The 56,884-nt window shown below is 63.2% G+C and carries 50 protein-coding genes and 1 pseudogene; 27 read left to right on the top strand and 24 right to left on the bottom strand.

The features are described from left to right. Positions 1–339 precede the first annotated feature (339 nt). A complete protein-coding gene (locus ACX80Z_RS08400) occupies positions 340–999 on the bottom strand; it encodes an NUDIX hydrolase (protein WP_459315554.1) in 660 nt (219 codons plus the stop codon). A 60-nt stretch (positions 1,000–1,059) separates the two neighbouring features. On the opposite strand from ACX80Z_RS08400, the gene ACX80Z_RS08395 reads away from it, so the two are divergent. Next, positions 1,060–1,926 (top strand): MBL fold metallo-hydrolase, encoded by an 867-nt coding sequence (locus ACX80Z_RS08395; protein WP_459315552.1) that lies wholly within the window; start codon positions 1,060–1,062, stop codon positions 1,924–1,926. A gap of 69 nt (positions 1,927–1,995) precedes the next feature. Here ACX80Z_RS08395 and ACX80Z_RS08390 read toward each other — a convergent pair whose 3' ends face one another. Genes ACX80Z_RS08390 through ACX80Z_RS08380 form a run of 3 tightly spaced genes read right to left on the bottom strand, consistent with a single transcriptional unit; the run spans position 1,996 to position 5,632 of the window. Beyond that, a complete protein-coding gene (locus ACX80Z_RS08390) occupies positions 1,996–2,565 on the bottom strand; it encodes a potassium channel family protein (protein ID WP_019482160.1) in 570 nt (189 codons plus the stop codon). Next, positions 2,562–2,990 carry a PLDc N-terminal domain-containing protein gene (locus ACX80Z_RS08385; protein WP_459315551.1) on the bottom strand — a complete coding sequence of 143 codons (429 nt, stop codon included), beginning with the start codon at positions 2,988–2,990 and terminating at the stop codon, positions 2,562–2,564. The genes ACX80Z_RS08390 and ACX80Z_RS08385 overlap by 4 nt, the downstream gene beginning before the upstream one ends. 29 nt (positions 2,991–3,019) lie before the next feature. Beyond that, positions 3,020–5,632: a LuxR C-terminal-related transcriptional regulator gene (locus tag ACX80Z_RS08380; RefSeq protein ID WP_459315550.1), complete on the bottom strand. Its 2,613-nt coding sequence runs from the start codon at positions 5,630–5,632 to the stop codon at positions 3,020–3,022. Between the two features lie 468 nt (positions 5,633–6,100). Between ACX80Z_RS08380 and ACX80Z_RS08375 the strand changes: the two genes are divergently transcribed. From ACX80Z_RS08375 to ACX80Z_RS08365, 3 genes are read left to right on the top strand one after another with little or no spacing between them, the layout of a single operon-like run. Then, on the top strand, positions 6,101–6,529 hold the full coding sequence (locus tag ACX80Z_RS08375; RefSeq protein ID WP_019482164.1) for a DUF6325 family protein: 429 nt from the start codon (positions 6,101–6,103) through the stop codon (positions 6,527–6,529). A gap of 35 nt (positions 6,530–6,564) precedes the next feature. Next, the gene (locus ACX80Z_RS08370; RefSeq protein ID WP_116777978.1) at positions 6,565–6,834 is read left to right on the top strand and encodes an SHOCT domain-containing protein; all 270 of its coding nucleotides are present in this window, start codon (positions 6,565–6,567) and stop codon (positions 6,832–6,834) included. Between the two features lie 13 nt (positions 6,835–6,847). Next, complete coding sequence (locus ACX80Z_RS08365) at positions 6,848–8,035, top strand: hypothetical protein (protein ID WP_459315548.1); 1,188 nt, start codon at positions 6,848–6,850, stop codon at positions 8,033–8,035. Here the strand turns inward: ACX80Z_RS08365 and ACX80Z_RS08360 are convergent. Next, positions 8,029–8,520, bottom strand: a complete 492-nt coding sequence (locus ACX80Z_RS08360) for a nucleoside deaminase (protein ID WP_459315547.1) — start codon at positions 8,518–8,520, stop codon at positions 8,029–8,031. The genes ACX80Z_RS08365 and ACX80Z_RS08360 overlap by 7 nt on opposite strands. A 340-nt stretch (positions 8,521–8,860) precedes the next feature. On the opposite strand from ACX80Z_RS08360, the gene ACX80Z_RS08355 reads away from it, so the two are divergent. Then, a complete protein-coding gene (locus tag ACX80Z_RS08355) occupies positions 8,861–9,688 on the top strand; it encodes a DUF1206 domain-containing protein (RefSeq protein ID WP_024476015.1) in 828 nt (275 codons plus the stop codon). 15 nt (positions 9,689–9,703) lie between these two features. Here the strand turns inward: ACX80Z_RS08355 and ACX80Z_RS08350 are convergent, their stop codons facing one another. The 5 genes from ACX80Z_RS08350 to rhaI form a co-directional block, all read right to left on the bottom strand. Next, positions 9,704–10,465: an SDR family NAD(P)-dependent oxidoreductase gene (locus tag ACX80Z_RS08350; protein ID WP_459315545.1), complete on the bottom strand. Its 762-nt coding sequence runs from the start codon at positions 10,463–10,465 to the stop codon at positions 9,704–9,706. Between the two features lie 8 nt (positions 10,466–10,473). Beyond that, positions 10,474–11,472 (bottom strand): acetamidase/formamidase family protein, encoded by a 999-nt coding sequence (locus ACX80Z_RS08345; RefSeq protein ID WP_019482170.1) that lies wholly within the window; start codon positions 11,470–11,472, stop codon positions 10,474–10,476. Between the two features lie 119 nt (positions 11,473–11,591). Further along, positions 11,592–13,061: a rhamnulokinase gene (locus ACX80Z_RS08340; protein ID WP_459315543.1), complete on the bottom strand. Its 1,470-nt coding sequence runs from the start codon at positions 13,059–13,061 to the stop codon at positions 11,592–11,594. Next, the gene (locus ACX80Z_RS08335) at positions 13,058–15,094 is read right to left on the bottom strand and encodes a bifunctional aldolase/short-chain dehydrogenase (protein WP_459315542.1); all 2,037 of its coding nucleotides are present in this window, start codon (positions 15,092–15,094) and stop codon (positions 13,058–13,060) included. Before ACX80Z_RS08335 ends, ACX80Z_RS08340 begins: the two co-directional genes overlap by 4 nt. Further along, on the bottom strand, positions 15,094–16,260 hold the full coding sequence (rhaI, locus tag ACX80Z_RS08330) for an L-rhamnose isomerase (protein ID WP_459315540.1): 1,167 nt from the start codon (positions 16,258–16,260) through the stop codon (positions 15,094–15,096). Before rhaI ends, ACX80Z_RS08335 begins: the two co-directional genes overlap by 1 nt. A 182-nt stretch (positions 16,261–16,442) precedes the next feature. Between rhaI and ACX80Z_RS08325 the strand changes: the two genes are divergently transcribed. The 7 genes from ACX80Z_RS08325 (at position 16,443) to ACX80Z_RS08295 (ending at position 24,413) form a co-directional block, all read left to right on the top strand. Next, positions 16,443–17,474, top strand: coding sequence for a LacI family DNA-binding transcriptional regulator (locus ACX80Z_RS08325; RefSeq protein ID WP_459315539.1), 1,032 nt, complete (start codon positions 16,443–16,445; stop codon positions 17,472–17,474). A 158-nt stretch (positions 17,475–17,632) separates the two neighbouring features. Continuing rightward, positions 17,633–19,192 carry a sugar ABC transporter ATP-binding protein gene (locus tag ACX80Z_RS08320; RefSeq protein ID WP_459315538.1) on the top strand — a complete coding sequence of 520 codons (1,560 nt, stop codon included), beginning with the start codon at positions 17,633–17,635 and terminating at the stop codon, positions 19,190–19,192. Further along, complete coding sequence (locus tag ACX80Z_RS08315; RefSeq protein WP_459303566.1) at positions 19,189–20,238, top strand: ABC transporter permease; 1,050 nt, start codon at positions 19,189–19,191, stop codon at positions 20,236–20,238. The genes ACX80Z_RS08320 and ACX80Z_RS08315 overlap by 4 nt, the downstream gene beginning before the upstream one ends. After that, positions 20,231–21,292: an ABC transporter permease gene (locus ACX80Z_RS08310; protein WP_459303567.1), complete on the top strand. Its 1,062-nt coding sequence runs from the start codon at positions 20,231–20,233 to the stop codon at positions 21,290–21,292. The genes ACX80Z_RS08315 and ACX80Z_RS08310 overlap by 8 nt, the downstream gene beginning before the upstream one ends. A gap of 63 nt (positions 21,293–21,355) precedes the next feature. Continuing rightward, positions 21,356–22,420 (top strand): rhamnose ABC transporter substrate-binding protein, encoded by a 1,065-nt coding sequence (gene rhaS / locus ACX80Z_RS08305; RefSeq protein ID WP_459315537.1) that lies wholly within the window; start codon positions 21,356–21,358, stop codon positions 22,418–22,420. Positions 22,421–22,522: 102 nt separating this feature from the next. Continuing rightward, the gene (locus ACX80Z_RS08300; RefSeq protein WP_459315536.1) at positions 22,523–24,007 is read left to right on the top strand and encodes an arabinose isomerase; all 1,485 of its coding nucleotides are present in this window, start codon (positions 22,523–22,525) and stop codon (positions 24,005–24,007) included. A gap of 82 nt (positions 24,008–24,089) precedes the next feature. Continuing rightward, positions 24,090–24,413, top strand: a complete 324-nt coding sequence (locus tag ACX80Z_RS08295) for an L-rhamnose mutarotase (RefSeq protein ID WP_459315534.1) — start codon at positions 24,090–24,092, stop codon at positions 24,411–24,413. Positions 24,414–24,531: 118 nt separating this feature from the next. Here ACX80Z_RS08295 and ACX80Z_RS08290 read toward each other — a convergent pair whose 3' ends face one another. Further along, entirely contained in the window at positions 24,532–25,587 is a 1,056-nt protein-coding gene (locus ACX80Z_RS08290; RefSeq protein ID WP_459303571.1) for a LacI family DNA-binding transcriptional regulator, read from the bottom strand. A gap of 263 nt (positions 25,588–25,850) precedes the next feature. On the opposite strand from ACX80Z_RS08290, the gene ACX80Z_RS08285 reads away from it, so the two are divergent. Continuing rightward, entirely contained in the window at positions 25,851–26,468 is a 618-nt protein-coding gene (locus ACX80Z_RS08285) for a hypothetical protein (RefSeq protein WP_459315533.1), read from the top strand. On the opposite strand, the gene ACX80Z_RS08280 is transcribed toward ACX80Z_RS08285, so the two are convergent. The 4 genes from ACX80Z_RS08280 to ACX80Z_RS08265 all read right to left on the bottom strand — a co-directional run bounded on the left by ACX80Z_RS08280 (position 26,465) and on the right by ACX80Z_RS08265 (position 30,225). Continuing rightward, positions 26,465–27,589: an alpha/beta hydrolase gene (locus ACX80Z_RS08280; protein WP_459315532.1), complete on the bottom strand. Its 1,125-nt coding sequence runs from the start codon at positions 27,587–27,589 to the stop codon at positions 26,465–26,467. The genes ACX80Z_RS08285 and ACX80Z_RS08280 overlap by 4 nt on opposite strands. Positions 27,590–27,593: 4 nt before the next feature. After that, entirely contained in the window at positions 27,594–28,289 is a 696-nt protein-coding gene (locus ACX80Z_RS08275) for a FadR/GntR family transcriptional regulator (protein ID WP_459315530.1), read from the bottom strand. Further along, the gene (locus ACX80Z_RS08270; RefSeq protein ID WP_459315529.1) at positions 28,286–29,467 is read right to left on the bottom strand and encodes an L-talarate/galactarate dehydratase; all 1,182 of its coding nucleotides are present in this window, start codon (positions 29,465–29,467) and stop codon (positions 28,286–28,288) included. Before ACX80Z_RS08270 ends, ACX80Z_RS08275 begins: the two co-directional genes overlap by 4 nt. Positions 29,468–29,556: 89 nt before the next feature. After that, entirely contained in the window at positions 29,557–30,225 is a 669-nt protein-coding gene (locus ACX80Z_RS08265) for a GntR family transcriptional regulator (protein ID WP_459315528.1), read from the bottom strand. Positions 30,226–30,322: 97 nt separating this feature from the next. Here ACX80Z_RS08265 and ACX80Z_RS08260 point away from each other — a divergent pair, with 97 nt between their 5' ends. The 7 genes from ACX80Z_RS08260 (at position 30,323) to ACX80Z_RS08230 (ending at position 39,537) form a co-directional block, all read left to right on the top strand. After that, on the top strand, positions 30,323–31,489 hold the full coding sequence (locus ACX80Z_RS08260) for a mandelate racemase/muconate lactonizing enzyme family protein (RefSeq protein ID WP_459315527.1): 1,167 nt from the start codon (positions 30,323–30,325) through the stop codon (positions 31,487–31,489). Between the two features lie 219 nt (positions 31,490–31,708). After that, positions 31,709–32,653 carry a carbohydrate ABC transporter permease gene (locus tag ACX80Z_RS08255; RefSeq protein ID WP_459303578.1) on the top strand — a complete coding sequence of 315 codons (945 nt, stop codon included), beginning with the start codon at positions 31,709–31,711 and terminating at the stop codon, positions 32,651–32,653. Further along, positions 32,643–33,575 (top strand): carbohydrate ABC transporter permease, encoded by a 933-nt coding sequence (locus tag ACX80Z_RS08250; RefSeq protein ID WP_459303579.1) that lies wholly within the window; start codon positions 32,643–32,645, stop codon positions 33,573–33,575. Before ACX80Z_RS08255 ends, ACX80Z_RS08250 begins: the two co-directional genes overlap by 11 nt. 54 nt (positions 33,576–33,629) lie before the next feature. Continuing rightward, positions 33,630–34,928: an ABC transporter substrate-binding protein gene (locus ACX80Z_RS08245; protein ID WP_459303580.1), complete on the top strand. Its 1,299-nt coding sequence runs from the start codon at positions 33,630–33,632 to the stop codon at positions 34,926–34,928. Between the two features lie 65 nt (positions 34,929–34,993). Next, positions 34,994–36,307: an ABC transporter substrate-binding protein gene (locus ACX80Z_RS08240; RefSeq protein ID WP_459303581.1), complete on the top strand. Its 1,314-nt coding sequence runs from the start codon at positions 34,994–34,996 to the stop codon at positions 36,305–36,307. An 81-nt stretch (positions 36,308–36,388) separates the two neighbouring features. Next, a complete protein-coding gene (locus tag ACX80Z_RS08235; RefSeq protein ID WP_459315526.1) occupies positions 36,389–38,407 on the top strand; it encodes a DUF6807 family protein in 2,019 nt (672 codons plus the stop codon). An 8-nt stretch (positions 38,408–38,415) separates the two neighbouring features. Then, positions 38,416–39,537, top strand: coding sequence for a M24 family metallopeptidase (locus tag ACX80Z_RS08230; RefSeq protein ID WP_459315611.1), 1,122 nt, complete (start codon positions 38,416–38,418; stop codon positions 39,535–39,537). Between the two features lie 23 nt (positions 39,538–39,560). On the opposite strand, the gene ACX80Z_RS08225 is transcribed toward ACX80Z_RS08230, so the two are convergent. From ACX80Z_RS08225 to ACX80Z_RS08205, 5 genes are read right to left on the bottom strand one after another with little or no spacing between them, the layout of a single operon-like run. Then, positions 39,561–41,015, bottom strand: coding sequence for an aldehyde dehydrogenase (NADP(+)) (locus tag ACX80Z_RS08225; RefSeq protein WP_459315609.1), 1,455 nt, complete (start codon positions 41,013–41,015; stop codon positions 39,561–39,563). Positions 41,016–41,071: 56 nt separating this feature from the next. Next, positions 41,072–42,139, bottom strand: a complete 1,068-nt coding sequence (locus tag ACX80Z_RS08220) for a mandelate racemase/muconate lactonizing enzyme family protein (RefSeq protein ID WP_459315525.1) — start codon at positions 42,137–42,139, stop codon at positions 41,072–41,074. After that, positions 42,136–43,047: a 5-dehydro-4-deoxyglucarate dehydratase gene (locus tag ACX80Z_RS08215; RefSeq protein WP_459315524.1), complete on the bottom strand. Its 912-nt coding sequence runs from the start codon at positions 43,045–43,047 to the stop codon at positions 42,136–42,138. The genes ACX80Z_RS08220 and ACX80Z_RS08215 overlap by 4 nt, the downstream gene beginning before the upstream one ends. Further along, positions 43,044–44,075 carry an NAD-dependent epimerase/dehydratase family protein gene (locus ACX80Z_RS08210; RefSeq protein WP_459315523.1) on the bottom strand — a complete coding sequence of 344 codons (1,032 nt, stop codon included), beginning with the start codon at positions 44,073–44,075 and terminating at the stop codon, positions 43,044–43,046. The genes ACX80Z_RS08215 and ACX80Z_RS08210 overlap by 4 nt, the downstream gene beginning before the upstream one ends. Then, positions 44,072–45,487 carry a Gfo/Idh/MocA family protein gene (locus ACX80Z_RS08205; protein WP_459315522.1) on the bottom strand — a complete coding sequence of 472 codons (1,416 nt, stop codon included), beginning with the start codon at positions 45,485–45,487 and terminating at the stop codon, positions 44,072–44,074. Before ACX80Z_RS08205 ends, ACX80Z_RS08210 begins: the two co-directional genes overlap by 4 nt. A gap of 163 nt (positions 45,488–45,650) precedes the next feature. On the opposite strand from ACX80Z_RS08205, the gene ACX80Z_RS08200 reads away from it, so the two are divergent. Further along, entirely contained in the window at positions 45,651–46,667 is a 1,017-nt protein-coding gene (locus ACX80Z_RS08200) for a LacI family DNA-binding transcriptional regulator (RefSeq protein WP_459303586.1), read from the top strand. A 62-nt stretch (positions 46,668–46,729) separates the two neighbouring features. On the opposite strand, the gene ACX80Z_RS08195 is transcribed toward ACX80Z_RS08200, so the two are convergent. Further along, the gene (locus ACX80Z_RS08195) at positions 46,730–48,079 is read right to left on the bottom strand and encodes a glycoside-pentoside-hexuronide (GPH):cation symporter (RefSeq protein ID WP_459315521.1); all 1,350 of its coding nucleotides are present in this window, start codon (positions 48,077–48,079) and stop codon (positions 46,730–46,732) included. A 247-nt stretch (positions 48,080–48,326) separates the two neighbouring features. On the opposite strand from ACX80Z_RS08195, the gene ACX80Z_RS08190 reads away from it, so the two are divergent. The 3 genes from ACX80Z_RS08190 to ACX80Z_RS08180 are packed head-to-tail and all read left to right on the top strand — an operon-like array spanning position 48,327 to position 51,591. Further along, positions 48,327–49,493 (top strand): Gfo/Idh/MocA family protein, encoded by a 1,167-nt coding sequence (locus ACX80Z_RS08190; protein ID WP_459303588.1) that lies wholly within the window; start codon positions 48,327–48,329, stop codon positions 49,491–49,493. Further along, a complete protein-coding gene (locus ACX80Z_RS08185) occupies positions 49,490–50,704 on the top strand; it encodes a dihydrodipicolinate synthase family protein (protein ID WP_459315520.1) in 1,215 nt (404 codons plus the stop codon). The genes ACX80Z_RS08190 and ACX80Z_RS08185 overlap by 4 nt, the downstream gene beginning before the upstream one ends. Next, the gene (locus ACX80Z_RS08180) at positions 50,701–51,591 is read left to right on the top strand and encodes a sugar phosphate isomerase/epimerase family protein (protein ID WP_459315519.1); all 891 of its coding nucleotides are present in this window, start codon (positions 50,701–50,703) and stop codon (positions 51,589–51,591) included. Before ACX80Z_RS08185 ends, ACX80Z_RS08180 begins: the two co-directional genes overlap by 4 nt. 202 nt (positions 51,592–51,793) lie before the next feature. Here ACX80Z_RS08180 and ACX80Z_RS08175 read toward each other — a convergent pair whose 3' ends face one another. Next, complete coding sequence (locus tag ACX80Z_RS08175) at positions 51,794–52,432, bottom strand: alpha/beta hydrolase (protein ID WP_459315518.1); 639 nt, start codon at positions 52,430–52,432, stop codon at positions 51,794–51,796. An 8-nt stretch (positions 52,433–52,440) separates the two neighbouring features. Further along, positions 52,441–53,418: a ring-cleaving dioxygenase gene (locus ACX80Z_RS08170; RefSeq protein ID WP_019482172.1), complete on the bottom strand. Its 978-nt coding sequence runs from the start codon at positions 53,416–53,418 to the stop codon at positions 52,441–52,443. Positions 53,419–53,598: 180 nt separating this feature from the next. Here ACX80Z_RS08170 and ACX80Z_RS08165 point away from each other — a divergent pair, with 180 nt between their 5' ends. The 3 genes from ACX80Z_RS08165 (at position 53,599) to ACX80Z_RS08155 (ending at position 56,734) form a co-directional block, all read left to right on the top strand. Next, positions 53,599–54,408: a hydroxypyruvate isomerase family protein gene (locus ACX80Z_RS08165; protein WP_459315517.1), complete on the top strand. Its 810-nt coding sequence runs from the start codon at positions 53,599–53,601 to the stop codon at positions 54,406–54,408. Between the two features lie 164 nt (positions 54,409–54,572). Next, the gene (locus tag ACX80Z_RS08160) at positions 54,573–55,727 is read left to right on the top strand and encodes a glycerate kinase (RefSeq protein ID WP_024476016.1); all 1,155 of its coding nucleotides are present in this window, start codon (positions 54,573–54,575) and stop codon (positions 55,725–55,727) included. A gap of 161 nt (positions 55,728–55,888) precedes the next feature. Beyond that, the gene (locus ACX80Z_RS08155; protein WP_116777976.1) at positions 55,889–56,734 is read left to right on the top strand and encodes an HpcH/HpaI aldolase/citrate lyase family protein; all 846 of its coding nucleotides are present in this window, start codon (positions 55,889–55,891) and stop codon (positions 56,732–56,734) included. Positions 56,735–56,754: 20 nt separating this feature from the next. Here the strand turns inward: ACX80Z_RS08155 and ACX80Z_RS08150 are convergent. Continuing rightward, positions 56,755–56,884 (bottom strand): annotated as a pseudogene (locus ACX80Z_RS08150) (acyl-CoA desaturase); the annotation flags it as partial.

Below are 56,884 nucleotides of genomic sequence, written 5' to 3'. Positions count from 1 at the left end.
GATTTAATTTCCATAATTCTGTAATGGTCATCTGTTCCCGACGGATCCGTTCGGTCTCCTTCCCAGAAAAAACAAAATAGGTCGCCTTCGTGTGAATTGATGTTCTTCCCTCCGATGCCAGGTCCCAGTCCTCCCGTGAATACCCTGTGTGTGCGGATCCAGTTCAATGTTTCCCCCATCGACGCGCCGCGGCAGCGGCGACCTGCTCCAGAGACTACGCCGTGATGGGTGCGCCAGGGAATCGTGGTGGGGAACGGCGGGATTACCTCCGGCGGATCGCGGAAGGTTGAGGACCCCGGACGATCCGGTCGCGGGGTGCTGGGTGGGGTTTGAGGTGGGCTACGGTCGGCCCACCGGCGAAATGCGGCGGGGCGCCTGCAGGATCGGCTGCAGCGCTGCCGCCAGGCGTCCCGGGAGGCCGGCCAGTTCCTTTAGGAGCGCCTCCGTGGGGCGCATCAGGTTCAACTGCCCATCGGCGGCGCCCGCGAGAATCCACCGGGCTGTTGCCCAGTGCGACGAATCGGCCTCGGTGGTCTGGTGTCGCGGATCCACGGTCGGAGCAAGCACGGTCAGGTAGAAGAAGGTGTCGAAGCGCTTGCCGTAACTGGCAGGCGTAATCCAGTTGGCCCACGGGGTCAGATCCTCGGGCGCCAACACAGCCCCCGTTTCCTCCTGCACTTCGCGCACCGCTGCGGCGAGTAACACGCCGGATGCCTCAGCCGGGGACACCTCAATCGAGCCGGGCCCCCGGCCGGAGGCAATGCTGGTCGCCGCCCAGCTTCGCGCATGATTGGCCAGGAGGTGCGCCGGGGCGGGGTGGGCGACGGCGGTAACATGGTCGACGGCGTCCACGCGGCCCCCTGGGAAGACGACAACCCCTGCAGCAAAGTCCATCGTGAGCGAGCGGTTCTGGATGAAAATCTCATCCCCACGGATCATCAGGACGCTGACGGCGAGGCGGGGAACCACCGCCGGTGCGTCGTTGTGGGATGTTCTCATGCTGCGCACTTTATCCGATACGGGGGTCGGCGCAGGGACCGGGATCGCTAGGGTAGATGCATGGTTCAATTGCACACGCCAGGTCTGGTTTCCAGCAGCGACCTCACCCGGTATCGGCTTGCCCCAAATCCGGGGCCGATGAGTCTGGAGGGCACCAACTCGTATCTCATTGCAGCCCCGGAGGGCGAAGTGCCCGGTGAAGTGCCCGGTGAAGCAGCCGGTGTCGCAGCGGTGGAGACGGGGCAACGCCCGGTTGTCGTCGTGGATCCCGGCCCGTTGGATGAGGAACACCTGGCGGCGCTGGCCGGCGCGGGGAAAGTTGAACTGGTCCTGATTACCCATCGGCACCGCGACCACACCGAAGCCAGCGAACGCTTCCATCAGCTGACCGGAGCGCCGGTACGGGCAATGGATCCTGGCCACTGCCACGGGGGAGCTCAGCTGGTCGACGGTGAAGAAATTTTCGCGGCGGGGGTGACCATCCGGGTTTTAGCCACCCCCGGGCACACCTCTGACTCGGTCTGTTTTCTCCTGCCCGACGACGGCGCTACCGGTTCAATCCTGACGGGCGACACAATCCTGGGCCGCGGCACCACCATCATCGACTACCCCGATGGCCGGCTGGGTCCTTACCTGGACTCGCTGGCGAAGCTCAGCGCGCTCGGACCGGCCAGGGTCCTTCCCGCCCACGGCCCGATCCTCCCGGATCTGACAGCCATCTCACGCCACTATTTACGGCACCGGGGCGAACGGTTGGATCAAATCCGCGCTGCGCTCGCGGATATTGGTGCTGGCGCAACGGTACAGAACGTTACCGACGTGGTCTACGCCGACGTCGACGGGTCAGTCCGGCGGGCAGCCGAGGCGTCGGTGGCAGCTCAGCTGGATTACCTGGGCGTCCCCGGCCAGACCACCGAGCCGGGATGAAACCGACTTCGAACGGCAAGAGCAGCGCGATCCGTCCACCACCCCGGTCAGGAGTGGCAGCGGGCAGCGCTAACTTCGCCGAAGTAGCCCCTGACGCGCCGCGAAGAACACCACTTTTACGATCAGGATCAACAACCCCAAACCGGTGATCATCTGGATGGTCACCGCGACCCGCGCGAGAGTGTCGATGGGCACGACGTCGCCGAAACCGACGGTCGCAAATGTAGCTGTGGTGAGGTATAGCGCGTCCACCCGGCTCAGGGGCTCGCTGAATGACTGCGGATCCGTCACAGAAATGGACACGTAGAGCAGGGCGAACAGGCAGAGGAAGAGGGCAACACTCTGGACAACCGCCTCGGCGGCACGCACCTGGGGGACCCCGGAGGTGAGGACCAGCTGGATCTGAAGGGCCATGGCGATCAGGAAAATGAGCAACAGCGCGATGAGCCGTATCCAGGCGGCTGCCGCAGTGCCTGATGCGAATCCGGAAACGGGGAACTGGAAGTAGACGGCAAGTATCACTGCGAGAGTCACGATCGAACGGATCACGGCAACGACAACGACCCGGCGTCGTCGTCGTTGATCGAGTTCAAGAAAGGACGCCGGCCGATTTTTGCTGTTCCGCCTGTCTGGTGTCATCGAAGTTGGGTGCCCGCTCCAGGTGAGCGGCCTGTGCTGAAGGGCAGATCGACCAGGATGCTCTCCTTGAGCCGTTGGAACTCGGCTTCAGAAATTGCGTTGTCATCCAACAGGGCCTTCGCGGTCTTGATCTGGTTCACGGCCGTCGCCTCTTCGTTGCCCGCGGTGGCTGCTGCTGCGGAGCGAGAAGACTCAATCATTCCGTAGCTGCGCAGGGCCATCGCCTGTCCGTGGGCTACGAGGTAGGCCAATGCTGTGAAGAAGGGAAGGAAGATGAGGAGAAGAACCCAGACGAACTTGACCCATCTACCCATTTCCGGGCTGCGGAAGATGTCGGCCAGTACAAAGAAGAGGAGCGACAAATAGGACACGAGCAGGAAAAAGACCAGCGTTGCCCAAAAGAAGTCCCAGAAGTTGATGCTCACAGAGCACCTCCTAGGGTCGGGTGCTACGACTAGTTGTCGTAGCGCGGGGTAAGGGATTTACGCGCGCCGTTGAGCACAACGGCGGAACTGGCTGGTGTGCTGGCGGTTGCCGGCAACAGCCCAAGGTCCTGGGCAATGGCGATCGCTTCCCGGCGGGAAGTCGCCCCCAGCTTCCGGTAAATGCCCCGGACATGTGTCTTTACGGTGTTTGTTGAGATCAACAGCCGCTCCGCGATCTCGTCGACGGTCGCGAAGGTGGGCAGCAGGGTGAGGAGATCCAATTCACGATGGGTGAGGGGCGGGTAGAACGAGCTTTGCCCGTTACCCCGGAAACGGGTGATGCGTGCGATGATGTGGCCGAACGCGGGAAAGTAGAGTTGTTCATGAACCACAGCAGCTCGGACTTCGGCCCCGGCAAACGCGAACGCGCGTAGCGTGCCGCTTTTGGCCCCCAATTGAAGAGCCTCCCCCAACGCGGTTCGAGCCTCGTAGGTCCGGTCCTCTTCGAGCGCTATTCGGCAGGTCAGAGCCCACGCGGTCAGAATGGAGCACCGGCTTTGGCTTTCAACGTAGCCAGCGGTGACTGCTGACAGGAGCTTCCGGGCGGCATTCAGATGCCCGGCGGCGAGGAGCTCCCACGCGGAGATGGTGTGCAGTTCTCCGCTCACCCCTTGATGCTGCCTGAGTTCCGACTTGAGCGTCTCCAAGGCGTCGCCGTGTCTCAGCTGGAGCAGCATCGACGCCGTTTGGAGGGAGCAAATAGCGAGGTCTGGTGGGAACGCACCGTGGATAAGGTCGTGCCGCACCCGGTTCAACAGCCCGGCAGCAGCCTCATGCCGGTTGCTCCCGCTTTGAAATTGCAGGATCAGGGATAGCTTTGAGTTCGAACGGGCGATTACTGGGACGGCCGAATCGGCGCGTCTGACGTAGGCGTTGTGGAGCCGGGCCGACGAATCGTCCAAGGCGTGATAGGCGCACCACGCGGCGATCAGGTGCGCCGGCCTCAGGCTGGGGCCGTAGCGTAGTTCGGTTTCACCGGCGCGCCGGATAGCCCAGGAGGCTTCTGCCCGGGCCAGCCTGAATTCTTCACGGGAGACATGGACAGCGGCAGCAACCGATCGGGCATCAACCAGAGCGGTCTGGTTCCCGCGGTTACGGGCAAGCCGGGATGCCTGCAGCGATAGGGCCAGTGCGTCTTCAAACCGCCCCACCCCAACCATCGCTGCGGCCAGGACATTCGTCAGGTACAGGTCGAGGTCGTCGAGGGGAGGTTGTTCAACGACCTTTTCAAGCAAGTCCACAGCGTCAGTGAATGAGCCTCGCGACATATCCAACTGAGCCTGGAGAGCGGTTGCCAGCAGCACAAATGCCGCCGGTAGGTGCTGCCCAGCGCCGCTGCGTTTGAGGCGATCGAGGCCTTCGGAGGCTACAGTCGGGTCGCCCGCCCGCAACGCGATCACCCCTTCCAGGAGCGTCAGCTCCTGGAAGGGGTGACGCTTTTGGCTGGCGGATATTTCGAGAATAAGGTTGGCTTCGCCGCCCCACAGGAGTTCAAGACCAGAGGTGGCCACGGTGGTTCGCAATACATCGGGGTTTCCTGACTGCACCGCATGAACCAGAGCCTCCGCGTGTCGTCCCTGCTCCGGTAACCAGGCGGCCATCCGGGCGTGGGCGGCAGCCAGGGAATCTGTAGGATTCGCCGCAGCGTGAGCGTCGAGGAAGCGCCGCAGCAACCGGTGGCATCGAAAATGTCTGATCGCCAATGGCTCGCTGCTGACGTCCATGATCAGACCCGTTTCGGCGCGGAGGCGGTCGAGGACCTGCGCGCCATTGGTTCGGCCCAGAACATGGTTGAGATCCTCGACAGTCCAGGTGGCAAGCGTCGACACGGAGAGCAGTAGTTGTTGCAGTTCGGGCCTGTAGGAGTCGAAGAGAGGCCGCATAAGCTGGCGATGCAAAGGGTCTGAGGTCGCATCTGGTGGGTTCTGGGAACTGACCGACTCCGCGTGGCGGGACGCCAGTCTGGTCGCCGCAGGCCACCCCTCGGTCAGGTCAAGTAAGCGGTCAACGTCCAGGGGGGAACCCTTCACCAGCCGAACCAACTCACGCCTGGTGAAGGCGAGCGATCCGCCGTCGACCTCGATGAGAGCGTCGTCAAGATTGACTTGGTACAACGCACTGAGCCTCGGTAGGGATCGACCGATCAGAATGAAGCGCACGTTCGATGCGGAGCGCAGAACAAAATAGTCGAGGTCCTGAAGGACCCGACGATCCCTCAGCGCGTGGCAGTCATCCAGGACGAAAATAACCTGTCCCTTCACCTCAGCGATGATCGTGATGATGCTGTCGATGAATGCGTTGTCCCCGGATGTCTCCGGCGCTGGGTGTCTGCGCAGGCGGCCATCCCCCAGCGTGGGAATTGCCAGCTCGATGGCACTCACCACCAGGGACCAGAACCGTGCGGGTTGGTCGTCGGCCGGGTCGATGGTGAGCCAGACGACGGGGCGGCCCTGAGCTTTCCGCCTGGAAACCCACTGAACAGCGAGCGTCGTTTTGCCATAGCCCATCCCACCGGTGATCGAGGCAAGTCGGGAGCCGGGCTGAAGCACGGCGTCCACCGCCTGCAAGAGACGTGGACGCAACAAAGCAGACTGGTCCGGCCGTGGCGGCCTGACCTTTGTCGCGGCAACTGCTCCATATGTGACCATGGATCAACACGTCCTCACGATGGACTATCGGGCGGTCTCATGCATCCTTTGCAGCAGAACCCGTCAGCTGATACCAATCGTGGGAGTTCCTGGCTTTGAGCACAAGAGCGTTTCCCGAGAGGCGTGGTCGGTCGCCGAAAAGGTGTTGCGGAGCGCATCCGCTGCTTCCCAGCCCAGGTTAGGTCCGAGGAGCACCATCCTGGTCCCGGCGAAGGCTTCACTGACCCCGGTCGACGATTGCCCCACTCGTCAGCAGGAAGAGTGCCGAGGTGCCAGTGGTGACCATCTAACTGTGTCGTTCGGGACGTGGTTGGCAGATCACCCGGACCGGGTGATTTCAGTTCGTGTGGTTTGTGGAAAATTGAGCTTTGAACCTGAGCGTAGGTGTTGAAGAGGAGCCACATGCGAGTCGGCCCAGTCGAAGTGATCATCTGCACGTTTCCCAGCCCGGAGATTGACCAGAGTGTTGCTTTCTCATTGAGCGAGGCAGTTGAGTCGGGGGCAGTCGCCCTCCTCGACGTAGTAGTCGTTGCCAGGGATGGGCTGGGCACGCTCAACGTCAGGGATCTGGGGGACGATCTGCCGGCCGCCTGGTCGCGATTGATTGTCGATCCGCGGCCACTGACGTTGCTCAGCGAAACCGACATTGAGGTGGTGGCGGAGTCAGTCGGGGACAACGAGTCCTCGGTGATCGTCACGCTGGAGCATCGGTGGGCTCGGCGCCTGTCTGAAGACGTGCGGGCCGCGGGCGGGACAACCGCGCTGCACGTCCACATTCCGCACGACACAGTGGTCGACGCTTTCCAGGCCGATGGTGTCGCTGCAAGCTAATCGACTCACCCCAAAAACCGTTCGAAGGACACGAAATGCCATTCGGCAGACAGGGCAGACCGGGCCTCCTTGGATCCGTGGCCCGAACAGCAGTCATCTCAGGCACAGCACAGATGACCGCCGCGGCTATCAACCATCGGATGCATGACCGACAGGTTCGCCCCCATCCGGCGTCGAGCCCGCCACCGCCGATGACAGGCGGAGATCAGTTGGTTGACCAACTGGCCCGGCTCGCCAACCTTCACTCGGCCGGGGTGCTGACCGCCGCGGAATTCGCGGCCGCGAAATCCAGATTGCTGGCCTAGCCGGAGCGCGGCCATGCCCAGGAAACGTTGGGTCACGTCAGTGATCCTGGTAGTCCTCACCGCCGGACTGGTCTTCGCCACGGTTCCGGCTCTATACCTGCGCACCCAGATTCTTGCCACCGATCGATATGTGGCAACAGTCGCTCCGCTGGCGGCCGACCCAGCGATTCAGGCCGAGGTGGCCGAACACGTGACCGAGCGAATTGTTGCGTCAATTGATGTTGAGGGACGCGCCCGGGATGCATTGACCGAGCTGACCCGGTCGGCACCGTTGGCAGAACCCCTGATCGAGGACCTGGTGCCGGTGATCATTGAACAAACCCACGCCAGAATTGAGGCTGTCGCTTCCCGGGTGGTCACCGCCCCGGAGTTTCAGGTCCTGTGGATCGCGGCGAACCGCGAGGCGCACCAGCGGCTCATTGGTCTGATCACGGGCGAACCCACCGGTGCGGCCAGCCTCGACGAGAGCGGTGCTGTAACTATTTCCACTGGGGAGATGATCGCGCAGGTCAAGGAGCGGCTGATCCGAGAAGATGTGACGATCGCGGCAAGAATTCCAGAGATCGACGCCGAGGTCACCCTTTTCCAGTCGCCCGAGCTGGTCCGGGCTGGGCGAGCGATCAATGTCCTTGACCGTGGTGCAGTGACCCTGACATGGCTCGCCGCGCTAGGGTCAGTCGCTGCGATCGCGGTGGCACCCACCGGCTCGAGGCTGCGAGCGATTGGGACGCTGGGCTTTGGGACTGCGCTTGCCATGGCACTGCTAGCGGTCGCAGTGGGACTGGGGCGGGCGTATTACCTCAACGCGATCCCGTCCGACCGGATTACCCCAGCGGCAGCGCAGAGTCTCATCGATCGTCTACTTGCCCCACTGCAGGTCAGCTTGAGGAGCGTCTTCGTGGTTGCGTTGCTGACCATGCTGGTTGCGTTCCTGGTGAGACGGTCCAGTGTGGCTGTGGGGCAACGGCGCGGCAATACCCCGGAGGCCGGATACGCCCGCGGCGACAGCGACCCAGAGCCCTGGCAACACAGCCTGGGGCGGCACAAACGTGCGGCCCAAGCCGCCGTCATCGTCGTCGCAATGGTCGTGTTGGTGCTGTGGCAGCAGCCGACGGCGGCCGTTGTACTGTGGACGACGGTTACTGCTGGGCTGGCCCTGGTGGCGGTCGAACTGCTGCCGCGGTCCATGACTGCTCAGTAGTCGACCCTCGCGGCCAGGGTACGCCAGGCGTCAAACGGAGCCGAGGCTGGGAGTTCCGCTTCCGCAAGTGGGGCCACCTGCCGTATTGGCATCGACCGTTCTTCAACCGGGGTGTTGAAGTAGTCGTAGAAGACCGCGTCATCAAAGCCGGCTTTCTCCGCGTCGAACCGGTCGGCCACGTAAACCACCGATTCGACTCGCGCCCAGAGCGCGGCGGAGACGCAAAGTGGGCAGGGCTCGCAGCTCGTGTAGAGCGTGCTTCCAGAGAGTTCGAAGGTTTGCAGTGCGGTGCAGGCGTTGCGGATGGCCATCACTTCGGCATGCGCGGTCGGGTCATTGGACGCGGTGACACGGTTGACGCCCGCGAAGCTACGACCATCGCTGGTGACGATTAGCGCCCCGAATGGACCGCCGTCGTTGTGGACATTTGCGACCGCCAACGCGACAGTCTCGTCGAGGAACCGCGCTTCGTCTTGAGTGTTCACAGGTGTTGTCTCCCGGGTGGGCAGCCGCCGTCGAGCCCTGGCCGGGGAATCCTCCCGGCGGGCGCTTCCGGGCAACTGCGGGTCATCAATGTGCAGGTCCACCTGGTAGATAGCTATCCCAGCCGGGACGCCCGCCGTGGGTTTCGTTCGAACTGTAGCACCGCGCTTTCCGTGACCGAAAGGGCGCCCTGCTGCGAAGGCATCCCTCCCACTGACGTTTCGTCAACCACTAGCGTGGGCGAGGGTCCCTTCAGGAGCTGACGACGGGCCGCTTCCAAAGTTTTCCGGGTCGCTCCCCCGCCCGGATAGGGTAGAAGCTCTGGCCAATGGGGGAGCGTGGATGTCCGCGGGGGGAAGCAACAGGTCCGGAATAGCGGATACGGCTGAAAGTATCTCGGACGGGTTGGCATTGGACGTCACCGCTCGTTTTGGGTTTGCGGTGCTCGGGGTGGTGCACATCCTGATCGGGGTCATCGCATTGCAGGTCGCGTCCGGTGGGGACGGGCAGGCGGAGCCCACGGGGGCGTTGGAGCAGTTGGCTTCAGGATCTGCTGGACCGTGGACCATGTGGGCGTGTGCGATTGGTTGTTTGGGGCTTGCCCTGTGGCAGCTCAGCGAGTCCACCCTGCGGTATCGGCGGAAGCCAGTGGGGAAGCGGCTTGAGAAAGCCGTCTCGTCGGGGTCCCTGGCCGTCACCTACGGGATCATGGCGGTGACCATGGCACGATTCGCACTGGGCGATGGCCCGGACTCGAGTGAGTTCACCAGGGATTTCACCAGGACGATGATGGCCTACCCGCTGGGATCCTTCATCGTGCTCGTGGTGGGCGGCACGGTGCTAGGGATTGGCGTCTACTTCATCGTCAAAGGGCTGCGTCGAACGTTCAGACCCGAACTGGAGCACTTTGTTGATTTGCGGCGGGGTGCCGTGGTCGACGCACTGGGGGTGCTGGGCCACGTCGCGAAGGGGGTGGCGCTCATCCTCATGGGATTGCTCTTTGTGGTTGCTGCCATCACCAACCAACCGTCCCAATCGACGGGTCTGGATGGGAGCCTCAAGGCGCTCCAGGACCACCCGTTTGGGAATGGGATCCTGATCGCCATCGCTGTGGGGCTGATCTTCTACGGCGCTTTCGCCATCATCCGTGCCAGGTTCGGCCGGATGTAGCACTTTTCACCTGGCCTAGAACTGGATGCCCCGGGACAGCCCGCCGTCGACCAGGATGTTGGCTCCAGTGGTTCGGCTGGACCGCGGACTGGCAACGAATACCACGGTATCGGCAACTTCTTGCGGCGTGCCCATCCGGTGTGTTGGGTTCAGTCCCATCGCCATGCTGAACAGCTCGGGGTCGCCTTGTTCGATGTTCTGCCACACGCCGCCCTCGTGAAAGGTATTGCCGGGGGAGACCGTGTTGGCGCGGATGCCTTGCTCGGCCAGTTGAAAAGCCAGCCCTGCCATGTAGGCGATGAGAGCCGACTTGACGGTCCCGTAGGGCCCGGAGGCGAAGTCCACTTCCCGTCCGGAGACGCTGGAGATGGCAATGATTGACGCAGCGCTGCTCTGCTGCAGGTGGGGCAGCGCCGCCTTGACCAGCCTGACCGTACCCATGAGGTCTACCCTGAGAGATGCTTCCCAGTTTTCGTCAGTGTCGGGGATGGCGAGGGCGCTCACGTTACTGACCACTATGTCGATCCCGCCGAACATCGACGCTGAATCACCGACCCATCGTGCCACCGCGGCGGCGTCGCCCATGTCCATCGCCGTACCAGAGATGCGACCGCGGCTGCCAACCAGTGAGGCTTCACTAGCTTCGATCTCGGCGGGGTTCCGAGCGCAGAACCCCACGTTGGCACCCTCTGCCGCGAAGGATTCGACGATTGCCCGGCCAATACCTTTAGTACCGCCGGTTACCAGTGCGGTCAGTCCAGCCAATTGCAGGTCCATGGTCTCTCCTAGAGGTTCTTGCTGCGGTGACGCAGGTCATCGTGTAATCCGTCAAAAGCATGCACTCGGGGGAATAGCTTCTTTGCGGCCTTCACCACCACGCTGTAATTGGCATCGACGGCGTTGGCGATGGGCGCCAGCGCCGTCTGGGTGAGCAACTGGTAAGCGTCCATCTGATGCAGTCCGAAGAGCTCCTCAAACCACCTCACCATCTCCACCTGACCGATTCGCCAGGAGTCTTCCATGGGTCGTGAAGAACCAACGGCCATCCAGTGACTGTCGCTTTCAAGCCGGGGCCAGGCCGGAGCTCCACCCTTAATAAGCTCGACGATAATGGTTGAATTCATCGCCCCCTCCACGGCCGTTCCGCATGCTTCGCCCTCACCCTGCCGGTAATGGCCGTCTCCAATGGAGAACAAGGCTCCCTCGACGTTCACCCCTAAATAGACCGTGGTTCCGGCTTTGACTTCGGGGGAATCCATGTTGCCGCCGAAACGCTCCGGGACCAGCGATGACCGCACTTCGCCGCCGGGCGGAGCGACCCCAATGGTGCCAAGCATTGGTTCAAGAGGCAGCGCGACCTCGAATTCGGTATGCCGGGCTTGGAATCCAACGGTCTGCCGCGCAGTGTCAACGTGGTAGATCCAGGTGGTATCCGGGAGCGGTTCCTGCAGCAGAGCAGTGCGATCGGTGCTGGTGAGTCCGCCGAAGAAGGGGATGGTGGCCGATGCACCCCAGGAACGGGCGGGCGTCAGGTCCACAATATGAATGGCTAGAGTGTCTCCGGGTTCCGCGCCAGCTACGTAAAACGGCCCGGTTTGGGGGTTCACAAACCGGAGGTCCACCTTCTCACTGGACAGATCATCGACGCTGGTCAGGGCGTGGTTGAAGGCGTCCTCAGACCACAGTTTCAATACCGTTCCGGGCTGGATCGTCATGACTGGCGCTGCGCCGCCGAACGTGTAGACGAGCTGATCTCGGGCTGGAGTGTATTCAACGGCATCCATTATTGGATGCTATGCCGGTGGTTGGGCACTGACAAGGGTGCGGCACCATCAAGGATGCGTAGCAGCCCGCCTCCATCCCGATCCGTGGGTGTCAGACTCAGGTACACCGGTTCCTTGAACTAGGGCCGGCCCCTGGGGCACTTCCGGGCCCGTGAGGCGTGGTACGTGGTGGTGTCCGCCGTCCGGGCGACCGCCGCCCTGATATCGGTAAGCGATGCTGCATCACCGAGGAGTCCCGCTGCGCGGGCCTGCACCATGATGTTACCCAATGCTGTCGCCTCGACCGGTCCGGCCACGACCGGCAGGCCAGTGGCGTCAGCGGTCAGCTGGCACAACAGCGCGTTTTGGGAACCCCCACCCACAATGTGCACCACTTCGACTGAGGCGCCGGAAAGGTCGACAGCCTGCCGCACCGTTCGCGCGTAGGCGTCGGCGAGGCTATCCAGAATGCAGCGCACGACGCCGGCGGGATCGGCGGGTGCCGCACCCCCGGCTTGGCGGATCGCGTCGAGGATTCGGGCAGGCATATTTCCCGGGGGGATGAAGGTGGCTGAGTCAACGTCAATTCGGGGACCGTCGGCAGGTTGGGACGCAGCCTCGGCCAGTAGCGACTCCAACTGAGGGGCTTCACCGCCAATAGCCCAGCTGCGCAGGCACTCCTGCAGGAGCCAGAGGCCTCCGACGTTCCGCAAATACCGGATGGTGCCGTCAATACCGCGTTCATTGGTGAAGTTGGCTGAGCGGCTGGCCGGAGTGACCACGGGATGGTCTAGTTCCACTCCGACCAGGGACCAGGTGCCCGAGGAAATGTAGGCAAACTTTTCGGCTGCGGATGCGGCGGGGACCGCGACAACGGCTGATGCAGTGTCATGCGAGCCCACCGCCACGATGGAAGTATCCGCAGGCAGCCCGGTGCTCCGCGCCACCTCGGGTAGGAGAATGCCCAGCGTTTGTCCCGGCTGGATCAACGGCGGGAAGAGGACGGAAGGAAGTCCCAACCTGGTGAAGATTTCGGGTGCCCAGTCATTGGTGCGCGCATCGACCAATCCAGTGGTTGACGCGTTGGTCGCCTCGCTGGCCCGCCGTCCGGTCAGCCAGAAGCAGAGCAGGTCCGGGACCAGCAGCGCCTGTTGCCGGTCCAGTGACGTCTCGGCGGCCAGTTGATAGACGGTGTTGAACGGCAGAAACTGCAATCCGGTGATCTCATACAAGCGCTCAAACGGGATCAGGGCGTGCACGCCCGCCACGGTTGTCTCGCTTCGAACGTCCCGGTGACTGAAGGGTAGAGAGGCAAGGGCGCCGCCGTCGTCGAGCAGACCGTAATCCACTGCCCAGGTGTCCACACCCACGCTCGCAATCCGTTCTCCGGGTTCAAGCGAACCTGACGCAAATGTCAGTCCCGCAAGCACCTGGGTGAACAGCGCGCGTACGTCCCAGCGCAGAGTGCCGTCGACCTCCACCGCCCCATTGGGAAACCGGTGCACGATCTGGAGCGACGGGCCGTCCGATCCCATTCGACCGAGAATCACCCGCCCCGACGAGGCGCCGATGTCGACGGCGACGAACACCGCGCCAGCGCGGCCGGTCATCGCAGGAACGCCGCCGCCACACCCGCATCCACTGGAATGTGCAGCCCCGTGGTGTGTGACAGGGCATCGGAGGTCAGGACGGCGACGGCGCTGGCCACGTTTTCTGGCAGCACCTCCCGCTTGAGGAGGGTGCGCTGGGCGTAATACTCGCCTAGCTTGTCCTCTTCGACGCCGTAGACTGCCGCACGCTTGGCGCCCCACCCGCCGGCGAAGATCCCGGATCCGCGCACCACACCGTCCGGGTTGATCCCATTGACGCGGATCCCGTGCCCACCAAGCTCGGCGGCAAGCAGCCGCACCTGATGCGCCTGGTCCGCCTTGGTTGCCGAGTAGGCAATGTTGTTCGGCCCGGCGAAAACCGAGTTCTTCGACGAGATGTAGATGATGTCGCCGCCCATCTGCTGCTCAATCAACACTTTCGCCGCGGCCTGCGAAACCAGGAAGGACCCCTTGGCCATCACGTTGTGCTGCAGATCCCAATCCTGCTCGGTGGTTTCAAGCAGAGGCTTGGAGATCGACAGTCCGGCATTGTTGACCACCAGATCCAGCCCCCCGAAGGCCAGCACCGCGGCGTCGATGGCAAGCCGTACCTGCGCTGGATCGGTGACGTCGGCCTGCACCCCAATTGCTGTATCGGTGCTGCCCAACTCGGCGGCAACCGTCTGTGCATTCTCCAGGTTCAGGTCAGCGATGACGACGCACGCCCCCTCGGCGGCGAGCCGGGTGGCAATCGCCTTGCCGATGCCCGACGCCGCCCCGGTCACCAGGGCGATCCGCCCAGCATGGGATTTGGGCTGGGGAAGCCGGGCCAGCTTGGCTTCCTCGAGTGCCCAATACTCGATGCGGAATTTCTCGTTCTCGTCGATCGGCGAGTAGGTGGAAATAGCTTCGGCCCCACGCATCACGTTAATCGCGTTCAGGTAGAACTCACCAGCCACGCGGGCGGTCTGCTTCGTGGCGCCGAAGGTGAACATGCCGACGCCGGGAACCAGAACCACTGCCGGGTCGGCGCCCCGAATAGCGGGCGAGTCCGGCGCAGCATGCCGATCGTAGTAGGCCTGATATTCGGTGCGGTAAGCCTCATGGAGTTCGCGCAGTCGGCTCAGCGAGTCTTCCACCGACGAATCTGCGGGGAGGTCAAGCACCAGCGGCCTGACCTTGGTGCGGAGGAAATGGTCGGGACAACTGGTGCCGAGGTCCGCCAGCCTGCGGTGCTCGGAGGCTTCCAGGAAGTGCAGGACGGCGTCGTCGTCGGTGAAGTGACCCACCTGCACCTTATCGGTGGACGCAAGACCGCGGATCGACGGTCCGAGCGCCGCTGCTTTCGCGCGCCGCTCGGCGGGGGCAAGGGCTCCGTAACCCGGTAGGGGGGCGCCGAACGGTTCCGTGCGCCCATGCGCGTCAATGTATTTTTCGGCCGTGATGATGATCCACAGCGAGTTCCTCTCGGCCTCATCCGAGGTGTCTCCCCACGCGGTAATTCCGTGTCCGCCGAGGATCACGCCGATCGCCTGCGGGTTCTGGGCTTTGATGGCGGCGATGTCCAGCCCCAACTGGAATCCCGGGCGACGCCAGGGGACCCAGAGCACCTTGTCGCCAAAGATGGTCCCGGTCAGGGCTTCCCCGTCCTGAGCGGTGGCGATGGCGATACCGGAGTCGGGGTGGAGATGGTCCACGTGGTTGGCGTCAAGCAGCCCGTGCATCGCGGTGTCGATGGAAGGTGCAGCACCGCCTTTCCCATGCAGCGTGAAATCGAAGGCCGCGACCATTTCGTCCTCGCGGTCGACGCCGGGATAGACGGTGGTCAGCGCGCGGAGCCGGTCCAGACGGAGGATTGCAAGGCCCTGCTCTTTCAGGGTGCCAAGGTCGCCTCCAGAGCCCTTCACCCAGAGGAGGTCGACGTCGTCGCCGGTTACCGGGTCGGTCGCCGTGCCCTTGGCTGAGGTATTACCGCCCGCATAGTTGGTGTTGCGGTGGTCAGCGCCCAAGCGGTTTGACCGTTTGAGTAAGGATTCGACTACTGGGTTGGTCATTATGCGCCCCATCCTGCCTGCTGGCCGCCCTGGCGGGCCTCGTTGATTTGCTGTTGGTAGCCGCTGGCCTGATAGGCAGCCATCGGGTCGCCCGGGAGTCCACGGGATTCGCGCCACGCAGCCAAGTCGGGTCGGACATCTGTGTAAAAGGCGTCCATGAACACGGCGTTGGCGCCCAATACGTCACCGGCTTCCTGCGCCCTGGTCAGGGCCTGGCGGTCAACCAGCAGCGCGCGCGCCGTCATTTCCTGGACGTTTTGCACCGAGCGGATCTGCCCGGGGATCTTCTCCTCCAGGTTGTGGCACTGGTCCAGCATGAGGGCAATGTTGGATGCCGGGTCCAGCCCACCACCTCGGATCACCTCGACCATGATTCTGAACAGCTGGAAGGGGTCGGCCGAGCCGACGATGAGGTCGTCGTCGGCGTAGAAACGGGAGTTGAAATCGAATGAACCAAGCTTTCCCAGCCGGATCAGTTGAGCGACGATGAACTCGATATTGGTTCCGGGGGCGTGATGACCGGTATCCAGGCAGACCAGAGCTTTCTCGCCTAGCTCGAGGCACTGTGCGTAGGAGGTTCCCCAATCCGGAACATCGGTGTGATAGAACGCCGGTTCGAAGAATTTGTACTCCAGAACGAGCCGTTGGTCGTCGCCGAGTCGGTCATAGACCTTGCGCAGCGATTCCTGCAGCCAGTCCTGACGGGAGCGCATGTCCCCCTGGCCCGGATAGTTGGTCCCGTCCGCCAGCCAGATCTTCAGATCGCGTGATCCGGTCACGTTCATGACGTCGATGCACTCATACATGTGGTCGATGGCTTTGTTGCGGATCGCAGCATCGCTGTGGGTGAGGCTACCGAACTTGTAGTCCTCGTCCTGGAAGGTATTGCTGTTGATGGTGCCGAGGCAGATGCCGTGTTGCTGGGCATAGTCGGCGAGCTGACCGTAGTCATCGACCTTGTCCCACGGAATGTGAAGCGCGATCGAGGGCGCCAGCCCGGTGAGCTCGTTCACCTTCGCCGCGTCGCTGATCTTCTCCCGCACCGTGCGCGGGGTGCCGGGGGTTTGGAAGACCCGGAACCGGGTGCCGGAGTTTCCATACGCCCAGGATGGGACTTCAATGGCCAGCTGCTCCAGCTGTGGCGTGACGCTATCCAGAACACTCATTCTTGTCTCCAGGTCATTCAAGGTGCGGGCCAGCCTGCCATGAAGTGCAGGCTTCAAAAGCTGGCTTGAATCGTTTCACTTTGATCTGTCAAAGTTATCCTTGCATACGAGAGAGTGTCAAGGATCACTGTGCTGGGTGCCGGTACGGCCTGGTAGTGGTCCGTAGCCAGTGAGGATTAGCCATGAACAGCCGCCCGGTGAGTATCAAGGATGTGGCCGATCGTGCACAGGTTGCGGTGGGGACCGTCTCCAATGTTTTGAACCACCCAACCCGGGTGGCGGAGCGCACCCGGGCGCGGGTGACCGCAGCCATCGCAGATCTTGGATTCGTGCGCAATGATGCGGCGCGACAATTGCGGGCGGGACAGAGTCGGACCATTGGGCTGATTGTCCTGGACATCGGCAATCCGTTCTTCTCCTCGCTGGCACGGGCGGCAGAGGACTCCGCGGCCGAACGGGGGAGCACGGTGGTACTCGGTGATAGCGGCCATGACGCAGACCGTGAAGCCCGCTACATTGACGTGTTCGAGCAACAGCGGGTACAGGGAATGCTGATCTCGCCTGTGGGTGACCTCGCGGCCCGGCTGGAGGTGCTTCATTCACGGGCAGTCCCCGTGGTCCTAGTTGACCGGAAGGACGATCTGAAACTTTTCAGTTCGGTGTCGGTCGATGACGAGGCCGGCGGCTACCTCGCTGTCAGGCACCTCCTGGAAGGCGGTCGACGACGGATCGCGTTTGTAGGGGCAGGCGCTTCGATCCAGCAGGTGGCCGACCGAATGGCGGGAGCCCGGAGGGCCGTCGGGGAGTTCCCCGGTGCGTCGCTGGAATTCGTGCTTGCGGAAGCCATGACAGTGCTGGCGGGTCGGGCAGCGGGGGAGCAGGTGGTCAAGGCAGATCCGGCGCGGATGCCCGATGGAATCTTCTGTGCCAACGATCTGCTCGCGATCGGCGTGATGCAGGCGGTGCTGCTCATCGGCGGGCTGAAGGTGCCGGAAGATTTGGCGCTGATCGGGTACGACGACATTGACTTTGCTGAATCCGCGGTGGTGCCCCTGTCAACAATCCGCAGGCCTACCGAGCTCATGGGTCGCACCGCCGTCGAGCTATTGCTCGGAGAAATCGACGACGCGCAGAGCGAGCGGCGACAGGTGGTGTTCCAGCCCGAGCTTGTTGCGCGGGGGAGCACAAGTGGCCGGATCACTGCCCAAATATAGGTTCCTACGCCCGTCCCGGTGACTCGCACATCCTGTAACTGCCGGTATGCCCGTCGAAGGTCACGGATTGGAATCAGCTGTTGACGGTGATCCCCCTCACGCCTACGATCAATCCTGAACCACTTTTATGAAACGATTCATTTTTGAGAGGGCTTGCAATGCCGCAAGATCAGGATGCCGGGATTTCTGCCTCGGAGCCCCGCACATCCCCGGTTCCGGCGGTCCCACTGCTCTCACTTGTCGGTGCTGCGAAAACCTTCGGGCCGGTCGTGGCACTGGCTGATGGAACGGTGGAGATTCGGCCAGGTGAAATCCATGGGTTGGTGGGGGAGAACGGTGCCGGCAAATCCACACTGGTGAAGATTCTCGCAGGGGTCCACTCTCCCGATGGCGGCAGGTTCACAGTTTCGGGAGCCGAGGTGTCCTTCCGCAATGTGGGCGATAGCAAAGCCGCCGGGATTTCGGTGATCTACCAGGAGCCCACCCTTTTCCCAGACCTCACCGTTGCAGAGAACATTTTTATTGGACGTCAGCCAAAAGGTGCCCTCGGGCTGATCAGCAGGAGCGCGATGCGCCGCGCAGCAGCCGATCTCTTCTTGGAACTGGGTGTCCCGATTGACCCGGATCGTCCCGCCGAGGGACTGTCCATCGCGGATCAGCAAATCATCGAGATCGCCAAGGCCATCTCCCTCAATGCGAAGATCCTAGTGATGGATGAACCCACCGCTGCGCTGAGCGGTCTCGAGGTGGACCGGCTTTTCGCAGTGGCCCGCAACCTTCGCGACGCCGGCAGCGGCATCCTGTTCATCTCGCACCGGTTTGATGAGGTCTTTGGCCTCTGCGACCGCATCACGGTCATGCGGGACGGCCAATACATCAATACCCACAACACGGCGGACATCACGGTGGAAGCCGTCGTGCGTGAGATGGTCGGCCGCGACATCGCTGCCCTCTATCCCAAGGAGGAGGCGGAAATTGGCGACACCATCCTGCGGGTCGATAGCCTTTCCCGCGCGGGAGTGTTCTCCGACATCACCTTCGAGGTCAAAGCCGGCGAGATCGTGGCGCTGGCAGGACTGGTGGGTGCCGGACGGACCGAGGTGGCGCGGGCCATCTTTGGTATAGATGGGTACGACGCCGGATCGGTCAAAATGAACGGACATGCCCTTAAATCTCGTGATCCCCGAGCAGCGATTGACGCGGGGATCGGGTTTGTCCCCGAAGACCGGCGGAACCAGGGGCTGGTCATGGAACTGTCGGTTGAACGAAATGCCGTGCTGACCCTTCGCAATAGTCTCGCCAAACGCGGGATCATCCGGGGCAAGGATGAACGTCAGGCCGCTGCCCTGTGGACTAAGCGACTCCAGGTGAAGGCCGGCTCCCCGGAGCACCCCGTGTCAACGCTCTCGGGCGGCAACCAGCAAAAGGTGGTGCTGGCCAAATGGCTGGCCACCGAACCGAAGCTACTCATCATCGACGAACCGACCCGCGGCATCGACGTCGGCACCAAAAGCGAAGTGCACCGCCTCGTGTCTGAACTAGCTGGCCGAGGAATCGCAATCCTCATGATCTCCTCCGAACTTCCCGAGGTTCTGGGAATGGCGGACCGGGTCCTGGTTATGCATGAAGGGCGGATTTCCGCGGAACTGGACCGGGCTTCAGCAACCCCTGAAACTGTCATGCACGCTGCCACTGCAACACCGGAGAGCGCCACGTGAGCACAGACCTGAACCGCCCCGCCATCGTCAAGGCACCCGAGGATCGGCATCGCCGGACCTCCGGAATCGCAGCGGTGCTTCGCCTCCGCGAACTGCCCGTAATTATCGCGCTGGTGGGACTGGTGTTCTTCACCTGGCTGGTGAACCCCCTATTTCTCAGCGAGCAAGGGGTCAAGGACCTGCTCCTGAACGCGACAATAGTCATGCTGCTTGCGGTAGGCCAGGCTCTGGTTATCATCACCCGGAACGTGGACCTTTCGGTCGGATCGGCGCTGGGGCTGGTGGCCTTCTCGACTGGGTCCCTATTCTTCGCTATGCCAGATGTCCCCGTCATAGTGGTGTTTATCCTGGGGATGATCCTCGGTGGCGTACTTGGCGCCGTGAACGGCATCCTGGTGACCGTGGCGAAAGTGCCAGCGTTGGTGATCACGCTCGGCACCCTCTATATCTTCCGGGGCATCAATAATGCCTGGGCTGGCGGAACCCAGTATTTCGCTGGGGACCGCCCACAGGAATTCGGCGCCCTGTCGGTGAACACCGTTCTGGGGTTTCCGCTCATCACCCTGATTGCTGTCATTGTGGTGATCGTGGTTGCCCTCTTTATGGCAGGTACCCGACCTGGGCGTGATCTCTACGCCATCGGTTCCGACCCGGACGCCGCCAAGCTTTTCGGCATTCCAGTCACCCGCCGGGTGTTGCTCGCCTTCATCGCGAATGGGGTGCTCGTGGGGTTGGCTGGCGTACTCTACGCCAGCCGTTTCAACTCCGTGGGGGCCACCACCGGCACGGGCCTCGAGTTGGACGTGGTCGCCGCCGCGGTCGTCGGGGGTGTTGCGATCTTCGGCGGGAGCGGGACAGTGGTAGGAGCCGCGATTGGCGCGCTACTGCTGACCACTATCACCAGCGCCCTGGCCGCCCTCCGGGTGGATAAATTCTGGCAGCAGGCGATCGTGGGAATTCTGATTCTCGCAGCCATCATTATTGACCGATTGGCTGCTATTCGCACCGCCAGGAAGCTACGGATCAGCGAGGCCCGCAATGTCTAAGACTGCGACGACGACTGTGAGTGGTACGGTCACCGCGGCCGCACTCGAATCCGAGGCCAAGGTTCGCACCGGCGCGCAACGGCTGCTGTTGGGCCGCGACGCCATCATGATCTACACGTTGGTAGTCGTGGTGCTGTTTGCCTGCCTCGCCATCCCCCGCTTTGCCTCGCCGGTGACCGTCGGTTTTCTGCTGCTTGACGTGATCCCCATCCTGATCATTGCCATGCCGATGACCCTGGTCATCGTTTCCGGAGAAATTGACCTGTCGGTGGCCAGTATCGCCGGGCTCAGCAGCGCCGTGTTGGGTGTCCTCTGGGCGGCGGGAACCGAGATCTGGATTGCGCTCATCGTATGTCTCGTCGTGGGACTGGTTGCCGGGGCTTTCAACGGACTCTTGATCGCATATCTCGGTCTGCCTTCCCTCGCCGTGACCATCGGTACCCTCGCGCTCTTTCGAGGGTTGGCTCTGGTGGTCATCGGTGACAACGCGGTGGCGGACTTCCCGCCCGCACTGACGACGTTCTTCACGTCCAAGCTGGGGGCCACCGGTATTCCCACTGTGATGATTGGCGTCGTACTGATCATCGCGTTCTTTGGGGTGCTTCTCCACTTCACACCGTTTGGTCGCGGGCTTTTTGCGCTGGGCTACAGCAAGGAGGCGGCGAGTTTCGTCGGGATCAATGTGGCGCGCTCCAAGTTCTGGCTATACATCGGTACCGGCGTGGTGTCAGCTATGGCCGGAATCTACTGGACCCTCCGCTACTCCAGCGCCCGGAGCGACAACGCCAGCGGCATTGAACTGGCGGTCATTGCCGCGGTACTGCTCGGCGGAGTGTCGATTTTCGGGGGCAAGGGCTCGATCCCCGGCGTACTGGCGGGCGTGCTGCTGATCGGCACCATCACGTACGCCTTGCGGCTTGACCGGGTCTCCGAGGTCGTCCTGATCATTGTGACCGGGTCCCTGCTGATTCTCTCGGTTGTAACACCCAGCGTTAGCACCGCGCTCAAAAAACGTCGACATGACCGACGTGTGCGGCAACAGCTTCATCCCTAAGTCCGTCCCCACTGGGGCATAAATCAGCGACTGGTCCACCAGCGCTTTATGAGAGGAAGAACAATGAAGTCTACTCACAACACGTCCCGGCGGGGTCGGGGCACGGCTCTCATCGCGCTGACCGCCAGCGCTGCGTTAATGCTCAGCGCCTGCGGCGGGGGAGAAACCGCTGAGTCAGGTGCTGAAGGCGGCAGCGGCGCCGACGGCGAACAGTCCATCACCTTCATCCCCAAGCAGTTGAACAACCCCTACACGGATGTGGTTCTCAGCGGCGGAGAGACGGGTGCCGAGGAGGCAGGATTCGCCGCCTCGGAGGTGGTCGGTCCGCTCGACGCCAGCGCGTCCAGTCAGGTTTCCTTCATCAACGCGGAAACCCAGGCCGGGACCAACGTGATCACGATTGCCGCGAACGATCCGGACGCCGTCGGGCCCGCCCTGCAGGAGGCGCGGGACGCCGGCGCGAAGATTGTGGCGTTCGATTCCGATACAAACCCCGACTTCCGCGACCTGTTTGTCAGCCAGGTTAATGCGCAGGATGTGGGGCTGATCCAGCTTGAGCTGATTGCCGAACAGATCGGCGGCGAGGGTGACATCGCCATTCTGTCGGCCACGGCCAACGCCACCAATCAGAACGAGTGGATCAAGTTCATGGAAGAGGAACTGGAATCCAACCCGGACTACGCGGATATCAATCTCGTAGCGAAGGTGTATGGCGACGACGACGACACCAAGTCCTTCCAGGAGGCGCAGGGTCTGCTGCAGGCCTACCCGGATCTGAAGGGCATCATCGCGCCGACCACCGTGGGCATTGCCGCCACCGCGCGCTACCTCTCCACTTCCGAGTACAAGGGCGAAGTTGCCCTGACCGGCCTGGGGCTGCCCAACGAAATGCGGCCATTCGTCGAAGACGAAACGGTTTCCGAATTTGCGCTCTGGGATCCAGCCCAGCTGGGCTACGTCGCAGCCTTCGCTGGGAAGGCACTGGCCGACGGTGACATTACCGGAGCTGTTGGCGACACGTTTGAAGCCGGAGAGTTGGGCGAACGTGAGGTTGAAGAAGGCGGCATTGTGATTGTTGGGCCGCCTACGGTCTTCAACGCCGAGAACATCGACGACTACGACTTCTAGACGATGGAAAGCGCGGGGAGCCTAACGGCTCTTCGCGCTTGCCATCGCGTTCTTCTCGTCGCCCGTCGCAGTGAGTAGTCCGTTGCAGTAAGGAGTTAACCGATGATCGGTGACCACCCCGTGGCCCCCGTGGCTGCCCCCGTGGCGGACGCGTTGTCCGCCGTCCAGAAGCTTGCCCCGCACCGACGTCGGGCCACCCGGATCGGACTGGTGTCCGGCGGATTGGGTGCCTATTGGCCCCAGTTCCCCGAACTGCTGCCGCAGCTTCGGGAATCCAGCCGATATGTGACCGAGCGGTTCACGGCACTGGAGGCAGAGGTGATCGACGTCGGCTTCGTATCCGACCCACAGGAAGCCGGCGCCGCGGCAGAGAAGCTGCGGGTCGCGGACTGCGACCTCATTGTGATTTTCCTAGCCACCTATCTCACGTCCTCGATGGTGTTGCCGATCGCGCAGCGGTCACAGACCCCGGTTCTTGTGATTGATTTGCAGCCTACCGAGGCGATGGATCACAGCTCCTTTGATACCGGGAAATGGCTCGCGTATTGCGGGCAATGCCCGGTGCCGGAGGTGGCCAATGTCTTTCGCCGTGCTGGCATCCCGTTCCGTTCGGTTTCCGGGTATCTGACCCAGGAATCCGCCTGGCAGCGGATAAACCAGTGGGTCCATGCGGCGGGGGTCCGGGGGCGGCTGCGTTACGCGCGGCACGGGCTGATGGGGCACCTGTACCCCGGCATGCTGGACGTCTCGACCGACCTGACAACAGTGTCCACGACCTTCGGCTCCCATGTGGAGATCCTTGAATTCGACGACCTGCGAGAACTGGTGAATTCCGTCTCCGAAGTGGAGGTGAAGGAGCGGGTCGAGCTGGCACGCGGACTGTTCACGGTGGACCCATCGGTCGACGACGGCGACTTCGCCTGGGGCGCCAGGGTCTCGGTCGGCCTTGACCGTCTGGTCGAGGAATTTGACCTCGACTCCCTTGCCTACTATCACCGCGGCCTCGCGGGGGAACAGCATGAACGCCTCGGTGCTGGGATGATCCTCGGTGCATCGATCCTGACGGCCAGGGGGGTACCGATGGCTGGCGAATATGAGCTGCGCACCTCGATTGCCATGCTCGCTGCCCAGGCAATGAAAGCCGGTGGATCCTTCACCGAGATCCAGGCGCTGAACTTTGTCGACAACGTCGTGGAGATGGGCCACGACGGGCCTGCGCATCTTGCGGTTAGCGCGGGGGACCCGCTGCTGCGGGGGCTCGGCATCTATCACGGCAAGAGGGGCTGGGGTGTGTCAGTGGAGTTCGACGTCCGGCACGGTCCGGTCACCACCTTCGGGTTGGGTCAGGACCCCGACGGCAGTTTCGTTTTCATCACCTCAGAGGGTGAGGTCGTGCCCGGGCCGCTGCTGGCCATTGGCAACACAACGTCCCGGGTGGACTTCGGCGGCGATCCCGGCCTGTGGGTCGACGAATGGTCACAGACCGGCATTGGCCACCACTGGGCCCTGTGCATCGGGCACCGGGCCGCCGACTTCAAGGCGGCCGCGAACCTTCTTGGCATTGAATACCGGCATGTAGCGCTTTAGCGCCCTGCAAGCACCACCGACGGGGAAAGAAGCGGCCCCAGAGCCGCTTCTTGACCCTGAGCGCCCGAACAGAAAGGAAATAATGGAACGGATCTGTTTTCAGCTACAGGTTAAGCCCAACCGCATCCCTGAGTACCGGGAACGTCACGCGGCGGTCTGGCCGGACATGGTGGCAGCCCTCAAGGCCAGCGGATGGCACAACTACTCCCTTTTCCTCCGGGACGACGGGTTGCTCATTGGCTATCTCGAATCCGAGGACTTCGCCGCCGCACAACGGGCCATGGCTGCCACCGCCGTCAACGCCCGCTGGCAGGCAGAGATGGGCGAATTCTTTGTGGAGTTAGACGGGAGGCCGGATGAGGGCTTCTTGCGGCTCACCGAGGTCTTCCACCTCGAGGACCAGTAGCCGCCCTAGCCGCTTGGCCGAGCCAGCACCCTTTCGTCGAGTCAACGCAAACAGCAGGGTTTCGGCCGCAAACACGTTATATCTGTTGACTCGATCCCGGGGTTGATGACTCGACTGCCTAGCGGCGGGGTGTGCTGTCCCGCCGGACCACCTCAGTGACCACCGGAACGGTCGCGCCATCCTGTCCAGTGACACCCTGTCCATGGACGACGCCGAAGGACAGTTCCAGCGCTCGACGGCCCACCTCTTCGAGAGGGATGCGGACGGTGGTGAGCGACGGGGTGATGTCTCGGACGGTGGGGATGTCGTCGTAGCCGGCGACACCCAGATCTCGCCCCGGGTCCAGGCCCGCATCGCGGAGCGCCGACATCGCGCCCATCGCCATCACATCGCTGACCGCGAAGAGCAGATCGACGTCGTCGAGGCCCGCCTGGACCAGTTCGGTGGCGGCCTGATACCCGCCATCCCGGGTGAAGTCGGTGTGGGCGATGTGGTTGCCATCCAGTTCGATGCCGTGCGCGGCGAGGCCCTCGCGGAAACCCTGCAAACGGTCCTGGGACGTGACAATAGTTGGCGGGCCAGCGACGACGGCGAAGCGGCGGTACCCCAACTCGACCAGCGACTCGGCTAATGCGCGGGCACCACCGCGGTTATCCAGTAACACCGTGGCGAACGGAGCAGCGTTTTGGCTGATGAAGGCGACGCGGCCACCATTTTCCTCGAACGCCGACAGCTCCTTGCGAAGGTCAGCCTCCTGCGGCGAATCCGCCATCCGGGATCCCGCCAGGATCATGACCCGTGGCCGCTGTCCGCGGAGTGCCCGGACCGTGGCCAGCTCCCGCTCCGGATTACGGCCGGTCACGGCGATGGTGACCACTAGGCCAGCGGATTCCGCAGCCTTGATCACTCCCGACGCGATGGTGGAGAAATAGGGGTCGGAGATGTCAGCCACCAACAGCGCAACGGTGGTGGTGGTGCCCTTGGCGACAGCCTGGGCGAAAAGGTTAGGGATGTACCCGAGGCGCTGGGCGGCGTCGACCACACGCAACCGGTAAGCGTCATTGACCTTCCGGGCGCTGCCGTTCAATGACCGGGAGGCGGTCGCCAGTGAAACACCAGCGGCCAGGGCCACGTCGTTGAGAGTCACCGCGGGCTTGTTTGCGCCTGGTTCCATGAGTGAACTGCATCCTTCCGCCGGCCCGCCGGATGCTCATCCCCAGTCGGTGCCTCTAGCATTGTTGCATGCGCACCCAAGACGGGGCGGCAAGTGCCACCTGATGGTAAGCGCTTCCCCACAGTCTGCTCCCACTTCACCCTCGGCGCCAGAGCCTGTCATGCTGTAGCTATGGTTTCACTTAGCTGTGCCTCATGCCGCGCGTCGATTGGCCCCACGCCACCGGGTAAAACGTGATGGTTGGCTGGCGTCGCCGGGAGACTATGCCACCGGAACCGGACGGCACCGAATCGAAGTGGCCAGGCGCCACCAAAGGGGTTGAACTGTTCGCGCAGGTGATCTGGGCGGGCGTGCTCACCGCCTTCGCCGGGCTCCCGATCATCACCCTTCCGGCAGCAATCGCCGCCGGCACCCGACACTTGCAGCGGTACCTTCGGGCAGAGCGTAGTTCAGTGCGGGACTACGGCGCCGATTTTCTACGGGCATTGCCTGGCGGTCTGGTGGTCGGCGCGGTGGCAGTAGTGGTCGCCGGGCTCCTCGGGTTGAACATCTTCCTCTCCCTGGCCCAGGTATTGTTCGCGTGGCCGGTGATCCTCGCCGTCGGAATTTTGGGCCTCGCGCTGACCGTGCTGATCCTGCTGCAGACGGGCTACCATTGGGCACCCGAACGCGGCTGGAAGGCGGCAGTCCTCGAGGGTGTTCGGATGCTGAGCGGCGACCCGGTGGGCGGGGTGCTGATCGTGGTGGTCCTGGCTGTCTCGGGGGTGGTGACATGGTTGTTGCCACCACTGTTCGTGGCAGGGATGGGGTGCCTGCTGTTCACCGTCCTGACCGTGAATGTAAGGCAGCATCGCAAGGACTGGGACAAGCCCGAGGACTAATGCAGGACGTCGAGGAAGTGATCACGAGCCTGAGTGAGGAACTCAGCCGTGAACACGTGGCCGCCAGCGTGCCACGCACCACGGTAGCGGTCGGCAGTGTCGTGGTGCAGTTCCCGCAGGCGGCGGTCCGCCGCCCGCATGCCCTCGACCGGGAACAGGTCGTCATCGAGGGCGTACTGCATCAGGAAGTGGGTGCCCGGCGCGAGCGTCGTCAGATCGGGCCAGTCGGAGACCGTGGCGAGACCCGGGGTGCTTAATAGCCAGGAGTGACTCTCAAGGTGGGCGGGGAACAGCGACTCATGGGTGGTCATCATGCAGGCGATCACGCAGGCATCCAGATCCCCGGCGATCGCCGCCAACACCAACGCGCGTCCACCCCCGCCGGAGAACCCCCCAGTCCCAATCCGGGTCGCGTCGACTCCCGGCAGGCCGCGCAGGACACTGAGCGCCGTCAGGTCCTCGTAGGCCACCATCCCTGCATAGCTGGTGCCCAGGAGCGCAGCGGCCTTCGCCACGGTGTTCTCGTGGTGGGCGGCCAAGGTGTTGTACTTCAGCTCCTGGCCAGCCTGCACCCCTTGGCTGGCCCACAGAGCGGTGGCGGCGCGCAGGGCATCGGCGGCCCGGCCGGGTGCAGGATCGAGATTAAACCGCCGGCTACCCCAGCTGAACGCATCGTGCACCAGGACCGCGAAACCGGCCCTGGCAAAGTCGTTGGCGACTGCACGTCCGGCATAAAGCTTGTGCTGGAGCGCGACGACGTCGGGCGAGGTGTCCGGGCCAATGTCGACCAAACGTTCCGCCCCGAGCCACTTGTTGCCTCCGTGGCAGTTCAGCCAGAGTAGGCCGGGCAGTTTCCCGGTGTGGTGCAGCGGGATCAGCAGCGTGGCCCTGGTCAGAGGGCCGAAGGGCAGCTGCCAGCCAAGGTGGCGGATCCGTACCCCATCGACGATGACGTCGTCGTGCCAGAAGAGGTCGCGGTCATGGTTGAGCGGGGTGACCGCGGGCACGCCGAGCGCTGCTGCGACCCGGTTCGATGTGCTGTCGGCGGGGGTGTAGCGGTCCTGGGTCGCCATGAACGCGGGCCAGTCCTCATACCCGCCAATCGCGCTGGGCTGACTCAATGCCCTAAGCCTGACCCGTGGTGGAGGCCAGCCGAAGCCGCGAATTGGTGAGGTGGGTACGCATCGCTGCGGCAGCGCCTTGCGGATCTCTGTCGCCGATTGCGGTGAAAATGACGAGATGCTCGTGGCTCACCACGTTGAAACGGCTGGCCGCAGATTCCGGATTCTCCGGCACCAGCCGGGTCTGCGGCATGGTGATCATTGACGCGCCCAGCGAGACGACGAGGTCCAGATAAAGCCGATTGTGGGCCGCGACGGCGATGCTGCGATGGAAGGCGAAGTCGGCTTCGACGGCGGCGCGAGGGGACTGCTCGATAGCACCAAATGCGGCCAGCGCCTTCTCGATGGCACCCAGCTCCACCACCGTGTGGCGACGGGCTGCGAGAGCGGCAATTTCAGTCTCCACGCCGATCCTGAAGTCCACGAGATCCAGGCGATCCTGGTGGCAGCGTATTTCTCCGGGTTCGACGGCGAACGGTTGTCCACTCGGTCGGGTCAGAACAAAGGTCCCTTTGCCGCGGTAGGTCTCCACCAGACCTGCCGTTTGAAGGCGGGAGAGGGCCTCCCGCACCACCGTTCGGCTGACTGAGAACTGTTTCTCCAGCGCGGACTCGGATGGCAGCTTGTCCCCCGGCACCAGGCGCCCGTCGAGCAGGCTTTGCCTCAGGTCTTCGACGACCCGACTGGCGAGGGTGGTCATCGGGTGCCGAATTCCACTGTGTCGGAGGTCCACGCCGCGGCCTGTTCGCTGAGGGTGAATCCCAGCCCTGGCCGGTTTGGAACGATCATGCGGCCGTCAATCGTTTGGAGCCGCTCGTTGAAGAGCGGGTTAAGCCACTCGAAGTGTTCCACCCACGGTTCCCGGGGGTATGCCGCAGCGAGATGAAGGTGAATTTCCATGGCGAAATGTGGCGCGAGTTGGAGGCCCGCCTGGTCGGCGAGGGCCGCCAACCGCAGAAAGGGGGTGATGCCGCCGATGCGTGGTGCGTCGGGCTGAATGATGTCGGCGGATCGATGGGTGATGAGGTCGAGGTGTTCGTTGACGCTGGAGAGCATTTCACCCGTGGCGATGGGTGTATCCAGGGCCTGGGTCAGCTGGGCGTGTCCTTCGGCGTCATAGGCATCGAGCGGTTCCTCAATCCAGGTGAGGTTGAACTGCTCGAGCGTGCGTCCCATCCGCATCGCCGTGGGCCGATCCCACTGTTGGTTGGCATCGACCATCAGCGGGACGGTGGGCCCGAGATGTTCGCGAAGCGCCGCAACGCGGGTCAGGTCTACTGCCGGGTCAGGGTGCCCCACTTTGATCTTGATTCCACCGATGCCCTCGGCCAAAGACGCTGTGGCTCGCTCTTTCACTTCATCGACTGACGCCTGCAGGAAGCCGCCCGAGGTGTTGTAGGTCTTCACTGAGTCTCGGTAGGCACCCAGAAGCTTGGCCAGGGGAAGGTTTGCCCGCTTCGCTTTGAGATCGTAGAGCGCAATGTCCAACGCGGCGATTGCCTGGGTGGCAACCCCGCTGCGGCCGACCGATGCCCCGGCCCACAACAGCAGTTGATAGACCCTGCCAATGTCATTGGGATCCTGGCCCAAAAGGTTTGCCGCCACTTCTTTGGCATGGGCGTACTGGGCTGGCCCGCCGGCTCGTTTGGAGTAGCTAAAACCGGTTCCATGGTGCCCCTGCTCCGAGTAGATGTCGGCGAAGAGGAAGACGATCTCCGTCATAGGCTTTTGGCGTCCGGTGAGCACTTTGGCGTCGCTGATAGGGGTGCTGAGCGGGAGGGTGAGGGTGGCGAGTTTGACGTACCGGATCCGGTCAGAGGACTCCTCCCCGCCCGAGACAGCGGCCAGAGGATCGGAAGAGGTGAGGAGAGTGTCCATGAAAATGTCCCGACGTTGAAATTTTCATCCGATATTACAAGTTCTTGACTTGTTATACAAGAGAGCGAAGCAGTAGGCAGGGCACTCAGTCAATCCCCGGTGAGGCTGTCCGCCGCCAACGAGATCACGCTGCGCCGCACGTGACCCTCCATTAGATCCCTCGCAGCTTCCGGCCGGCGAGCAAGAACGAGCCGTAACAGGTCGGCATGCTCGTCATGGTCCTGGGCGCGCAAGGATTCGCCCTCCGGCCGGGCAAGTCCGAGCCGGCGGTACCGATCAGACTGATCCCAGGTTTCATCCAGCAGGTGGATCAAGCGGGGATTGTGGGTGGCACGGTAAATTGACGCATGAAATTCCCGGTGGGCGCTCAGGGCCGCATCACCGTGGGTGCGGGTAACAGGAAGAAGGTTCTTGAAAGCTTCTTCCATCACGGCGACGTCGGATTCCGTGTAGCGCTCGGCCGCCAGCTGGGCGGCAAATGGATCGAGCGCTAACCGGACATCCATGAAGTCCCGGACTTCCTGCGAGTCGATGGTCGAGACCCGAGCATCCCGGTGACTCTCGAGATCAACCAGCCCCTCGGTCATGAGGCGCTTGAGCGCCTCGCGGAGCGGGGTCAGGCTCATGCCGAGGGATGCTGCCAGCTGCCGCTGGGGGAGGAGGGATCCAGGGGGCAACGCGCCCGACAAAATCCGGCTCCGCACCTCCGCGTAGGCCAGGTCGCTCTTGGTCTTGTACATCACAGCTTCATTGTCCACGCAGCACCCGCTCCTTCTGACGCGATCATTGACAGGTCGTCAACGCGTTGATAGCGTCCCCGCCTAGGTTATAAGTTATAACACCGGAGGTAAATCAATGAAGATCGTTTCCATCCACGAGGACACGCTGCCCATCAGTTCCACGATGCGCAATGCCTGGGTTGATTTCAGCATGATGGACGTCTCGATTATCGCTGTGATCAGCGATGTGATTCGCGATGGAAAGCCCTTGGTGGGGTACGGCTTCAACTCCAACGGCAGATACAGTGCCGGTGACATTCTGCGACGGCGGGTGATTCCCCGGTTGATGGCCGCGGACCCAGCAGACATTCTTCGGGAGGATGGCAGCAACTTTTCGCCGGAGAAGATTTGGGAGATCGTGATGCAGAACGAAAAGCCGGGCGGTCACGGCGAGCGATCGGTCGCCGTCGGCGTCCTCGATATGGCACTGTTCGACCTCGTCGCCAAAATTGATGACAAACCGCTCTACCGCTATCTCTCGGACCACTACGGCGACGGTTCCCCTGACGAAGATGTGTTTGTCTACGCTGCCGGCGGGTACTACGCCCCCGGAAAGGGCCTGCCGGAACTTCAGGATGAAATGAAGAAGTTCCTGGATCTGGGCTACACGGTCGCCAAGATGAAAATCGGCGGAGCAAGCCTCGCGGAGGACCTGCGGCGGATTGAAGCCGCCATGGAGGTTATGGGTGGCGGGCAGAACCTCGCCGTCGACGTCAACGGGCGGTTCGATCTGGATACTGCGCTGGCCTACGCCGAGGCAATTTCGCCATATAACCTCTTTTGGTACGAGGAGGTTGGGGATCCTCTCGACTATCAGCTGCAAGCCAGCCTCGGCGAACGGTACCCGCATCGGATGGCGACCGGAGAGAACCTCTTCTCGCTGCCTGATGCCCGTAACCTCCTGCGCTACGGCGGCATGAGGCCCGAACTGGATATTCTCCAGTTTGATCCGGTGCTGGGTTACGGGCTGGTTGAGTACCTTCGAATTCAGGCGATCCTCCCGGACTTCGGCTGGTCCCCCCGATCCTGTATTCCGCATGGTGGCCATCAGTTTGCCCTGCATATCGCCGCGGCGCTCAAACTGGGCGGCAACGAGTCGTATCCCGGCGAGTTCTTCCCGACCGGCGGATTTGCTGACCAGGCTGTGGTGCAGGGAGGGCGGACCAGTCCGACGGACGCGCCAGGCATTGGATTCGAGCTCAAGTCGGCCTTCTATAAGCATCTGCGCGAGCTCCACTGCTGAGTTATGTGACTGACCGACCCTGTTGGAAACCGCTTTCCTTGACGTGGGACACGTCACACGTTACTGTCTACTAAGGCCGCCTGAGAAACCGTTTTCTCGGTTCGCTAAAGACTACTAGGACCAATGACGATTCGATAGGAGGCGGAATGGGTACGGTGCCAGATAACTTCCCAACTGATACGCCCGCTCACTTTCCCCTGCGGGCGGTAAGGGCGGGTAATGTCAGCCTTAGGTGAACTATCCCAAATGAAGCGCGGCCCCAAGGGGCCCAAGCGCAAACTTACCGACGCTGAGAAGAAGGAAGAACGCGCCTCCTATCTGTTCCTGGCGCCGTGGATCCTTGGTCTTGCACTAATCACGGTCGGCCCGATGGCGGCGTCGTTGTATCTTTCATTTACGAACTACAACCTCCTGCAGGCTCCCGAATGGATCGGCCTGGACAACTACATCCGGATGATGCAGGACTCCCGGCTCCTGAACTCCCTGAAGGTCACCTTCCTTTACGTCTTCATCTCAGTACCCCTTCAACTCATTGCGGCACTCGCGCTGGCACTGGTTCTGGACCGTGGGATGAAAGGGCTTGGATTCTATCGATCCATCTACTACCTCCCATCACTGCTCGGCGGATCGGTTGCTATCGCCGTCCTGTGGCGCCAGATATTCGGCAACGACGGCTTGATCAACCAGGTACTCGCCCTGGTCGGCATTGATGGCATGGGATGGATTTCCGACCCCTCGACCGCGCTCGGCACCCTGATGATCCTCAATGTGTGGACCTTCGGCGCACCGATGATCATCTTCCTGGCAGGCCTCCGCCAGATTCCCACCATGTATTACGAGGCTGCTTCAGTGGACGGCGCCTCGAAGGTGCGGCAGTTCGCCACCATTACCATCCCGCTGCTGACCCCCATCATCTTCTTCAACCTGGTGCTCCAGATCATCGGCGCCTTCCAGTCCTTCACCCAAGCCTTCGTGGTCTCAGGCGGGACAGGCGGGCCAAGCGACTCGACCATGTTCTTCACCCTGTATCTCTACCAACAGGGTTTCGGAAACTTCAACATGGGCTATGCCTCAGCGATGGCCTGGCTACTCCTGGTCATCATCGCTGTCTTCACCTTCCTGAACTTCATCGCATCGAAATACTGGGTGTTCTATGACGACTAATATGCAGGCCAGCGAGGGACAGGTACCCCCAGTCCCCGAACGGCCAGAAACGTCCCCTTCACCATCCCCCCAAGGGGCTGTCAAGCCCAAAGACAACGGCCGCAGGAACCGTCTGATCAAACACGCGATCCTGATCGTCTTCGGCTTCGTCATGCTGTACCCGTTGCTGTGGATGCTTGTCAGTTCACTTCGTCCCAACGACGAGATCTTCCGCCTCACCGGTCTGTTCCTCACCCACTTCGAGGTCAGCAACTATGTTGAGGGCTGGAACGCCCTGCAGTCGCCGTTTGGTCACTACATGATCAACTCGATGATCGTGGTCCTCGGTTCCATTGTCGGCAACCTGGTCTCCTGCTCCTTGGCCGCATACGCCTTTGCGCGACTACGGTTCAGGAAGAGGAGCGTGCTCTTCGCCATCATGCTGATGACGATCATGCTCCCGATCCACGTGGTGATTGTGCCTCAGTACATCATTTTCTCTGAGCTCGGCTGGGTGAATACTTTTGTCCCGCTCATCCTCCCGAAACTCCTGGCCACTGATGCATTCTTCGTCTTCCTGATGATCCAGTTCATTCGCGGCCTGCCCAGAGAGCTGGATGAGGCTGCCCGGATCGACGGTTGCGGCCACTTCAAGATCTTCAGCAAGATCATCCTCCCGCTGATGCTTCCAGCGCTGGCCACTACCACCATCTTCACGTTCATATGGACCTGGAACGACTTCTTCAGCCAGCTGATTTACCTGACCGATCCGGAGATGTACACGGTGCCTGTCGCCCTGCGCTCCTTCGTCGATTCGACCGCCACATCCTCATGGGGTTCCTTGTTCGCCATGTCGATTGTCTCCCTGCTTCCGATCTTCCTGGTCTTCCTGCTCGGCCAGAAGTATCTCGTCAAGGGCATCGCCACCACCGGCGGTAAGTAAACCAATTACGGCACGTATGCAGCGTCATCCGGCGCGCAAGGAAAGAAGCGTTCGATGAAGAATTTCTCAACCCGTATCAAGACCGCCACCGCAGTCACCATGGTCGCCGGCCTCAGCCTTTCACTCGCCGCCTGCGGCGGTGGTGGCGCGAGCGAGGGGGACGGCAGCCTTAGGTTCTCGTGGTGGGGATCAGACCCCCGCCATGCAGTCAATGAAGCAATCATTGAGGATTATGAGGCTGCCAACGAGGGCGTCACCATTGAAGGGGAGTTCTCGGACTTCTCCGGCTACTGGGACCGTCTCGCCACCACCACTGCGGGCCGCGACTCGCCTGACGTCATCACGATGGACGAAAAGTACCTGCAGGAATACGCAGGCCGCGGTGCTTTGGCTGACCTCTCCGAGCTGCCGAACCTCGATCTGTCCAAGTTCGACGAAACAACACTCGACCTGGGCAGGTTTGAAGACGGGCTGTACGGCTTGAGCACCGGACGCAATGCGCTCACCGTCGTGGTCAACGCTGATCTCTTTGAAGAAGCGGGGGTTGAAATTCCCGACGACACTACCTGGACCTGGGATGACTACTACCAGATCTCCAAGGAACTCTCCGAAAACCTCGACGGGGTGAGTGGCTCCGACTACGGAAACTCACCGGATGGCAGCCTGCGGGTCTGGCTGCGCCAGCAGGGTGAGGCTCTCTACAACGACACCAACGATGGGGTGGGTTACACCCCCGCAGGAGCTGAGTCATGGTTTGAGCACCTGCTGAAGGTCCGTGACGAGGCTGGCGGAACGTCTCCATCCGAATGGACTGAGGCACAGGCCGGAACCTTTGAAGGTCAAAGCTTTCCGACAAACAAAACGGCAATGAGTTGGTACTGGTCCAACCAGTTGGGCGTCCTCAGGGCGTCGTCGGGCAGCGACGTTCGAATGCTGCGTGCGCCTTCTCAGGCAGGTAATGCAGCCGATAACGGTATGTACTACAAAGCATCCATGTACTGGTCAATTTCCAGCCAGTCCGAGAATCAGGACGCCGCAGCGGACTTCGTGAACTACCTCGCCAACAATGAGGAGCCAGCCAAGAAGATGCTGGTCGACCGCGGCGTGCCAGTAAACCCGGACATGGCAGCCGCCGTCCGGCCGGAGCTCGGCGAGGCGGATCAGGCAGTTGTCGATTTCCTGGAAGAGATCGAATCGAGTGTCGCCACCAGTCCCGCCCCATCACCGGTAGGTGCTGGCGGGGTTCAGGACGTGATCCTCCGCTACGACTCGGAAGTGCTGTTCGGGAACCTCACCCCCGCCGAGGCGGCAGAACAGATGACCGCTGAGATTGAAGCCCTGATCCAGAGCTAGTCATTCCGCCCACAAGATCAATCGAATCCACAATGCAGTCGAACAAATCACAGAAGAGGAAATCAATGACGAAATTCTCAGGCACTAATAAGAGCCGCAGCGCGGTGGCCATGGCCATGGCGCTCGGGCTGGGACTGACCGCTTGCGGTGGGGGTAGCGACAGCGCCAGTGACGCCTCCGGCGCTGCAGACATGCGCTTCTCTTGGTGGGGCTCAGACCCCCGCCATGAGGCCAATGAGCAGTTGATCTCCATGTTCGAGGAGAACAATGAGGGTGTCACCATCTCCGGTGAGTACGGCGACTTCGGCGGTTACTGGGACCGGCTGGCGACCACAACTGCAGGTGGCGACGCTCCAGACATCATCACCATGGATGAGAAGTATCTTCAGGAGTACGCCGGCCGCGGCGCCCTCGCCGATCTGAGCGAGCTCCCGGGCCTGGATCTTGGCAAGTTCGACGAGTCGGCCCTGAACCTGGGCCGGTACGAGGATGGCCTCTACGGGTTGAGTACCGGCCAGAACGCTTACGTGGTCATGGTGAACGAGGGTCTGTTCGAGGAAGCCGGTATGGAGTTACCGGATGACAGTACCTGGACCTGGGATGACTACTACGACATCTCGGCAGAACTCGAGGAGAAGCTGGGGGGTGATGCCCTTGGCACCGAGTTTGGAGCGCAGGACGTTGACCTGCGCATCTGGCTACGCCAGCAGGGCGAGTCCCTCTACAACGAGGAAGACGGCGGAGTCGGCTATAGCCCGGAGAACGTCACCTCCTGGTTTGAGCACCTTCTGACCGTGCGCGACGACGGCGGCGGACCTACCGCCTCCGAGTTCACCGAGAACTCCTCGGGAACTTTTGAAGCCGGCGAGTTCCCCACCAACCGCGCAGGGATGGGTTGGTACTGGTCCAACCAGCTGGCCGCCCTACGTACGGCGTCTGACAGCGACATCACCATGCTCCGTGTTCCATCGGAGTCAGGCAATGCAGCCGATAACGGTATGTACTACAAGGCCTCTATGTACTGGTCCGTTTCAGAGCAGTCAGAAAACAAGGAAGCGGCAGCCGAGTTTGTGAACTTCCTCGCCAACGACGCCGAAGCGGCAAAGGTAATGCTTGTTGACCGTGGGGTCCCGGTGAACCCTGACATGGCCGAGGCAATCACCCCTGAGCTGGGTGAGGCAGACCAGTCAGTGGTGTCCTTCCTGGACGAGATTCGTCCTGACATGGCTGAGGCCCCGCTGCCTTCGCCTGTCGGAGCCGGCGGCGTGCAGGATGTCGTGGGCCGGTACGTCTCGGAGGTGCTTTTCGAGACACTGACACCCGAGCAGGCAACCGAGCAGATGACCAGCGAGATCGAAAACCTGATCAGCGCAGGCTAGGAAACCTCAGGTGGGAGGGGATGGCATGACGCCGTCCCCTCCCACCTGTTCCCGGCCGCTTATCTACAGAAAGATCAACTGATGGCCCTCCCCGATGTTCACGCAGCAACCCCCCATCACACGGTGATGCAGCCGGTTCCGACGGTAGCCCTGGTTGGCGTGCATGGGTATGGAGCGCGCCACCTGGCCAACCTCGCCCGGCTGGAGGCGGAGGGACGGACGCGTTTGGTCGCCGTCGCGGATCCAACACCACCTCAGCCCGACACCCTTGATGCTTCAGTAGGGGTGTACCGCGATCTCGACGCCCTCGCCTATTCGGGAGCCAAGCCGGACATCGTGATCATTGCAACTCCCATCCAGTCGCACGCCCCGCTCGCCCAGACCGCTTTCACCCTGGGCAGCGACGTCTACCTGGAAAAGCCCCCCGTCGCGTCGATGGCGCAGTTCGAGGACCTCCTTGCCGCTGCAGCCGACTCGGCTTCAGTAGTCCAAACCGGGTTTCAGAGCCTGGGCTCCCTGGCCCTGGACCGTATTGATGAACTTGTTTCCACCGGAAAGATCGGCTCGGTGCGCGGGATCAGTGCTGAAGGTCGCTGGGTCCGTAGCCGAGGATATTTCAAACGGTCCCGATGGGCCGGCAAACGAACCCTCGACGGCGAAGATGTAGTTGACGGTGTAGCCACCAACCCCCTTGCCCACGCCGTGGCAACTGCCCTCCGGGTGGCCGGCGCCCGCACCCGGGCCGACATCTTGTCGGTCGAGACCGACCTGTTCCGCGCGCACGAGATCGAAAGCGACGACACCACGGCCCTGCGAATCCGCACCGCCTCCGGGCAGACAGTACTCTGCGCGCTGACCCTGGCCGCGTCAACCCAGGAACGCCCCAGCGTCACGGTAGAAGGCACCAGCGGGCGGATCGTCTTCTACTACACCGAGGATGAGCTCGCTGTCACCACAGCCGCAGGCGACCAGATTGAATACTTCGGCCGAACCGATTTGCTCGAGAACCTGCTGGCCCACCGCTCCGAAGGCGTTCCCCTCCTGAGCCCGCTCGAATCCGCAGGCGCTTTCATGACCGTCATGGAGGCTATTCGGACCGCCGAAGCACCCCGCGCCATTCCGTTCAGATTCATCACCTGGCAGGGCGACGCAGATGACGCCCACCCGGTGGTGCACGACGTCGAATCCCTGATTCGGCGTGCACAGCGGGCGCAGGCCCTCTTCAGCGAACTCGTCCCGGAGTGGACCGGGGCGACCTCCTCAGCCAAGAGCTTCACGCTCGACGGAAAGACCGTCGCCGACCATCGCGACGGCAGCACCATCGCGCCGCCGCTGGCCCCCCGACCATACCTCCACCCGGTACGCACTCTTGCCGGCACGGTCGTCACCGACCATCTGCCACTGGACCATGTCTGGCACCTGGGCGCGGGAGTCGCCATCCAGGATGTCAACGGCGTAAATTGTTGGGGCGGCCGCACCTACCGCAGGGAAGCGGCCGGGTACATCTGGCGGGACGACCACGGGCGCATCGAATCCACCGGCTCGGAGGCAACCGGCACAACGCTCACCGAGGCCCTGGTCTGGACCGGACCTGACGAATCGGTCCTGCTGGATGAAATACGCCGCTGGTCCTGGGCCCAGGTGGACCGCTCCACCTGGCTACTCACCCTGGAGTTCACCCTCACCGCTCGCGGGACCCGGGTGGAGCTCGGCAGCCCAGGGTCCAACGGGCGGACAGGAGGCGGCTACGGTGGGTTCTTCTGGCGGCTGCCCCCAGTGAGCGAAACCAACATCCACACGGCCGACGCTGCCGGGGAAGCGGGCGTCCACGGAACTACCTCCCCGTGGCTGGCAGTTGACGCCCAGTTTGGCGGCAGCGACGCGACCCTGCTGTTCCTGGCCTCCCCGGAGGCGCCCGACCCCTGGTTCGTCAGGTTGGAGGGATACCCCGGCGTCGGCCTGTCGCTGGCCTGGGAGCATCCGGTGGTCCTCGAACCGGGGTCCGCGCTGACCAGGACCGTCAAGGTCATGGTCGCCGATGGCAGGCTCGACGCCCCAGGTATCGAAGCCCTCCTCAATCGCACCATGGGCCGGAAGTGAGCGGCGGCATGCTGGTCGGTGACCCTGCGCTCCCTGCGCCCAGCAATCCGGAGGATCAACCCACCGCAGCGGATCAGGCAGCCGACCGGCAAACCAAACGGAGCCGGGTTCTGGCGGCCCTTGAACGGCGAGGCCACGAAGCTGTTCTTCTGACCACCAACACGGTCCTGACCTGGTATCTCGGCGGTAGCCGGGTTCACATTAGTCTGGCCGGGGACCCGGTGGCTGCTGTGCTGGTGACCCGCGACGGGGATCATCTGGTGACCTTCAATAACGAGATCGAACGGCTCACGGCCGAGGAGCTTCCGCCCGGGCTCGCGCTCCACCAGGTGCCGTGGCATCAGCCGCTGCACGACGTCGCCGGCTGGTTCGGGACCGGAATCTCCGCCGTTGCCGAAGCGGAGGTGAGCCGCGACCTGCGTGCCGCCCGCCGCAGCCTCCTGCCCGTCGAACTCGGCAGGTACCGGTCGCTGAACCGGGAGGTCGCAACGATCCTGACCGACGTTTTGGCAACGGTGACGCCGCAGACCACGGAGCGGGAGGTAGTAGCTGCCCTGGCCGGGCTGGTGACCGCCGCTGGTGCTGAGCCCCTCGTCCTGCTGTGCAACGGCAGCAGCCGGTCGGCCTTCCGGCATCCACTGCCCACCAAATCATCGCTGGGGGCCGGGGCCATGGTGGTGGTCTGCGCGCGCCGTCACGGCATGGTCGCAAACGTTACCCGGTGGGTGCGGTTTGGTGGTGCAACTGCAGCAGCGCTCGACGCCGAACGGCGGATCGCGTTGGTGGAGCGGGATATCTTCAACGCAACAGTGCCCGGTACGCGGTTGAATGAAGCCTTCAGCGTGCTCCAGGCGTCCTATCAGAAGCACGGTTTTGGTGCTGACCAATGGCAACTGCATCACCAGGGTGGTCCGGCGGGCTACGCGGGGAGAGACCCCCGGGCCACGCCAGCTACTGACGACGAGGTGCTGGCCAACCAGGCCTTTACCTGGAACCCGTCGGCTCCCGGCGTGAAAATCGAGGACACGGTGCTGGTGGGCGACGCGGGGATTGATGTGCTCAGCGTTGACCCACGCTGGCCAACCATCGGGGTAGGCAACCGAAACCGCCCCACAACTCTTCAGCTGTAGGGCGGTTTCGGTATTGGTGGACGCTAGCTGGAGACGGTGAGCTGACCGTCAACCCGGCGGGGGATGTTGAGTGGATTCTCCTCCTGCAGTGCCGGGTGGAGCATTGCTTCTGGTGCGTCCTGATAGGCGACGGGACGCAGGAACCGGCGGACCGCCGTCGCGCCCACCGAGGTGAAAAGGGAGGTCGTGGCGGGCCACGGACCGCCGTGCTGCTGGGCCCAGTTCACTGCGACACCGGTGGGCCAGCCATTGAACAGCACCCTGCCGGCGAGACCTGACAGTTGCGTCACCAGTGCCGTGACGTCCTCGCCAGCCTTAGCGTGGATCGTTCCGGTCAGGCTGCCGGGCACCTTTTCGAGAGCAGCGGTGAGCTCGTCCTGATCGGTGTACTCAATGAGTACCGTGGTGGGGCCGAAGCACTCCTCCAGGATGGTCTCGGGGTTGGCCAGGACCGCTGAAGCGCTGGTGGCGAAGACCACGGGGGCAGCGTCACCGCTGCTTGACTGCTGGGCGACCTCGCCGCTGATGACCTCCACACCCGGCTGGTCGGCCAGTTGACGGAGGCCGTCGGGGTAGGCCTCGGCAATCCTGGTGGTGAGCATTGGCGCCTCGCCCCTGGTTCCAGCAGTCGCAGCAACCTGCGCCGGGAAGTCGGTGCCTGCCGGGATGAACACCAGCCCGGGCTTGGTGCAAAACTGTCCCGCGCCCATGGTGAACGAGCCCGCCAGGCCTTCGGCAAGTTCGCCGCCGCGCGCCGCGACGGCGGCGGCGGTCAGGACGACAGGGTTCAGGCTACCCAGTTCACCGTAGAACGGAATCGGGTCGGGCCGCGACACCGCCAGGTCGAACAGGGCACGCCCGCCGGGGATGGAGCCGGTGAAGCCGACTGCCTTGATGGCCGGATGCTGGACCAATTCGGTACCAGCGCTCCGCCCGCTGATCAGGGCGAAAATGCCGCGTGGGGCGCCAGCAGTGTCCAGCGCTTCGGTGACGATCTCTGCGGTGCGCTCGGACAACTTCAGATGCCCCGAGTGGGCTTTCACTATGACCGAACAACCGACGGCGAGGGCTGAGGCCGTATCGCCGCCCGCGACGGAAAAGGCGAACGGGAAGTTCGACGCAGAGAAGACTCCGACCGGTCCCAGCGGGCGGAGCACTCTCCGCAGGTCCGGTTTCGGCGGGGTCGACGACGAATCGGCGTGATCGATGATGGCCTCCAGGTAGGAGCCCTCGGTAATCACTTGCGCGAAGAGACGCAACTGGCCGGTGGTTCGACCAACCTCGCCCTTCAGGCGGACTGGCCCCAACCGGGTTTCAGTATCGGCAAGAGCTACCAGTTCGTCCGCGTTCGCATCCAGTGCGTCGGCAGCGGCGATCAGCCAGGTGGCACGCTCAGCGTCGGTGGCTGCTGCAGCAATGGCCGCCGCGGCAGTGGCGGCTTTGGTGAGCTCATTGAGCTCTGAAGTGGTGGTCACGATGTGTTCCTCTTCCAATAGATGGGTCAGCGGTCTGTGCTGATGCTGACCGGATGGTTTCAGGGGGCGAAGCGAAGGCCGAGGCCAACCTGCCCTGTGGTGGTGAGTTTCCCATTAATGATGGAGATTGGGCTGGGTCCGGCCAGTACGCCAAGGCCTTCGAACGAGGCGTCCTCGACATCTTCCACCCAGGTCGGTTCGGCCAGGGTGAGCGCCAATTGGCCCGACAGTTCGGGCAGCAAATGTGGGGTGATTTTGATGCTGTGGGCACGGGCCAGTTCGACGATCCGCCGGAAGGGAGTAATACCCCCCACCCGGACAATGTTTGGCTGAATGATGTCCACGGCTTCGGCTGCGATGAAATCACGGAAGCGGTAGATGGTGTGGACGTTCTCCCCGAGGGCGATCGGTACGCGGGAGTGCTTCCGCAGCCGGGCATATGCCCAGAGGTCGTCGGCTCGCAGAGGCTCCTCAAGCCACTCCAGATCAAACTCTTCCAAGGCATCAATGGCTCGCAGTGCGGTCGGCAGATCCCACCGCTGGTTGGCGTCGATCATGAGTTTCCGGTCTAATCCAAGGACGTCCCGGACGGCGGCGACGCGTTCCACATCCTCCCGGATGTGCGGTTTGCCGACCTTGATCTTGACAGCAGTTTTACCTTCCGAAACCCACCGGCCCACCTGGGCTACCAGCTCATCCTGGGTGTAGTGCAGGTTCACCCCCGACCCGTAGACGTTCACGGCGTCCTGGCGCTGACCCAGCAACCCGGCCAGTGAGGAGTTATGTTCCTTCGCGGCCAGGTCCCACAGTGCCAGGTCAACCCCCGCCATGGCAATGGTGGTGAGCCCGCCGCCGCCGGCCTCGTGCAGCCACTTCCACAGCTGGTCCCAGACGATCTCCGGATTGGCTTCGAGCCCGTTGATGAATGGGGCGATATCGTGCTCCAGCAGCGCCTGGACAGCGTGGGCGCCGATGGTGGGGGTCCACGAGAAGCCGAGCCCGGTGCGACCGTCGTCGGTTCTCACCTCAGTGGAGACGACATGAACCTCGGGAACGTCAGGACCCCACGGCCGGGACAGCTCGATGGTGTGCAACCGGGTGGTCAGCCCGGTGATGCGGGCACTCATGTGTGGGCGGACACCAGGGTGTGTCCAACCTCGAGGATGCGCTTGAGTTCAAGCAGCTGATCCTCGGTGGGATCGACCAGGGGCGGGCGCACCGATCCGTACGCGTGGCCTTCCAACCCGAGTCCCGCCTTGATCAGCGATACACCGAACCCGGGAGTCTGATCACGCAGACGCACCAGTGGCTCATAGAAACCGGTCAACAATTCCTGGCGCCGGTCTTCATCATGGTTGATGTAGGCGTTGTAGTAGGCGTTGGCAATGTCCGGGGCCATCGCGAAGGCTGCCGAGGAATACAGCGGGATGCCCAGACCCCGGTAGGCGCCCTGGGTGAGTTCAGCGGTGAGCAGCCCGTTGAAGAACAGGAAGTCGTCGCGCCCTGAACCCTTGATGGCTGACACGATCTCCTGGGCGAGGCCGACGTCGCCCACCCCGTCCTTGAAACCGATCACCTTGGGGTTCGCTGCGAGGTGGGACATCGCTGCTGCGGTGAAGCGTGCGTTGGCGCGGTGGTAGACGATGACCGGGAGGCTGGTTGCTGCGGCGATGGTTTCGATGTAGGCGATCAGACCAGCAATGGGCCCGTTGACCAGGTAGGGCGGCAGCACCAACAGGGCATCGGCGCCCGCCTGCTCGGCGGCACGCGCCGTGGCAAGCGCATGACCCAGCGGCCCACCGGTGCCAGCGACAACCGGCACAGCTCCAGCGACGACCTCGACGGTCGCGCGAACCACGTCGCTGACCTCTTCAATGCTGAGCGCGTGGAACTCGCCGGTGCCGCAGGCCGGGAACACTCCGCCTGGCTGGTGCTCCATTCTGGCGCCCACATGTTCTTTCAGGGCATCAAGATCGACTGTGTTGTCGGGGGAGAACGGGGTGACTGGGAAGAAAAGAACTCCGTCGAATTTCATGGGTTTACCTGGTTTCCGCGCGAGGCTGTTGCCAGCTCGGCTGCAATATCGAGGGTGGGCGGTGCTGCGGGGGAGAGGGAATCCGACCCGGAGGGCTGCAACTCCGAACGCCAGCTGCGGCGGGGCGACCAGCCGAGCAGTCGGTGGGCCTTCTCGACGGAGAAGGCCGGGTGGGTGCCGGTTAAGGATTCAGCGAGGGGCCCACTATTGGCGATGAACTTCGGTAGCAGGACCGCCAGCGGCTCCGTGGCCAGCGAGTCAGCCGCGCCAACAAAGAAGGTTTGCCCGTTGGGGATGGAGTCCATCTTTTGGAGCAGCACGTCAAGGAAATCGGACACATCACGGGCGTCAACATAGTTGAACAGTGCTGGCGCCGCGAGCGCCGGATCAGCGAGCCGCTCTTCGACCGTATGACCCTGCTGTGTTGGCGCCCCACGCCACTCTTCCGGGGAGATGACGAAGCACGGACGGAAGGCGGCGTACCGGCTGCGCTCCCCATGCGAAATGGTGAACATCTCCATGATCTGCTCGGCCAGGTGTTTGGACAGGGCGTAGGCGTTCCATGGTTGGGGCGGTGTGGTTTCGTCCAGGGGAAAGGCGGCTGGAAGCCACCCTGACGGGGCGCCATAACCGAGCACTGTGGGGCTGCTGGCCGTAATGATCTTGCCGACGCCCAGGTCGGTGGCTGCCTGGAGTACGGTGAACGCCAGCCGGCTGTTGGTGTTGAAGATGACGTCTTCGGGTGCGCTGAAGGGGACGGCGATGGCCGCCAGATGGATCACCGAGTCTGGCCGGTGGGCCTGGATGATTCGGAATGGCTCACCGTCGGTCAGTAGATCCGCGGCCTCCTGGATTACACCAGCGGGGAAGATGCCCTCGGGAGCCCTGTCACGGTCCACAGAGACGACATCGTAGCCGGCCTCCGCGAGACCTGTGACGACGCTGCGCCCCAGTCTGCCCGCTCCACCCGTCACGAGGACAGTACCCCGATCTGGTGGGGTATCGCCGATTGACGTGGTGCCCGTCATGGCGTCCGCCGGAGGTCCATGCCGAGGCCTAGATCGGGGATGCGCACGGGCATGCCATTGGCCAGAGACTCGTTGCCTGCGATCCCGACGGCGACCGCGCTCAGACCGTCGATATAGCCGGAGGGGCGTCCCAATGGGTCGGCGCCAGGGCCGTTGAACAGATCGGACAGGAGCAGTCGGTCGCCGCCACCATGAGCCCCTTCGCCGTTGTGTATGGTGACCTCGGATGCTGGTTCCCAGTGGCGCTGGACGATGAGGCGCTCGCCGTTGCGGCGAACCTGGTCGTCCTCGCTGACGGGCGTTGCGCTGGGGTCGACCACGTCCTTCTTCTCGGCGCTGCCAGACACTGCTGCGCGCTCAACCACTTCGAGTTCGGCGCGGCCTTCGGTACCGTTAACCGAGACCCGGTAGCCTTCCCAGGGGCTGTGGGCGTTGAGGGAGTAGGAGAGGGTGGAACCACGCTGGTAGTCGACCACGAGGGCCAGGTTGTCCTCGATGGTGATGCCACCGGCAAAGACGTCCTGGTCGCGTCGGTAGCCGTCGTGGTGTTCGTTCTTGAGGTAAAGCGATTCGAGGCGGGAATCTTCTCTCAGGTCCAGGGCGAAGGGATCCGCGTCGGCCCCATCGTGGGTTCCGCGGTCGTTCCGCTCCCCGAGACCGCGGGCCGCAGCGTTCTTATCGCCGTAGAAGCGGAGGGCTCCCGAGGCATAGACGCGCTGCGGGACGTCGTCGATCCACCAGTTGACGAGGTCAAAGTGGTGGGATGCCTTGTGGATGAGTAGGCCGCCCGACTTGTCCTTTTCGCGGTGCCACCGACGGAAGTAGTCAGCGCCGTGGACGGTGTCGAGCATCCAGCTGAAGTCCACCGAGGTGATCGTCCCGAGGGCTCCGCTCTGGATGACTTCCTTGAGCGCACTGTTGCGGGGGGAATACCGGTAGTTGAAGGTGACAACCACGCTGTGACCGGTCTGCTCGACGGCCGCCGTGATTCGCTGGCATCCTTCCGCATCTATGGTCAGTGGCTTTTCCACGACGACGTCGGCGCCCGCTTCAAGTGCTTCAACGATGTAGTCGGCGTGGGTGTAATCAGGGGTGGTGACGATGAGCCGCTGGACGTCATTGTCACGGATGAACGCGGTGAGATTCTCCGGCTGGAAGGTGGGAACCGTCGAATCGGGTGCCTTGGTGAGGTGGCGGATCACGTTCTGGTAGTGCTCCACCCGGCCCGGGTTGGTGTCACTGAGGCCGACGAGGGTGGCTACATCTGCGTGAGTATCGAGGATAGCCTCGATGTACATTTCGGAGCGGGCGCCGGTGCCAATCAGCGCGAACCGGGTCCGGGTATCGGAGGAGGCGTCGGCGCTCGCCAAGGCAGAGTCGGGCAGTAGGTCCACTGTGTCAACGTTGGTCACAGGATATCCCTTTCCAGGAACGGGGTGTGGGATCCAGCTGGATGCGAACAGCTGAACGAGAAAACGTTTTCTGAAAGCGTTATATAGTTTGTATCAAGTAAGGGTGCATCCGTCAACAGGGCGTAGCGTGGAGCACCGAACCGAATGGATGTAGGACGGTCTTATGGCTAAGCGATCCACCACACGTCGCACCGGCATTGCCGACGTGGCCAAACACGCCGGAGTTTCGCACGCCACGGTGTCCCGGGTAATGAACGGAAACTTCACAGTAGATCCGGTGATTGCCCAGCGTGTCCGCGATTCGGCGGCAGAGCTGAAGTACTATCCCAATTCGGTGGGACGGTCACTCGCCCTCGGGAAAACCGACACGATCGGGGTGGTGGTGCCAGACCTCGGAAACCCTACGTTCCAGGCCATGCTGCGCGGTGTCAGCAGGGCGGCGGCCAGGGACGGGTACCGGGTACTGATCGCGGACTCCTCGGAGGTGTTGAGCGAGGAAGCCATTCTCGCGGCCGAGGCGCGACGGCGGTGTGACGGCGTCGTGCTCTGTGCCCCTCGCATGAGCGATGCTGAACTTCAGGAGTTGGCATCCGCGCTGCACCCGCTGGTACTGATAAACCGCACGGTCGCTATCGAGAATACTCCGTCCCTTTCCGCCAACTACGGGCAGGGTATTCAGGAGCTTGCCTCTTACCTGGTGGAGTTGGGCCACAAGCGGCTGGCGTTCCTCTCCGGGCCCGCGCAGAGCGCCTCGAACCGGCTGCGCGTGGACGGGTTGACCCAGTTCGTGGCCGAGCATCCCGACGTCGAACTCCAGACACTGTCCGGTGGCGTGAGTTTTGCGGAGGGACACGAATCTGTTGAGCGAATTCTTGCTTCGGGGGCCACTGCGGTGCTCGCGTTCAACGACCTGGTGGCGATGGGGTTGCTCAGCGGCCTTCATGAGCGGGGGGTCGACGTACCAGGCGAAATTTCGGTGACCGGGTTCGATGACATTCCGTTTGCTCGCTACACCACGCCTCCGTTGACTACAGCTGCGGTTCCTATCACCGAACTGGGTGAGGCTGCCTGGGAACGGATGAAAGCGGTACTGCAGGAAGATGAGGGCGTCAGCCTTGCGACGACCTTCAGCCCGCAGGTCGTTGCCCGTGGAAGTACTGGTCCCGTCCCGCCCGGCTAACCCGGCAGGGAGGTCGTCGCAGCCGGGCAGGGTTGGGCGGGGTGATGCTGGGTCGAACCGGCTCAGGGTGAGGGGCGACCCTGGATGGTGGCGACCAGTTCGGCGTGGGTGCGATCGGTGAGGCGATACCAACCCATCACTGCGACTGCGGCCAGGATGGCAAGCGCCGGCGCGAGCCCCGCGGCTACCCGAATGCCCAACAGTGCTGCTTCGGACTGCTGGACGGCGCCCGACTGATAGCCGCCCCAGGCCAACGCGAAGGCGGCCAGAGCGCCACCGAACGCCATCCCGATTTTTCGGGTGGAGGACAGTAGGGAGTAGTTTATGCCGTCGGACCGCACCCCTGTTTTCCACTCGCCGTACTCGACCGTGTCGGCGATCAGGGCCCAGACCATGATGCTCACACTGGCGGCACCAGCGAGGGCGAGGAAAATCCCCAGCAGGGCGACCCAGACGAGCTCCGTCGGTGCGGCGAAGACGAGGATTCCCCCGACGGCACTGGTGAGCCCACCGGTGATATAGATGCTGCGCTTGCCGAAGCGGTGAACCAGGCGTGGAGCGGTTGCGGCGAGGGTCAACGTGAGCAGGACCTGCGCCAAGGCCACTATCGGGAAGAGATCCAGCCGCTGCAGCACGTCCCTAAGATAGAACAGCTTGGCCGTATTGGTGACCACATTTGAGGTCATGAAAAGCAAGGAACTGATGCAGAGTACCAGCAGGGGAGTGTTGCCCTTCAGCGCGGCACCAGCCTGGCGGAGAGAGAGCTTCGGAGACGCCTGATGGAGTTGCTCCCGGGTAGACAGGGCGCAGAAGAGGTAGAGGCCGGTGCCTGCAATGGCGAAGCCAATGGTGAGCGTCGTGAAAATGTCCTGCAGGTCGGCGCCCGCACCCAGAAGTGGCGCCACGAAAACACCGAGGATTGAGCTGGTCGCCAGTCCCCCGATCGTCCGCGCGCTGGCCAGCCGGGCGCGGCTCCGCGGGTTGCGTGTCATGGCGCCAACGAGGGCGCCGTAGGGAACGTTGACCATGCTGTAGGCGAGGCAGAACGCGAAGTAGGTGACATACGCGTAGATCAACTTGCCTGCGGGATCGAGTCCGGGGACGTGAAACATCGCGACACACAACGAGAGCGGGATTGCACCAAACAGGAGGAACGGGCGGAATTTACCGAGCCGGCGATGGTAATTCCGGTCAGCCAGGCGGCCGGCAAGGATATCGGTGACCCCGTTGAAAAGCCCTGCAAGAAGCAGGACGGTACCGGCCGCTGCTGCAGGAATGCCCGCAACGTCGGTGTAGTAGACGAGCAGGAACATGCCGATGGTGGTGAATGCCATGCTGTTTGCCATGTCCCCCGCCCCATATCCGGCGATGGCCACCGGGCGGGGTTCGATTCCTACGGTGGGTTGGGTCATGTGGCGCCCGAGCCTTTCTGGAAATGAGCAGCCGGACGCGAGCGCTGGAAGGCAATGAGGGGTGCGCAGGTTCCGAAGAAAGCGTTTTCTTGGAAGGTAGCAGGCAGGTTGAGGTGTGGTCAATGTAAGCGGACTGATGACACTCGACTGACCCTTGACGAACTCTGAAGCAGAGGGCTAATGTGGAAAGCGCTTTCCAATCTTTTGGTTCTAATTCATTTCCGCCCAAGCTTTCGGGAGACAACCCATGACCAGCACTCGCACCCTCCGCATCGCCATGAACGGGATCACCGGACGGATGGGGTACCGCCAGCATCTGCTGCGCTCCATCCTGCCCATCCGCGAAGCTGGAGGAGTACTCCTTGCGGACGGCAGCCGCGTGCAGGTGGAACCCATCCTGGTGGGGCGCAACGAGTCGAAAATCCGCGACCTTGCCCAGCAGCACAAGGTGGAGCACTGGACCACCGATCTGGACGGCATCATCAATGACCCCACCGTCGATATCGTCTTCGACGCGTCAATGACGTCGCTGCGTGCGGCGACCCTCAAAAAGGCCATGGCGGCCGGCAAGCATATCTATACCGAGAAGCCGACCGCAGAAACCCTTGGCGAGGCCGTTGAGCTGGCCCGGATTGCCAGGGACGCCGGGGTGACCGCCGGGGTGGTACACGACAAGCTCTACCTTCCCGGGCTCGTGAAACTCCGTCGCCTAGTCGATGAGGGGTTCTTTGGTCGCATCCTGTCCCTCCGCGGTGAGTTCGGCTACTGGGTCTTCGAAGGCGAGATTCAGCCAGCCCAGCGGCCCTCCTGGAACTACCGCAAGGAAGACGGCGGCGGCATGACCACCGATATGTTCTGCCACTGGAACTACGTGCTCGAAGGCATCATCGGTGAGGTTCGCAGCGTCAACGCCAAGACCGCCACCCATATCCCCGCCCGCTGGGATGAGCAGGGCAACGAGTACAAGGCGACTGCCGATGACTCCGCCTACGGCATCTTCGAACTGGAAACCCCCGCGGGTGACAGCGTCATTGCCCAGATCAACTCCTCATGGGCCGTCCGGGTCTACCGCGACGAACTGGTTGAATTCCAGATCGACGGAACACATGGTTCGGCAGTCGCCGGGTTGAACAAGTGCGTCGCCCAGCAGCGCGCCCACACCCCGAAGCCGGTGTGGAACCCGGACCTGCCCGTCACCGAGTCCTTCCGGGACCAGTGGCAAGAAGTTCCAGCCAACGCCGAGCTGGACAACGGCTTCAAGCTGCAGTGGGAGGAGTTCCTGCGCGACGTCGTCGCCGGTCGCGAGCACCGCTTTGGTCTGCTTTCGGCCGCCCGCGGAGTCCAGCTGGCCGAGCTGGGACTGCAGTCCTCGGCCGAGCGCCGCACCCTCGATATTCCGGAGATCGCCCTGTGACCGCCATCCACCTCCCTACCCGGGACGGGACCTTTGAGCGGCGCGAACTGCGGGAGGTGAGGTCGTGGCCCAAGCCCGTGGCGCCGCTGACTTCTCGGCACGTGTACGCCGCAGCCCATGTCATCCCCGTCGTCACCGCGGACAACACCCCCGGCTCCCCAGCCGTGCTCGATTGGGACCATACCCTCGCCTACCGACGGGAACTGTGGTCCTACGGGCTGGGCGTCGCTGATGCCATGGACACTGCGCAACGGGGGATGGGTCTGGACTGGCCCGCCACCCAGGAACTGATCCGTCGTTCCGGAGCGGAAGCCGCCGTCGTCGTAGCCTCCGACGCTCCCGCCACCCGCGGCAAGTCGGTGCGCGACATCCTCGCCTGTGGTGCGGGCACCGACCAGCTGGATCTTGCGGGCCTCCCTGCTGGACGCGCTGGCCTGGACGCGGTCATCGAGGCTTACCGGGAGCAGATCAAGGTAGTGTCCGGCGCTGGCGCGAAGGTGATCCTGATGGCATCGCGGGCGCTTGCCGCCGTCGCGGACGGTCCCGATGACTACGTGTACGTGTATGGCACGCTGCTCGCCGAGGTCGACGAGCCGGTGATTCTGCACTGGCTGGGGACCATGTTCGATCCCGCCCTCGCAGGGTACTGGGGTAGCGACGATGTGGCTGCTGCGACCCGGACGTTCAGCGACCTCATCGCGGCGAATACCGCGGCGGTGGATGGGGTGAAGGTGTCGTTGCTGGATGCCGCCCACGAGGTGGCGTTGCGCGCGGACCTACCCGCCGGTGTCCGGCTCTACACGGGAGACGACTTCAACTATCCCGAGCTGATCCACGGCGACGGCACCCACCATTCAGACGCTCTCCTGGGAATCTTCGCAGCGATTTACCCTGCCGCTTCGGCGGCGCTGCAAGCCTACGACGACGGCGACGCCGCCCGGGGCCGTGTAATCCTCGACTCGACCCGGGAGCTCGGCAAGCACATCTTCAGCGCCCCGACCCAGTATTACAAGACCGGGGTAGCGTTCCTGTCCTGGCTCAACGGCAAGCAGCCGGGTTTCCAGATGGTGGGCGGCCTGCATTCGGGGCGCTCCGTGCTCCACCTGACTGAGACCTTCACGCTGGCCGACACCGCTGGCCTACTGATCGACCCGGAGCTGGCTGCCCACCGCTTCGGCCAACTGCTCAGCGCCTACGGAGTGAGCGCATGAGCAGACTTGATTTCAGTCGGCTATCCATCAACACTGCCACCACCAAGAGCCTCACGCTGCAGGAGGCGGTTCGGGTCTATGCCGACGCAGGCCTCCAGCACATCGGCGTATGGCGTGACCGGGTCGCCGAAGCCGGCCTGGACAAGGCGGTACGGCTGGTCCGCGAAGCCGGCCTGGAGGTGTCGAGCCTGTGCAGGGGAGGTTTCCTGACCGCCGCCGACGCCGACGGGCAGCAGCGCGCCCTCACCGACAACACTGCGGCCATTCGTGAAGCCGCGGCACTCGGTACCCGGGAACTGATCATGGTGGTGGGCGGGCTTCCCGCAGCCAGCGCGCTGATTGGGGGACCCGCCGTCGCCCCCTCAACACCGGGCGCTAAGGACGTTGCCGCGGCCCGCCGACGGGTGGCCGACAGGCTCGCTGAGCTGGTTCCGGTGGCGCAGCAGCACGGGGTTCGACTGGTGCTGGAGCCGCTGCACCCGATGTATGCGGCTGACCGGGCCGTACTTTCCACCCTGGGGCAAGCGCTCGATCTTGCGGAGCCTTTCCCCTCGGACACCGTCGGGGTGGTGGTGGATACGTTCCACGTCTGGTGGGACCCTTCCCTGGAGGCGTCGATTGCCCGCGCCGGGTCCGAGGACAGGCTCGCGTCATACCAGGTGTGTGACTTCAACCTACCGATTGCGGCCGATGCGCTGCTCTCCCGCGGCTACATGGGCGACGGTTTTGTCGATTTCGCGACCATCGGGCGATGGATCGCCCAGACCGGCTATGCCGGTCCGGTGGAGGTCGAAATCTTCAACCAGGCCATCTGGGACAGCCCGGGAGCCGACGTCGTCGAGACGGTGAAATCCCGTTGGGCGCAGCACGTGCTCCCGCACCTCTAACACCTGCCAGGATCGGGCCAACTCACCCCAGTTCCGGGCCCCTGACCCCAGGATCGAGTCAACAGAAATAGCTGGTTTCCGGTCGGAAATACGTTATCTCTGTTGACTCGATCCGTGAGGACGCTCGATGGTGCGGGCGCTCGATAGTGGGGCCGTGGGGCCGCGTGGTCTGCCTGGCTTGGTGGGAGGCTGGCCGGAGGGATTAGCTCGTCGTCGTGGCCGTTCGGGAGCTGACCCATGCTGCCGCGCCCTCCACCTCCGAGGCGTGTACCCCGTGCCCGCCCTCGCGGACGCTCTGGTGAACGTCGGCGCCGGCGGCGTCGAGCACCGACTTCAGCTGCATCACGCTGGCTAGTGGCGCCATCGCATCGGCCTCCCCGTTGAAGAGGGCGACGGCGGTGCCCGCCAGGTCGCCGTCGACCGTCCGGTCACCCAACGGGTACATGCCGGAGAAGGCGACGACGTCAGTCAGCACCTCGGGGTGCAGCAGCACCGTAGCGAGCGCGATATTCGCGCCGTTCGAGAACCCGACGGCGATAATCTTCCGGCCCCCAAGGCCGTGATGTTCCCGCGCCCAACCGATGAAGTCGGCAAGCTCGCCCGCGCGCCGGACGACGTCGTCGACGTCGAACTGGCCTTCGCCGAACCGCCGGAACCACCGGTTCATGCCCTGTTCTTGCACCGGGCCACGAGGGGAAAGATAGCCGGCGCCGGGTGCGAGGCGTTCGGCGAGCGGCAGGAGGTCGTGCTCAGTCCCACCTGTGCCGTGGAGCAACAGCAGGACCGGGCTAGCCGGGGTTCCTGCGTGATACAGGTGCGGCCAGTTCTCAACGTTGGTCATCTCGATTCCTAACTCAGGAAAGTAGCGATTGACGGATTGTTCTCCGCTGGCACGTCGATCTTCGCGACCGCGTTGGAGATGGCGTCACGGTTCGGCTCGAGCCATGGTGGCAGCTTCAGGGAGCGGCCCAGTTCGAGCAGCGGCTCGTCGATGTCGAAGCCTGGGGTGTCGGTGGCGATTTCCAGGAGGGTTCCGCCGGGCTCCCGGAAGTAGATCGAGGTGAAGTACTGGCGGTCGAGGATGGCTGTCACGGCGTACCCGCGGTCGGCCAGGTCCTGGCGCCAGAGCTCCTGAGTGGCCTGGTCGGGCACCCGGAAGGCGATATGGTGCACGGTGCCGCCGGCTACGAGGCCGCGTTCGCCGCGGCGGTCGGTGACGATGTCAACAACTGTTCCGGGCTCGCCATTGTGTGTGCTGAGCCGGTACCTGCCATCGGTCTCGCTGAGGATGTTCATGCCGAGGTCGCGGGTGAACGTTTCGAGGCTGGCGGTGGGGTCCTCGACGGTGAGCACTGAGGAGTGCTGCCCGCGGACCGCGTATTCGGCTGGCACCGAGGCGGAGTCCCAGGGGTTGCGGGGGTCAGAGAGCGACGACGCCACGAGGTCAATCTGCAGGCCGTCAGGGTCACGCAGTGACAGGCGTTCTTCCTCGGAGGAGGCGCGAGCAATCACCGAGTCGACCCCGATAGCTTTGAAGTGGTCCTGCCACCAGCCGAGGCTGCCCTGCGGGACAGAGAATGCAGTGGTGGTGGACTGTCCACTGCCGACCTTGCCGCTGCGAATGCCCTGCCAGGGGAAGAAGGTGAGGAGGGAGCCGGGATTGCCCGCTTCGTCCCCGTAGTAGAGGTGGTAGGTGCCGGGATCATCGAAATTCACTGTCTTCTTCACGAGCCGCAGGCCTAGACCCTTGATGTAGAAGTCGATGTTCTTCTGGGGGTCACCAGCAATTGCGGTGACGTGGTGGAGCCCTTCGGTCTGTGCGGTCACAACTTCCTCCTCGATAGATCCAGCGCTCGACGCCGGTATGTAGATGCAAACGCATGGACCTACGGGTTTGTTCCCGGGGTGTAGATGGGGGAACTGGTTGACGCACTTCCGTGATCCTCCTAGCATTTCGCAAGGCGAAGAATACTTCCGAGATGCGGAATCACCGATGAGAGAATCCATATGACTTACACCGTGAACTGTTCAATCCTCTTCACCGAGCTGCCGCTATTGGACAGGCCAGCTGCCGCGAAGGCCGCCGGCTTCGATGCGGTGGAGTTTTGGTGGCCATTCCCCACTTCAACGCCCACCGCAGCCGAAGTTCAAGACTTCGAAGACGCCATCACGAATGCGGGAGTCCAGCTGACGGGCTTGAACTTTAATGGCGGTGATTTGCCGGGCGGGGATCGAGGTCTGGTTTCCTGGCCGGCCCGCAGCGAGGAATTCCGAGCCAACGTTCCGGTCGTCGTCGGTATTGGTGAGCGGCTGGGTTGTAAGCACTTCAACGCCCTGTACGGGAACCGGGTGGAGGGCGTGAGCGCGCAGGAACAGGACACGCTGGCCGTCGACAATCTGGTCCTGGCCGCCAACGCTGTCGCAGCAATTGACGGGACGGTCCTCCTGGAGCCAATCAGCGGTGCAGACCGTTACCCGCTCAAGACGGCACAGGACGCGCTCAGCGTCATCGCCAATGTCCACGCCCACGGTGCCACCAACATCAAACTGCTCGCCGATTTTTACCACCTGTCAGTGAATGGCGACGACGTCGGCGTGGTCATCGAAGCACACGCCGAGGACTTTGGGCATATCCAGATCGCCGATGCACCAGGGCGCGGCGCACCCGGCAGCGGTGACCTTCCGCTTGCCGACTGGATCGATCGCAGTCGAACCCTCGGATATCAGGGCCCGATCGGCCTCGAATACAAGAGCCCCCCGGAGCAGGCGTTCACCTGGCTTGGCCGGCAGCTGTCAGGTGAAAGCCGCATCGGTTGACCGCTTGCGTCGACGTGACGACTGGAAGGAACACTCCTTCACAGGATGTAGAACACCACGGCCACCATTGGACACCCTCGGCAATCCGTTCGGTGGTGGCGTTTCACTTGCTGCACCGGGCTGTCCCGAGGCCGCAGCCGGCCCACCAATGATCTAATGGCGGTATGCGCATAGTGATTGCACCGGACAAGTTCAAGGGTTCACTCTCCGCCCCCGAGGTCGCCGAGGCAGTGGCCGCGGGGTTGCGCGGCGCGCTGGGACCCGATTCGATCCTCAACATTGAGCAGGTGCCAGCGGCCGACGGCGGCGAAGGGACTCTCGATGCGGCCGCCGCCGCCGGATTTTCCCTCCTGATCACCACGGTCACCGGCCCCACGGGTGAGCCGCTGGAAGCGCCGATTGCGATCCGCGGTTCGCAGGCAGTGATTGAAATGGCCCTCGCGTCGGGCCTGGCCGTATTGCCGAACAGCACGCTCGATGCGGGCGGCGCCACCAGCCGAGGCACCGGTGACCTCATTCGCTTCGCGCTCGACCACGGCTGCACCGACATCGTGCTCGGGGTGGGCGGCAGCGCCAGCACCGACGGCGGGGCGGGCCTGCTGGCCGGACTGGGCGCACGATTGCTCGACGACGACGGCGGTGACCTTCCGCCCGGTGGTGCAGCGCTCGTCCACCTCGCATCAATCGACCTGACTGGTCTTGACCAACGCCTGTCGACAGCTTCGATCACTCTCGCCTCCGACGTCGACAACCCACTCCTGGGCCCCAACGGCGCCGCTGCAGTGTTCGGCCCGCAAAAGGGCGCCACCGCCAGTGATGTCGAGAATCTCGATACCGCCCTCGGACGGTTCGTGAGCGTTCTGGCGACAGTAGCCGGCCCCGCGATCGATGAGGCGGCCACCGCGCCGGGTGCCGGTGCCGCCGGTGGGGTGGGGTTCGCTGCGCTCGCCGTGTTGAACGCGCGGCGACGGCCGGGCATCGACGTCGTCCTGGAGTTGACGGGCCTGGCCGAGAAGCTGCGCGACGCAGACCTGGTGATCACGGGAGAGGGCAGCCTCGATGAACAGAGCCTGGGCGGAAAGACCCCCATGGGAGTGGCGACCGCAGCGGCGGTGGCGAACGTCAGGGCTATCGCCGTCTGCGGGCGCACCGTCCTGACGCCCGACCAGTTATCCACGGCCGGGTTTGAGCGCACCTTCGCGCTGACGGACCGGGAACCCGACGTCGAGCTGTGTATTGCCAACGCTGCCAGTCTGCTGGAGGAAGTGGGCAAGGAGATCGCTGCTTATGTTGGTCTTACCCAGCAGTGCGCCCGCTAGGCCAAGCCATTAATGTTCAGGGCAACTCAACTAACTGCTGACCATGTCTACCAGCATCTGAGCGCTCAGGCCGGGGATTGGGGCTGGTTTTGTTCGTAGTGTTTGGGTCAGCTTCGGTGCTGCGGTGGATTATGGCTCCGACCGTTCAGTAGTGTTCATATATGGCCTCCTTAAGAAACAGCCGCGCAGCTGCGCTCCCCGCCAAGCTCTCCCGTTCCTGGCTCCTTGCCTCCGCGGCGTCTGAGGCCAACTTCGCGCCTGCCCTCACCTCCGAGGCGGACTCGGTAGTGTTCGACATGGAAGACGCCGTTCCCGCCGATGGCAAAGCCGAGGCGCGGGAGCGGGTGGTGGAGGCACTCTCTACCGGGATGACGGCCTGGGTGCGAGTCAACGGCATCGAAACCGATTTCTGGGCCGACGACCTCGCGGCACTCTCGAAGGCTCCCGGACTACGCGGGGTCATGCTGGCCATGACGGAGAAGCCCGAGCAGGTCACCCACACCGCCATGCGACTTCAGGCGGGCACTCCGGTGCTGGCCCTGATCGAGTCGGCGCTGGGTATTGAGAACGCCACATCGATTGCCAGCGCACCGGGCACGTTCCGGCTCGCGTTTGGCGTCGGTGACTTCCGGCGAGATACCGGAGCCTCCGACGAGCCGATGGCCTTGGCCTACGCCCGCGCCAAACTGGTGGTTGCTTCGCGGGTGGGTCAGCTGCCCGGCCCTATCGATGGTCCAACCGTTGGAGCGCTGGGGGACACGCTGCTGGAGGCCTGCAAGGTGACCGCCTCGATGGGCATGACCGGCAAGCTCTGCCTGCTACCTGACGCCACCGACACCATCAACAAGGGTCTCTCGCCGAGCGAGTCCGAGATTATGTGGGCGCATGAACTTCTCGTTGCGCATGAGGCTGGGGCCGTCGTCGGTGACGGATCCTATCTTCCCCGTCTGGCCCGAGCCCAGAAAATCTCTTCACTGGCCGATTCCTACGGACTGTGGAACGCCTAAACACCCACCTCAGTGTCGGGCTATTGGTGCCGGTATTTGTTGACCATGGGGCAGTCGAAGGGGTCGCGTGCGGCGAGGCCTACCCGGTTGAGGTAGGACACCACTGCGCCGTAGGAGGCTGCGACACCGACCTCGGTGTAGGGGACTTTG

The organism is Arthrobacter sp. TMT4-20, assembly GCF_054510775.1.
The sequence above is the reverse complement of the archived record's forward strand: the minus strand, read 5'-3'. Positions and strand labels throughout refer to the sequence as shown.

Bases quoted from the DNA above. Each gene is read 5' to 3' on its own strand.
- rhaI (WP_459315540.1), bottom strand. From the start codon at position 16,260: ATGAGTGTTCTGGATAGCGTCACGCCACAGCTGGAGCAGCTGGCCATT.
- ACX80Z_RS08250 (WP_459303579.1), top strand. From the start codon at position 32,643: ATGACGACTAATATGCAGGCCAGCGAGGGACAGGTACCCCCAGTCCCC.
- ACX80Z_RS08395 (WP_459315552.1), top strand. From the start codon at position 1,060: ATGGTTCAATTGCACACGCCAGGTCTGGTTTCCAGCAGCGACCTCACC.
- ACX80Z_RS08300 (WP_459315536.1), top strand. From the start codon at position 22,523: ATGATCGGTGACCACCCCGTGGCCCCCGTGGCTGCCCCCGTGGCGGAC.
- ACX80Z_RS08335 (WP_459315542.1), bottom strand. From the start codon at position 15,094: ATGACCAACCCAGTAGTCGAATCCTTACTCAAACGGTCAAACCGCTTG.
- ACX80Z_RS08240 (WP_459303581.1), top strand. From the start codon at position 34,994: ATGACGAAATTCTCAGGCACTAATAAGAGCCGCAGCGCGGTGGCCATG.
- ACX80Z_RS08295 (WP_459315534.1), top strand. From the start codon at position 24,090: ATGGAACGGATCTGTTTTCAGCTACAGGTTAAGCCCAACCGCATCCCT.
- ACX80Z_RS08285 (WP_459315533.1), top strand. From the start codon at position 25,851: ATGCCACCGGAACCGGACGGCACCGAATCGAAGTGGCCAGGCGCCACC.
- ACX80Z_RS08350 (WP_459315545.1), bottom strand. From the start codon at position 10,465: ATGGACCTGCAATTGGCTGGACTGACCGCACTGGTAACCGGCGGTACT.
- ACX80Z_RS08310 (WP_459303567.1), top strand. From the start codon at position 20,231: ATGTCTAAGACTGCGACGACGACTGTGAGTGGTACGGTCACCGCGGCC.
- ACX80Z_RS08390 (WP_019482160.1), bottom strand. From the start codon at position 2,565: ATGACACCAGACAGGCGGAACAGCAAAAATCGGCCGGCGTCCTTTCTT.
- ACX80Z_RS08260 (WP_459315527.1), top strand. From the start codon at position 30,323: ATGAAGATCGTTTCCATCCACGAGGACACGCTGCCCATCAGTTCCACG.
- ACX80Z_RS08235 (WP_459315526.1), top strand. From the start codon at position 36,389: ATGGCCCTCCCCGATGTTCACGCAGCAACCCCCCATCACACGGTGATG.
- ACX80Z_RS08320 (WP_459315538.1), top strand. From the start codon at position 17,633: ATGCCGCAAGATCAGGATGCCGGGATTTCTGCCTCGGAGCCCCGCACA.
- ACX80Z_RS08180 (WP_459315519.1), top strand. From the start codon at position 50,701: ATGAGCAGACTTGATTTCAGTCGGCTATCCATCAACACTGCCACCACC.
- ACX80Z_RS08400 (WP_459315554.1), bottom strand. From the start codon at position 999: ATGAGAACATCCCACAACGACGCACCGGCGGTGGTTCCCCGCCTCGCC.
- ACX80Z_RS08325 (WP_459315539.1), top strand. From the start codon at position 16,443: ATGAACAGCCGCCCGGTGAGTATCAAGGATGTGGCCGATCGTGCACAG.
- rhaS (WP_459315537.1), top strand. From the start codon at position 21,356: ATGAAGTCTACTCACAACACGTCCCGGCGGGGTCGGGGCACGGCTCTC.
- ACX80Z_RS08160 (WP_024476016.1), top strand. From the start codon at position 54,573: ATGCGCATAGTGATTGCACCGGACAAGTTCAAGGGTTCACTCTCCGCC.
- ACX80Z_RS08275 (WP_459315530.1), bottom strand. From the start codon at position 28,289: ATGACCACCCTCGCCAGTCGGGTCGTCGAAGACCTGAGGCAAAGCCTG.
- ACX80Z_RS08210 (WP_459315523.1), bottom strand. From the start codon at position 44,075: ATGACGGGCACCACGTCAATCGGCGATACCCCACCAGATCGGGGTACT.
- ACX80Z_RS08200 (WP_459303586.1), top strand. From the start codon at position 45,651: ATGGCTAAGCGATCCACCACACGTCGCACCGGCATTGCCGACGTGGCC.
- ACX80Z_RS08355 (WP_024476015.1), top strand. From the start codon at position 8,861: ATGTCCGCGGGGGGAAGCAACAGGTCCGGAATAGCGGATACGGCTGAA.
- ACX80Z_RS08155 (WP_116777976.1), top strand. From the start codon at position 55,889: ATGGCCTCCTTAAGAAACAGCCGCGCAGCTGCGCTCCCCGCCAAGCTC.
- ACX80Z_RS08365 (WP_459315548.1), top strand. From the start codon at position 6,848: ATGCCCAGGAAACGTTGGGTCACGTCAGTGATCCTGGTAGTCCTCACC.
- ACX80Z_RS08255 (WP_459303578.1), top strand. From the start codon at position 31,709: ATGTCAGCCTTAGGTGAACTATCCCAAATGAAGCGCGGCCCCAAGGGG.
- ACX80Z_RS08270 (WP_459315529.1), bottom strand. From the start codon at position 29,467: ATGGACACTCTCCTCACCTCTTCCGATCCTCTGGCCGCTGTCTCGGGC.
- ACX80Z_RS08245 (WP_459303580.1), top strand. From the start codon at position 33,630: ATGAAGAATTTCTCAACCCGTATCAAGACCGCCACCGCAGTCACCATG.
- ACX80Z_RS08290 (WP_459303571.1), bottom strand. From the start codon at position 25,587: ATGGAACCAGGCGCAAACAAGCCCGCGGTGACTCTCAACGACGTGGCC.
- ACX80Z_RS08220 (WP_459315525.1), bottom strand. From the start codon at position 42,139: ATGAGTGCCCGCATCACCGGGCTGACCACCCGGTTGCACACCATCGAG.
- ACX80Z_RS08195 (WP_459315521.1), bottom strand. From the start codon at position 48,079: ATGACCCAACCCACCGTAGGAATCGAACCCCGCCCGGTGGCCATCGCC.
- ACX80Z_RS08375 (WP_019482164.1), top strand. From the start codon at position 6,101: ATGCGAGTCGGCCCAGTCGAAGTGATCATCTGCACGTTTCCCAGCCCG.
- ACX80Z_RS08370 (WP_116777978.1), top strand. From the start codon at position 6,565: ATGCCATTCGGCAGACAGGGCAGACCGGGCCTCCTTGGATCCGTGGCC.
- ACX80Z_RS08215 (WP_459315524.1), bottom strand. From the start codon at position 43,047: ATGAAATTCGACGGAGTTCTTTTCTTCCCAGTCACCCCGTTCTCCCCC.
- ACX80Z_RS08175 (WP_459315518.1), bottom strand. From the start codon at position 52,432: ATGACCAACGTTGAGAACTGGCCGCACCTGTATCACGCAGGAACCCCG.
- ACX80Z_RS08340 (WP_459315543.1), bottom strand. From the start codon at position 13,061: ATGACCGGCCGCGCTGGCGCGGTGTTCGTCGCCGTCGACATCGGCGCC.
- ACX80Z_RS08165 (WP_459315517.1), top strand. From the start codon at position 53,599: ATGACTTACACCGTGAACTGTTCAATCCTCTTCACCGAGCTGCCGCTA.
- ACX80Z_RS08230 (WP_459315611.1), top strand. From the start codon at position 38,416: ATGCTGGTCGGTGACCCTGCGCTCCCTGCGCCCAGCAATCCGGAGGAT.
- ACX80Z_RS08190 (WP_459303588.1), top strand. From the start codon at position 48,327: ATGACCAGCACTCGCACCCTCCGCATCGCCATGAACGGGATCACCGGA.
- ACX80Z_RS08345 (WP_019482170.1), bottom strand. From the start codon at position 11,472: ATGGATGCCGTTGAATACACTCCAGCCCGAGATCAGCTCGTCTACACG.